This window comes from Alteromonas sp. P256 (assembly GCF_036864455.1).
Classification (GTDB): Bacteria; Pseudomonadota; Gammaproteobacteria; order Enterobacterales; family Alteromonadaceae; genus Alteromonas.
Genome location: NZ_JAZETM010000005.1, coordinates 115343 through 173013, shown reverse-complemented (window position 1 = coordinate 173013; position 57671 = coordinate 115343). Strand labels below are relative to the sequence as shown.

45 protein-coding genes (1 of these 45 cut by a window edge) are annotated in these 57671 nt (G+C 45.8%); 19 read left to right on the top strand and 26 right to left on the bottom strand.

Translation table 11 applies throughout. The annotated features are described in order from the left end of the window. From V7R39_RS09950 to gmk, 11 genes are all read right to left on the bottom strand, one after another. Positions 1-1453: the 5' portion of an ABC transporter permease gene (locus tag V7R39_RS09950; RefSeq protein WP_334030435.1), read on the bottom strand. It extends 68 nt beyond the left edge of the window; 1453 of the gene's 1521 nt are visible here — the first part of the coding sequence; the start codon lies at positions 1451-1453; its stop codon lies beyond the left edge, outside the window. Then, positions 1450-2484 carry an extracellular solute-binding protein gene (locus tag V7R39_RS09945; protein WP_334030433.1) on the bottom strand — a complete coding sequence of 345 codons (1035 nt, stop codon included), beginning with the start codon at positions 2482-2484 and terminating at the stop codon, positions 1450-1452. The genes V7R39_RS09950 and V7R39_RS09945 overlap by 4 nt, the downstream gene beginning before the upstream one ends. Positions 2485-2493: 9 nt before the next feature. After that, complete coding sequence (locus V7R39_RS09940) at positions 2494-3303, bottom strand: hypothetical protein (RefSeq protein ID WP_334030431.1); 810 nt, start codon at positions 3301-3303, stop codon at positions 2494-2496. 265 nt (positions 3304-3568) lie between these two features. Beyond that, positions 3569-4042, bottom strand: a complete 474-nt coding sequence (locus tag V7R39_RS09935; protein WP_334030430.1) for a peroxiredoxin — start codon at positions 4040-4042, stop codon at positions 3569-3571. Between the two features lie 9 nt (positions 4043-4051). After that, positions 4052-4888: a class I SAM-dependent methyltransferase gene (locus V7R39_RS09930; protein WP_334030429.1), complete on the bottom strand. Its 837-nt coding sequence runs from the start codon at positions 4886-4888 to the stop codon at positions 4052-4054. Beyond that, positions 4881-6953 carry an ATP-dependent DNA helicase RecG gene (gene recG, locus V7R39_RS09925; protein WP_334030428.1) on the bottom strand — a complete coding sequence of 691 codons (2073 nt, stop codon included), beginning with the start codon at positions 6951-6953 and terminating at the stop codon, positions 4881-4883. The genes V7R39_RS09930 and recG overlap by 8 nt, the downstream gene beginning before the upstream one ends. A gap of 132 nt (positions 6954-7085) precedes the next feature. After that, positions 7086-7793: a tRNA (guanosine(18)-2'-O)-methyltransferase TrmH gene (gene trmH, locus V7R39_RS09920; protein WP_334030427.1), complete on the bottom strand. Its 708-nt coding sequence runs from the start codon at positions 7791-7793 to the stop codon at positions 7086-7088. 3 nt (positions 7794-7796) lie between these two features. Then, entirely contained in the window at positions 7797-8183 is a 387-nt protein-coding gene (locus V7R39_RS09915) for a RidA family protein (protein ID WP_334030426.1), read from the bottom strand. A gap of 24 nt (positions 8184-8207) precedes the next feature. After that, positions 8208-10319, bottom strand: a complete 2112-nt coding sequence (gene spoT, locus V7R39_RS09910) for a bifunctional GTP diphosphokinase/guanosine-3',5'-bis pyrophosphate 3'-pyrophosphohydrolase (RefSeq protein WP_334030425.1) — start codon at positions 10317-10319, stop codon at positions 8208-8210. 166 nt (positions 10320-10485) lie between these two features. Continuing rightward, positions 10486-10758, bottom strand: coding sequence for a DNA-directed RNA polymerase subunit omega (gene rpoZ, locus V7R39_RS09905; protein WP_269518567.1), 273 nt, complete (start codon positions 10756-10758; stop codon positions 10486-10488). A 143-nt stretch (positions 10759-10901) separates the two neighbouring features. Next, positions 10902-11543: a guanylate kinase gene (gene gmk / locus V7R39_RS09900; protein ID WP_334030422.1), complete on the bottom strand. Its 642-nt coding sequence runs from the start codon at positions 11541-11543 to the stop codon at positions 10902-10904. Between the two features lie 156 nt (positions 11544-11699). Here gmk and V7R39_RS09895 point away from each other — a divergent pair, with 156 nt between their 5' ends. Further along, positions 11700-12371, top strand: coding sequence for an alpha/beta hydrolase (locus V7R39_RS09895; protein WP_334030606.1), 672 nt, complete (start codon positions 11700-11702; stop codon positions 12369-12371). A gap of 24 nt (positions 12372-12395) precedes the next feature. On the opposite strand, the gene V7R39_RS09890 is transcribed toward V7R39_RS09895, so the two are convergent. Continuing rightward, positions 12396-13454, bottom strand: coding sequence for a GGDEF domain-containing protein (locus tag V7R39_RS09890; protein WP_334030421.1), 1059 nt, complete (start codon positions 13452-13454; stop codon positions 12396-12398). Between the two features lie 269 nt (positions 13455-13723). Between V7R39_RS09890 and hemC the strand changes: the two genes are divergently transcribed. The 6 genes from hemC (at position 13724) to V7R39_RS09860 (ending at position 20574) form a co-directional block, all read left to right on the top strand. Next, positions 13724-14662 carry a hydroxymethylbilane synthase gene (gene hemC, locus V7R39_RS09885; protein ID WP_334030419.1) on the top strand — a complete coding sequence of 313 codons (939 nt, stop codon included), beginning with the start codon at positions 13724-13726 and terminating at the stop codon, positions 14660-14662. Positions 14663-14672: 10 nt separating this feature from the next. Next, on the top strand, positions 14673-15434 hold the full coding sequence (locus tag V7R39_RS09880; protein ID WP_334030417.1) for a uroporphyrinogen-III synthase: 762 nt from the start codon (positions 14673-14675) through the stop codon (positions 15432-15434). Next, positions 15435-16619: a uroporphyrinogen-III C-methyltransferase gene (locus tag V7R39_RS09875; protein ID WP_334030415.1), complete on the top strand. Its 1185-nt coding sequence runs from the start codon at positions 15435-15437 to the stop codon at positions 16617-16619. After that, complete coding sequence (locus V7R39_RS09870) at positions 16616-17785, top strand: heme biosynthesis HemY N-terminal domain-containing protein (RefSeq protein WP_334030414.1); 1170 nt, start codon at positions 16616-16618, stop codon at positions 17783-17785. The genes V7R39_RS09875 and V7R39_RS09870 overlap by 4 nt, the downstream gene beginning before the upstream one ends. A gap of 244 nt (positions 17786-18029) precedes the next feature. Continuing rightward, complete coding sequence (locus V7R39_RS09865) at positions 18030-19004, top strand: choice-of-anchor A family protein (RefSeq protein ID WP_334030412.1); 975 nt, start codon at positions 18030-18032, stop codon at positions 19002-19004. 343 nt (positions 19005-19347) lie between these two features. Then, complete coding sequence (locus tag V7R39_RS09860) at positions 19348-20574, top strand: threonine/serine ThrE exporter family protein (protein ID WP_334030411.1); 1227 nt, start codon at positions 19348-19350, stop codon at positions 20572-20574. A gap of 60 nt (positions 20575-20634) precedes the next feature. On the opposite strand, the gene V7R39_RS09855 is transcribed toward V7R39_RS09860, so the two are convergent. The 4 genes from V7R39_RS09855 to V7R39_RS09840 form a co-directional block, all read right to left on the bottom strand. Beyond that, positions 20635-21768, bottom strand: coding sequence for a YcjF family protein (locus tag V7R39_RS09855; protein WP_334030410.1), 1134 nt, complete (start codon positions 21766-21768; stop codon positions 20635-20637). After that, positions 21768-23156, bottom strand: coding sequence for a YcjX family protein (locus V7R39_RS09850; protein ID WP_334030409.1), 1389 nt, complete (start codon positions 23154-23156; stop codon positions 21768-21770). The genes V7R39_RS09855 and V7R39_RS09850 overlap by 1 nt, the downstream gene beginning before the upstream one ends. A 268-nt stretch (positions 23157-23424) precedes the next feature. Further along, the gene (locus tag V7R39_RS09845; protein ID WP_334030407.1) at positions 23425-24186 is read right to left on the bottom strand and encodes an MBL fold metallo-hydrolase; all 762 of its coding nucleotides are present in this window, start codon (positions 24184-24186) and stop codon (positions 23425-23427) included. Between the two features lie 40 nt (positions 24187-24226). After that, a complete protein-coding gene (locus V7R39_RS09840; protein WP_334030605.1) occupies positions 24227-25150 on the bottom strand; it encodes a LysR family transcriptional regulator in 924 nt (307 codons plus the stop codon). A 297-nt stretch (positions 25151-25447) separates the two neighbouring features. Here V7R39_RS09840 and V7R39_RS09835 point away from each other — a divergent pair, with 297 nt between their 5' ends. Beyond that, on the top strand, positions 25448-26668 hold the full coding sequence (locus tag V7R39_RS09835) for an acyl-CoA dehydrogenase family protein (RefSeq protein ID WP_334030406.1): 1221 nt from the start codon (positions 25448-25450) through the stop codon (positions 26666-26668). A 187-nt stretch (positions 26669-26855) separates the two neighbouring features. Here the strand turns inward: V7R39_RS09835 and V7R39_RS09830 are convergent, their stop codons facing one another. Beyond that, the gene (locus tag V7R39_RS09830) at positions 26856-29582 is read right to left on the bottom strand and encodes a TonB-dependent receptor plug domain-containing protein (protein WP_334030404.1); all 2727 of its coding nucleotides are present in this window, start codon (positions 29580-29582) and stop codon (positions 26856-26858) included. A 516-nt stretch (positions 29583-30098) separates the two neighbouring features. On the opposite strand from V7R39_RS09830, the gene V7R39_RS09825 reads away from it, so the two are divergent. From V7R39_RS09825 to V7R39_RS09810, 4 genes are all read left to right on the top strand, one after another. Further along, positions 30099-30671 carry an outer membrane beta-barrel protein gene (locus tag V7R39_RS09825; protein ID WP_334030402.1) on the top strand — a complete coding sequence of 191 codons (573 nt, stop codon included), beginning with the start codon at positions 30099-30101 and terminating at the stop codon, positions 30669-30671. A 231-nt stretch (positions 30672-30902) separates the two neighbouring features. Continuing rightward, positions 30903-34574: an ExeM/NucH family extracellular endonuclease gene (locus V7R39_RS09820; protein ID WP_334030401.1), complete on the top strand. Its 3672-nt coding sequence runs from the start codon at positions 30903-30905 to the stop codon at positions 34572-34574. A 32-nt stretch (positions 34575-34606) separates the two neighbouring features. Further along, positions 34607-35170 carry a PEP-CTERM sorting domain-containing protein gene (locus V7R39_RS09815; RefSeq protein ID WP_334030399.1) on the top strand — a complete coding sequence of 188 codons (564 nt, stop codon included), beginning with the start codon at positions 34607-34609 and terminating at the stop codon, positions 35168-35170. Positions 35171-35447: 277 nt separating this feature from the next. After that, a complete protein-coding gene (locus V7R39_RS09810; protein ID WP_334030397.1) occupies positions 35448-36662 on the top strand; it encodes an alanine racemase in 1215 nt (404 codons plus the stop codon). Positions 36663-36674: 12 nt separating this feature from the next. On the opposite strand, the gene V7R39_RS09805 is transcribed toward V7R39_RS09810, so the two are convergent. From V7R39_RS09805 to V7R39_RS09790, 4 genes are all read right to left on the bottom strand, one after another. Further along, positions 36675-38048, bottom strand: coding sequence for an alpha/beta hydrolase family protein (locus tag V7R39_RS09805; protein ID WP_334030395.1), 1374 nt, complete (start codon positions 38046-38048; stop codon positions 36675-36677). A 195-nt stretch (positions 38049-38243) separates the two neighbouring features. After that, the gene (locus tag V7R39_RS09800; protein WP_334030393.1) at positions 38244-40625 is read right to left on the bottom strand and encodes a TonB-dependent receptor; all 2382 of its coding nucleotides are present in this window, start codon (positions 40623-40625) and stop codon (positions 38244-38246) included. A gap of 307 nt (positions 40626-40932) precedes the next feature. Next, positions 40933-42657: a solute:sodium symporter family transporter gene (locus tag V7R39_RS09795; protein ID WP_334030391.1), complete on the bottom strand. Its 1725-nt coding sequence runs from the start codon at positions 42655-42657 to the stop codon at positions 40933-40935. Between the two features lie 17 nt (positions 42658-42674). After that, positions 42675-44759: a glycoside hydrolase family 31 protein gene (locus V7R39_RS09790; RefSeq protein WP_334030390.1), complete on the bottom strand. Its 2085-nt coding sequence runs from the start codon at positions 44757-44759 to the stop codon at positions 42675-42677. Positions 44760-44999: 240 nt separating this feature from the next. Between V7R39_RS09790 and V7R39_RS09785 the strand changes: the two genes are divergently transcribed. From V7R39_RS09785 to V7R39_RS09760, 6 genes are all read left to right on the top strand, one after another. Next, positions 45000-45749 carry a GntR family transcriptional regulator gene (locus tag V7R39_RS09785; protein WP_334030389.1) on the top strand — a complete coding sequence of 250 codons (750 nt, stop codon included), beginning with the start codon at positions 45000-45002 and terminating at the stop codon, positions 45747-45749. A gap of 275 nt (positions 45750-46024) precedes the next feature. Next, on the top strand, positions 46025-46978 hold the full coding sequence (locus V7R39_RS09780) for an aldo/keto reductase (protein WP_334030388.1): 954 nt from the start codon (positions 46025-46027) through the stop codon (positions 46976-46978). Between the two features lie 10 nt (positions 46979-46988). Next, positions 46989-47996: a TauD/TfdA family dioxygenase gene (locus V7R39_RS09775; protein ID WP_334030386.1), complete on the top strand. Its 1008-nt coding sequence runs from the start codon at positions 46989-46991 to the stop codon at positions 47994-47996. 5 nt (positions 47997-48001) lie between these two features. Continuing rightward, positions 48002-49006, top strand: a complete 1005-nt coding sequence (locus V7R39_RS09770; protein ID WP_334030385.1) for a YeiH family protein — start codon at positions 48002-48004, stop codon at positions 49004-49006. A 75-nt stretch (positions 49007-49081) separates the two neighbouring features. Then, complete coding sequence (locus tag V7R39_RS09765; RefSeq protein ID WP_334030383.1) at positions 49082-50383, top strand: sulfite oxidase; 1302 nt, start codon at positions 49082-49084, stop codon at positions 50381-50383. A 50-nt stretch (positions 50384-50433) separates the two neighbouring features. Next, positions 50434-50796: a hypothetical protein gene (locus V7R39_RS09760; RefSeq protein ID WP_334030382.1), complete on the top strand. Its 363-nt coding sequence runs from the start codon at positions 50434-50436 to the stop codon at positions 50794-50796. A 24-nt stretch (positions 50797-50820) separates the two neighbouring features. On the opposite strand, the gene V7R39_RS09755 is transcribed toward V7R39_RS09760, so the two are convergent. Together V7R39_RS09755 and V7R39_RS09750 are read right to left on the bottom strand one after the other, a co-directional pair. Continuing rightward, complete coding sequence (locus V7R39_RS09755) at positions 50821-51492, bottom strand: response regulator transcription factor (protein ID WP_334030381.1); 672 nt, start codon at positions 51490-51492, stop codon at positions 50821-50823. Positions 51493-51515: 23 nt separating this feature from the next. Next, a complete protein-coding gene (locus V7R39_RS09750) occupies positions 51516-52667 on the bottom strand; it encodes a sensor histidine kinase (protein ID WP_334030380.1) in 1152 nt (383 codons plus the stop codon). A 278-nt stretch (positions 52668-52945) separates the two neighbouring features. Here V7R39_RS09750 and V7R39_RS09745 point away from each other — a divergent pair, with 278 nt between their 5' ends. Further along, positions 52946-53689 carry a hypothetical protein gene (locus V7R39_RS09745; RefSeq protein WP_334030378.1) on the top strand — a complete coding sequence of 248 codons (744 nt, stop codon included), beginning with the start codon at positions 52946-52948 and terminating at the stop codon, positions 53687-53689. Between the two features lie 268 nt (positions 53690-53957). Here V7R39_RS09745 and V7R39_RS09740 read toward each other — a convergent pair whose 3' ends face one another. The 3 genes from V7R39_RS09740 to V7R39_RS09730 form a co-directional block, all read right to left on the bottom strand. Then, a complete protein-coding gene (locus V7R39_RS09740) occupies positions 53958-54290 on the bottom strand; it encodes a helix-turn-helix transcriptional regulator (protein WP_334030376.1) in 333 nt (110 codons plus the stop codon). 98 nt (positions 54291-54388) lie between these two features. Beyond that, on the bottom strand, positions 54389-55504 hold the full coding sequence (locus V7R39_RS09735) for a PepSY-associated TM helix domain-containing protein (protein WP_334030375.1): 1116 nt from the start codon (positions 55502-55504) through the stop codon (positions 54389-54391). 61 nt (positions 55505-55565) lie between these two features. Beyond that, positions 55566-57650: a TonB-dependent siderophore receptor gene (locus tag V7R39_RS09730; RefSeq protein WP_334030604.1), complete on the bottom strand. Its 2085-nt coding sequence runs from the start codon at positions 57648-57650 to the stop codon at positions 55566-55568. Positions 57651-57671: the final 21 nt, after the last annotated feature.

Here is a 57671-nt window from a genome sequence, read left to right as displayed (position 1 = left end):
CAACGCCTGATAATAAAACTAGCAGCAAGCCCGGCACAGCGGCGCGACCAAAATAGCCTGCTTCGTAAACGCGCCACATGTAAGTAGCTAGTGTTTCAAACCCCGTTGGACCAAGCATAAGGGTAGCCGGGAGTTCTCGCATCGCTTCTAGAAAGACTAATGCGGCACCGGCAATCATACCACGAAGGGTTAGCGGTAGCGTAATTCGTGTAAAGGCTTCTCTGGGGCTTGCGCCAAGTACTCTTGCCGCTTTCACTAAACCTGAATCGATATTTTCAGCGGTGGCTCTTACACTGCCTACTGCCAGTGGCAGAAAGCGCAGCACGTAAGCCATGACTAATAGCCCTAGGGTTTGATATAGCGCAGGAAGCTGCAGGCCAACATAAACCAGTGCAGTACCCATAACGATGCCAGGCACACCAAAGCCAAAGTAGGTAATGCGCTCCATCAAACGGCCTGCTTTCCCTGCAATAGCAGCATGGGCGACAGGAATAGCCAATAGCACCGCCACAAGAGCCGCAAGGAAAGAAGCGTGGGCAGAGTTCCATGCGTAGCTAAGTTCGAAGCCACCGGTTCCCTCACGCACCAGCCAAAGAGTAAATATAGCGAGAGGTAAAACAATGGCCATAAACACAATAGGCATGGCAGACAGCAGCATCAAATTACATTTCCAACGGGCTGGGAAAAGTGACAGGTGTCGACCAGGACGCTCTGTTGCGCCACTTACGCGGCTCTCAATAAATAGGATAAGCCCCACAATTACCATAAGCTGCAAGCTCAACATGGCAGCTTGGCTTAAACCAAACGCATTGTACTCAACGAAAATAACGCGGGTAAAAGTATCGAGGCCCATAATCGCTGGGGTTCCAAAATCGGAAAGCGCGTAAAGCGCGGCAAGCAATGCCCCCGCAGCAATGCTGTTTGCTACTCGAGGCAACACTACACGCCAAATGCTTGCACCTAATGAAAGCCCTAGTGTTCTAGCCGCATTCACTAAACTGGCGTCTAAACTGAGTAAGCTAGAGCGCGTGGTCATCATAACAAACGGGTAGGTATACAGGCTCATGACAAGTGCCGAGCCCCACAATCCACTGATAGGTGGCGTGGTGATACCCATCACGTTTTCAATTTCGCCACCGCGACCAAACGAGAAATACATGGCAAACGCGCCAATATAGCTTGGTAACGCAAGTGGAGCGGCTAATACAATTAGCCAGAATCGTTTGAACGGCAACTGCACGTAGGCGGTAAACATTGCCAGCGGCACACCAATAATCACTGCGCCAATAATGGTTAGCACCATTAATGCAACCGTGTTGCCTAGTACTCGTAAATTATGGGTATCGAATAATTGCGCACTGTCTTGAGCTAGAGAAAACAAAACGCCGACGGGCAATAAAGCCATCAGCGCAATGAGTAGTGCCAGTGGATACGACTTTGGCCAATTTGTCACAGTACGCCAACATCCCTCATCATATTTAGGGTTGGGCGCAAGTCTGCAAGTTTGCGAAGATCGAGTTCAGGGGGAGACAGCGAGGTCAAACTCGCCAACCCTTCTGGTGCAGCCACATTTTGCACCAGTGGAATTTCATACGCTTCTCGCGCAAGGTAGCTTTGCACTTCATGGGTCAGTAAATAACGAATGAAGTTAACCGGCAAATCGCCATCGCTTAAGGCTACAATACCCGATGCGTTTACCAAACAGCCCGCATCATTGTTAGTGTAGGCTAACGCCACATTGGCGTCAGGCTTGCCCGATTTTAAACGTAAGGTGTAATAATGATTGGCAAAGCCGATATCCACTTCACCACGCTCTACGCCCATGACTACACCAAGCTCACCAGCATATTTCTTAGCATTGCGGTTAATGCCTTTTAACCACATGCGAGTGGCTTTTTCACCTTCTAGCACTCGCATTGCCGTAACGAACGACTGAAATGAAGAGTACGCAGGCGCCCAGCCAATTTTTAAATCGCTGTCGGCTAATGCCATTACGCTATCAGGAATTTGTTCGGGATTAACGCGCTCGGTGTTGTACGGTAGCGTACGTACTCTGCCCGTTACCGGAGACCAGCTAGGATATTGAAAACCGCGCTTTAACTGATTGGTAATGCTTGCAGGAAGGGGCTTTGCTGCGCCCGAGTCGGTGACCATACCAATCGAGCCTGTATCTACGGCCCAGAATAAGTCAGCGCGCTTTACGCCTGCTTTGGTCTCAGCAACAATAGTGTTCGCCAACGCGGCAGAGCCACCGCGGCGAATTTTAAGGTTTAACTTAGGATTGCGCTTTTTAATCGCATCGAGAACATTCTCGTAAAGCCCGCCTTCTCCACGCCCTAAATACAGCGTAATATCGCCCTCTAACTTGGGTAGCGATTCTACAGAAACGCTACCGGCTACAGATGCAGCTTGGGCTAAACTGAAAGGTACACTGCCCAATACACCTGCGGCAGCTAAACCTTGTAAGAATGTTCTTCGTTGCATCTAGGTTCCTTAAAATACGTCTTTACGGCCTTTCTCTGCTTCTACAAGCAGTACACGCGCTTTATCTAGTTTGCTTTGCATGGTTTCTACCACGCTACGCACACCGTCTACGCCTTTATCTTGAGAGATAGCTTGCGGCAATGTAACGTTAAAATCTCTTTCCAACGACTCAACTAATGCAGCGTCTTTTGCAATTAGGTCCCCTTCTACCCCTTCAAAGCGCTGAAGGTAAGTATCGTGAACTAATGTGGTCGCCACTTCGTTAAGCTGCTCTGCATACTTGGCGACAACGCGATCTAGTCGAGTTTTAATATCGTCGATAACAGCTGGACCGTTGGTAGGTTCAACTTCAGTGGTTTGCACTTCACCAACCAGTCCGCGCTTTTGATATTGTGACGCAAGTTTAACTGCGCCCAGCGCTTGCCACAAGGCGTGGTTCAATTTCTCTTGCTCGTGACGCACTACATCAATAGGCTTGCCTTCATCAATGGCCACTTTTACGCCGTAAATACCCTGCCAAATTGAGGCATAAATAGGTACATACTGAGTTTCAATTGCCGAGTGAAAATCGACTTCTTCCCAATATTCCATTAGGGCGTCTGTTTTAAGGCTTTTATCTTTGTTGGCATAGGCATCTACCACACCGCCAAACTTGCTTTCCAACCACTCTACTTCTTCAGTGTATTCACCAATATGAGCGTGCAAATTATTGACGTGGTCGCCTATAGCTCCATTCGCCATTGCGTTTGTTGTCACCATAGATAGTGAAATCATTGATACAGCCAAAAGAGCACTCATTTTTTTCAATGTTGTTGTCATACTTGTTCCTAAAACATTGTTCTGTAACGTTGGAATCTGCGCAAATGATACTTATTATCATTAACTAAGTAAAGGCAACTCACCTCGGCTACCGGTAGTATACCTTTGCCTAGGATATTGATTTTCAATAGGGTCAACCTACAGCGCGCTGGTATATTAATAAAAATGAGTCTCAGATACATTAACTATTCCTTACAAATACGCTAGCAAACAAAAAACCCGCTAATTAGCGGGTTTTTCCATGGATAAGTAATGTCTGCAGTGATTATAAGCTATTTAACATCGACTCTGCGTCACTTACTTCAAAGCGGCCTGGATCTTCAACGTTAAGTTGTTTCACTTCGCCGTCTTCTACAAGCATCGAGTAGCGCAATGAACGCATACCACCAAAGTTGCTTGTATTCATATCCAAGCCTACTTGGCTAGTGAAAAAAGCATTTCCGTCGGCCAGCATAATAATATTTTCTGCATTGTTTGCTTTACCCCACGCATCCATAACGAAAGCGTCGTTAACCGAAAGACAAATAATACTGTCTACGCCTTTCGCTTTTATTTTATCAGCTAACGCTACATAGCCAGGCAAGTGAGACTGTGAACAGGTGGGAGTGAATGCCCCCGGTACCGCAAACATTACCACGCGTTTATTAGTAAAAAGTTCATTAGTACCAGGATTAGTAATTTCACCGTCCACTAAAAGACTAAAATCTACCTCTGGTAAAGTGCCACCAACTCGTAACATGCTGCTCTCCTAATTATTTTGACACAAATACACATCAAATCTGTGTTTCTTACTTTCAATAGCCATTGATGGTTTTTCACCTGCTAATACATCTGCACTGTTTGGACGTTTAACCACCACGCGGTGTGTAGCAAGCTTAAGGGCCGGCGGTAATAACGCATCTGCATCTGGATCGTGACCAAGCAATTGTTGAAACAACCGCATTTCTTTTTTCACCAAGGCTGATTTCTTTTTATGTGGGAACATTGGGTCTAAGTAAATAGCATTCACACTCTCACCCTTAAAGTATTGCATCACCTCTGCACTATTTCCATGTTGAAGTGTAATTCTCTCAGCAAGTTCTGGAAAATGCATCGCTAGTCGTCGAATACCGTCTTCTAATAACGCGGCAACGATGGGCGAACGCTCTATCATGGTAACCTTGCACCCCACACTTGCCATAACAAAGGCGTCGCGGCCAAGCCCAGGTGTGGCATCTACAACATGCCAGCTGTCATTCCCTTTTAAGCCAATGGCTTTCACTATGGGCTCTTTCCTTCCGCCTCCATGCTGCTTGCGATACATGCTGGCAGGAGAGGCAAAATCGACGTCTACTGGCAGTACCTTTTTCTCACTGGCATCAGCTAATCCCAGTACATTGTCTTTTATCTGTAAGTATAGTCCGTCGTTGGGCTTGTTTTCTGCTATACATGTCGCCTCAGCCCACTTTACGGCCACGTCGTTAAGCAGCAGTCTGTCAGCTTCATACAAGTTGCTGCTTTTTTCAGTAGCAACAATTATGGACATTGGTGAAGAAAAAGTTGGGAGCAAGATGTCTGGCGCGGTGCTCTTTGTACTATCAGGCATTGCCATACTGCTCCTTATGACCAATCCAGCGATTAATAATGGCTTGCGCATGGGAGGGATATTTGTCCCACATGGTATAAGCAATCTCTTGTACTTTAGGGATGAGCGCTGCATCGCGCACTAAATCGGCTATTTTAAGCTCTGCCATGCCAGTTTGCCGCGTGCCCATAAACTCCCCCGGCCCGCGTATTTCTAAGTCTCGCTGAGCGATATAAAAACCATCGCTACTTTCTCTTAATACACCTAGTCGCTGAGTGGCGGTTTTAGATAGCGGGCTTTGATACATAAGCACACACTGGCTTTCCACTGCGCCACGCCCTACTCGACCGCGCAGCTGATGCAGCTGTGCTAAACCAAGGCGTTCAGGATTTTCGATAATCATTATGCTGGCGTTGGGTACGTCTACGCCCACTTCAATAACCGTGGTGGCAACCAGCAAATCAAGCTTCCCTTCTTTGAAATCGGCCATGACTTGGGCCTTTTCAGCAGACTTTAAACGCCCATGCACTAAACCAACCTGTAAATCTGGCAGTGCAGTACGCAGGGTAATAGCAGCCTCCTCGGCGGCTTGGCATTCTAATACTTCAGATTCATCTATTAGCGTGCACACCCAATATGCTTGCCTGCCGTTGTCTTTACATGCCTGACGCACCCGCTCTATAACATCCGCGCGACGGGTATCGGGCAATACCACCGTCGTAACCGGGGTTCGCCCCGGCGGTAGCTCATCAATAATTGACGTGTCTAAGTCGGCGTAGGCCGTCATGGCAAGGGTACGAGGAATGGGCGTTGCCGTCATAATAAGCTGATGGGGGAAGCGCCCTTGCTGCTCACCCTTGTCTCTGAGTGCAAGTCGTTGATGTACGCCAAATCGATGCTGCTCATCAACAATAACTAATGCCAGCTGCTGGTAATTTACGCTTTCCTGAAAAACAGCATGGGTACCCACCAGCATTTGCACATCGCCGGCTTCAAGCCTTGCCAGCACTTCGCTTCGAGCTTTGCCTTTAAGCTTGCCAGCTAACCAGCCCACTTCAATACCTAATGGCTCTAGCCATCCTCTAAAATTGTTAGCGTGCTGCTCTGCTAATAGCTCGGTGGGCGCCATTAACGCCACTTGATGACCTGCGCCAATTGCTGATAACGCAGCAAGGGCAGCCACTAAGGTTTTACCCGAGCCTACATCGCCCTGCACCAGTCTCATCATGGGTCTGGCGCGCTGCATGTCTTGCTGAATATCTTTCACTACCCGCTGCTGTGCGCCGGTAGGCGAGAATGGCAGCTGTGCCAGCATTTTTTCAATCAGGTTGTCGTCCACTTTTATGGCAATGCCCGGCTGGGCGTCTGACTGTTTACGTACTTTAAGTACGCTTAAATTGTGGGATAATAGCTCTTCAAGAATAAGACGGTATTGAGCAGGGTGAAGCCCCTCTTCTATTTCATGCACATCGGCATCTGGAGGCGGGCGATGCACTGTGTGCAGGGCTTCATTAAGGGAAACTTGATTATCGTAGATACCCTCTGGCAATAAATCGGTTAAAGCGCCTTTATCTAAAAGCGCTAATGCCTGCTCGGTTAAGTTGCGAAGGGTAAGCTGTTTAATGCCCTCTGTCGTTGGATAAACAGGGGTTAACGACTCTTCAATTGGCGGCGCGTCTTCATCTACCACTTTAAATTCGGGATGCATCATTTCGATGCCCCATTTGCCCGTGCGAATTTCGCCAAAACAACGAACTACATTGCCAGGGGTCATCATTGTTCGCTGCACTGCACCAAAGTGAAAAAAGCGCAGCGTTATTGTGCCCGTGCCGTCACTAATTTTGACGACCAGCATTCGCTTTTTGCCGTACTGAATATCGGCATTCATCACTTCGCCCTGCACGCTTACATGGGTGAAAGGACGGCATTCAGCAACACTGTAAACGCGAGTTCTGTCTTCGTAGCGAAGGGGGAGATGAAATAGAATATCTTGCAACGTAAACAAGCCGATTTTGTTGAGCTTTTCTGCCACCTTTGCGCCTACCCCTTTAAGGGCAGTGATAGATGTGGTGGCGAGTGCTTGCATGCAGCCTAATCCTCAATTCAAACGGTTGATTGTGATACTAAAACGATAAATGAAGTGTAAAGGATTGTTGCGGGGTTGGCGAGTACGCTTTAGGCCAGTTTTTATTGACTGGCCTTAGGCTTACACCACTTGCTAGTTGGCTTCTAGTGCTTCAGCCTCAGCTTTGGTTATTTGCATTTCACGCCACCAACTTTCATCGGCAATCACTTCACCCATGTTATTGATTGCGGGATAAGGAAGACCTTTTCGCATGCATAACTTAAACAAACGCGGATAACCATTTTGAAATGCCAATGCTTGGCACTCTTCCTCTGGTAATTGCTGGGTGTTGTACATACCGGCAATAGTGCGCTGGCGCTGGGCTTCATAAAGCACAAGCGCTGCCGCTACAGACACGTTTAACGACTGCACCATGCCCATCATGGGAATAACAATATCCTGATCGGCAAGGCCAATAGCTTCGTCAGTTGCACCGTACTTTTCCTGACCAAACAAAATGGCGGTGGGTTTAGTGTAATCCACATCGCGAAAATCGATAGCCGAGTCAGACAGGTGAGTAACCAGCACCTGCATGTTCTGGGCTTTTAATGTGTCCATGGCACTACCAATAGTGTCATGATTGGTTTGACGCACCCAATCTTGACTGCCCATAGCCGTACCGCCACGAAATTGGTATTTCTTTTCCCACACCGTGTGCACACGATGAATGCCAACGGCATCGCACGTGCGCACGACAGCTGACACGTTATGTGGTTTATGCACATTTTCTAAGCAAACCGTAAGGTCGGTTTGCCTTTTATCCAGCACAGATCGTATGCGCTGATAACGCTCTGGCGACATGGCTTACTCCGGTAACTCCATAACACCGTCTATCTCTATTTGAGCACCTTTAGGTAGTGCAGACACTTGCACCGCTGCGCGAGCTGGGTAAGGTTGGTTGAAATAACGGCTCATTATTTCGTTGACTAACGCGAAGTGACCTAAATCGATAAGAAAGATATTCACCTTTACTAAATCGTTAGTGGTGCCGCCGGCTGCTTCACACACTGCCTTTAGGTTCTCAAATACCTGAACAGCTTGTGCTTCAAAATCTTCAGACACCATTTCCATTGTTTCTGGTACAAGTGGAATTTGACCTGAAACATATACCGTAGTGCCGGCTTTAGCTGCCTGGCTGTATGTACCAATAGCAGCAGGTGCCTTATCGGTCTGAATAATAGACTTAGACATAAATATTCCTAAATTTTGATAAAATTAGTGTCGAGATTGACTGTGACGAGACACTCTTTGAACCTCTGGCATGGTGCGTATTTTCTTCATTACGCGGGCCAGGTGCACGCGGTTGTGCGTGGTTAGCTCTAGGTCAATAAAGTAGATGTTACTCTCTTTCTCTTCGGTTTGCAGACCAATAATATTGGACTCACACCCAGATATAGTGTTTGTTAACGTTGCAAGCGTACCTTGATGGTTAATCAGCTCAATGCGAAGTGACGCTTTAAACTCACCCTGAGGCTCATCGTCCCACTGCATAGGCAACACGCGCTGAGGCTCTTCTTTGCTTAGCTTGCGAATGTTATTACAGCCTGTTTGGTGTATGGTCATGCCTCGGCCAGGGCTTAGCACAGCAACAATTTCATCATCGGGTATGGGGTGACAGCAGCGAGAATAATTCACTAACAAGCCTTCTGTACCGCGAATAGCAACGTTGCCTTTCTTATTGGATAAATCGGTTGTGCTCTCACCCAATAAGCGTCGAGCCACAATAGCACTTAGCTCGTTGCCAAGGCCAATATCTACTAACAGCGCATCGAAGTCACAATGCTTCGTTTCAGCCACCACTCGGTCGATGTCTGCATGGGGTATTTCATCTAATTTCACGCTGCCAAGCGCGTGCCTTAGCAGCCGGTTACCCATATTCACAGCTTCCTGAGAATGCTGCTTGCGCAGATACTGGCGAATACGAGTGCGCGCTCTGGCGCTTACTACAAAGTTCAACCAGTTGGCATTAGGCTTGGCCCGTGGCGAGGTAATAATTTCTACCGTTTGACCGTTTTCTAGTGGCTTACTTAAGCTGAAATTTCGGCGCTCTACACGCACGCCAACACAAGTATTTCCTATATCGGAGTGTACTGCATAGGCAAAATCCACAGCAGTAGCTCCCATAGGAAGCTCAATAATGCGGCCATCAGGCGTGAACACGTAAATCTCATCCGGGAATAAATCGGTTTTTACCGATTCAATAAATTCAAATGACGAACTTGCTGATTGCTGAAGCTCCAACAGGCTTTGTGCCCATTTACGGGCACGCATTTGCGCTGTAGTGCCACTATCACCAGGCTCTTTGTACAGCCAATGCGCCGCAACGCCTTTGTCTGCCATTTGGTCCATTTCGTGGGTTCGAATTTGAACCTCCACTGGAATACCATGAGGGCCAATAAGCGAGGTATGAAGCGACTGATAACCATTGGTACGCGGAATGGCAATGTAGTCTTTAAAACGGTTTTCGATGGGCTTATACAAGCCGTGCATAGCGCCAAACGCACGATAGCAGTCGTCTACAGATCCCACCACAATACGAAATGCATACACGTCCATGACTTCGCCGAACATTAGCTCTTTGTTTTTCATCTTGCGATAAATAGAGTAAAGATGCTTTTCACGGCCTAACACATTAGATTCAATTTCATAGGCATCTAAACGAAGGCTCAGCTCTTCGCGAATATTCTCGATAATTTCTTTTCGATTGCCTCTAGCCTGGCGTACCGCCGATTTGAGCGCGCGATGACGCATGGGGTACATGGCTTGGAACCCTAAGTCTTCAAGCTCATTTTTAATATCGTGAATACCTAAGCGATGAGCAATAGGCGAATAGATCTCAAGGGTTTCCAGCGCTATGCGGCGGCGCTTGTCTGGTCGCAAAGACCCCAGCGTTCGCATGTTGTGAGTTCGATCGGCAAGCTTAATAAGAATAACCCTGATGTCTTGCACCATGGCCATCATCATTTTACGAAAGTTTTCTGCCTGCGCTTCTTGTTTGCTGCTAAATGCAATTTTATCTAGTTTACTTACACCTTCTACCAGTTCGGCTACCGTATCGCCAAACGCTTTAGCAAGGTCGTCCTGACTATAATGGGTATCTTCAATAACATCGTGTAGTAAGGCAGCCATGAGGGTTTCATGGTCCAGATGCATATCGGCAAGTATGCTGGCTACTGCAACAGGGTGTGTGATGTACGGGTCGCCACTAGAACGCATTTGACCATCATGGGCCTCTTGCGCCAACACGAAAGCATCTTGAACCAGCTGCACTAAATCAGCGGGCAAATACTTAACAACTTTCTGCTTTAAACCTTCAAACAAATACACAGCGTAAAACGGCCCCCAATTTCAGTACTTCCTTAAGAATACGTTTATTTTCGCATTAATCCAATACGCTGAAACCAAAGCGCCAGTGCTTTTTTCAAAGCACTGGCGCAAAATGGCTTGTATCCGCCCTAAAATGGGCTAATTACAATGTCTAACTGAGCAATTTTTACTGTTCAGATAAGATATTCGCAACAGAAGAAAACTCTACGTTATCTTCACGCTCTTGTGTTTGAAGAGCATCTTGTTCAAGGGTGGCAGCTGTAACCAAACCTTGTTCGATTTCACGCAAAGCCGTTACAGTTGGCTTGTCGTTTTGAACGTCAACCATAGGATCTCTCCCGCCAGTGGCAATTTGACGTGCACGACGTGCAGCAACTAGCACTAGGTCAAAGCGGTTACCAATTTTATCTACGGCATCTTCTACAGTTACGCGAGCCATCTATTTCTCCGAAAATCAGGTTGAGCGAGGAATACAAAAAACAGCCACGCAGTATACACGTATACCATTTGCGATCCTAGCACTTTGTTGAAATATAACACAGTTGGGCAGCGCCGATCCTGAAGGTTTTTAAGGCGGCGCGCCTATGCGCTGCCTAACAGCGAGTCGAACAGCGGCTGATGACGAATTTGCTGTTTAGCAGAACGCAAACGTTGGGCTATCACAATCGCTTCTAGCTCGTTTAATGCCGTAGCAAAGTCATCGTTGATAATAATGTGACCAAACTCATTAAAATGAGACATTTCATCCACTGCCTTTGCCATGCGGCTCGCGATAACTTCGTCGCTATCTTGGCCGCGTTGATTCAAGCGTTGCTCTAAAACATCCAGCGATGGCGGTAAAATAAAAATACCGCAGGTATCTGGCATTAACTTGGTGACTTGTCGCGCACCTTGCCAATCGATATCTAAAAATACATCTATTCCACGATACAGCGTTTGCTCAATGGTCACTCGCGACGTACCGTAATAATTACCAAATACTTCCGCATACTCAAAAAATACGCCCTGCTCGATGAGTGCTTCAAATTGCTCGCGAGTCACAAAATGATAGTGCACGCCATCCACTTCGCCGGGTCGAGGCTGTCGCGTTGTGTGCGATACCGATACCTGCATGGGGGTGTTAACATTACCCTCATACTTTTCCATTAATGCTTTGATAAGACTAGATTTTCCAGCACCAGATGGCGCTGCAAGAATGAACAAATTACCGAGTAGTGAGGCCATGAAATAATAAAGTTTTGTTAAAGTATGGTGATTTTAGATGTCAATGATAGCATATTGGACGTTTATGCCGTAACTATCACGTTAGTCGCAGGCGCTAAAAAGCAAAACAACCCGGCGATGAAGGTTGTAAATTATAACTCATTAGGAATAGAAACAATGACTCAGCCCCTTTTACCCTGTGTAGAAAACACACCCGCCTCAACACCTGACGCCTGCGTTATTTGGTTACATGGACTTGGCGACTCAGGGCATGGTTTCTCGCCAATCGTGCCAGAGCTCAAGCTTCCTGGCTCCATGGCAGTAAAGTTTCTTTTTCCTCACGCTCCAGAGCGCCCCGTTACTATAAACGGCGGTATGAGAATGCGCGCTTGGTACGACATAAAATCCCTCGATTTTGAAAGTCGCGCCGACCTAGATGGCGTTGAAGAATCGGCAGCTCAGGTAGAACAGCTGATCAATGCGCAAATAGACAGTGGAATTCCTGCTAACCGTATTGTGCTTGCAGGCTTTTCTCAAGGTGGCGTCATCGCTTTGCATTTGGCACCACGGTTTAATGCTAAGCTAGCAGGTGTGTTGGCGTTATCAACTTATATGTGCGAGCCCTCTTTGCTGGCAAATCAGGCAAATGACATTAATAAAGAAACACCGATAATGATGGCTCACGGAGAGCAAGATGAGGTAGTGCCGGTGTTTATGGGTAACGCCGCGTTTAAAACCATGACAGAAAATGGTTTTAACGCCACGTGGCAAACTTACACCATGCAGCACAACGTATGCATGCAGGAGTTAAACGACATAAGCGCATGGCTGCAATCGGTGCTTTCTTAACATTGCTCTGTATTGTCTTTAGCCTCAAACAACCTTATTTCTGCCACTGTTTTTAGCTTGATACAAGTTGTCATCGGCCTGCTTTAGTGTCGCGTTGATGTTGCCATCGGTTAACGCAGTTGCTACGCCAAAACTTGCCGTTATCTTGTGATGAATATCACCTTTATCAAAAGGATTGGCGTTCACTTTAGCGCGAATAATCTCGGCCAATTTTAATGCCTGAGTCAGCGTCGCTTTCGGAAATATCACCAAAAACTCTTCGCCGCCAGTACGCGCTACAATATCCGTTGTGCGTACTGCGCTTTTCATTATTTCGGTAAAATGTATAAGTACTTCATCGCCCACATCATGTCCGTAAGAATCGTTAATCACTTTGAAGTGGTCTATATCAACGACAACCGTGCTGAGTGGAAAATAGCTGGCGGGATCCTTCGACACTTTTTCAAAATATACCGCTTCTAAAAATCGTCGGTTTGGCAATTTAGTAAGGGGGTCGGTATTGGCCTGACGCATGCGCTCTAGGTTTTCTTCTAGCATTTCTTTTCTGCTCTGATGCCAAAAGTTTTCTGCAATAAAAGCAACGCAAATAAAACAGCCCATAGAGATAAGAAAACGGGACACGTCTTCTTCAGCGTACTGCGCGTAAATAAGATGCTGATTGAATAGCATAACAACAGCCAACACCATGGTGGCTGCTACATAAAGTAGCGCTGGCCTAAAGCTCACTACAATAATCTGAATAAAGATAAGTGGGTATAAAAAATACAGGCCGGTATTGTTGTACCCACCCGTATAAATAAGTGCATTACAAGTAAACAGAACAATAAGACCCGCTACATAATAAGAAACGTCTGAGTGGGGAAAAATATGCGAGGCTATTACGTTTAGGTAAATAACCGTGGCTGACACTGCCAGCGCGGTAACTAAAAATGGGTTATCACCACCTACATTTATTCCTGCCATAATGGCCATGATGGTGCCGCCTACATAGGAAATAAAATACAACGTTAAGCGTCGACGCCTTGCTTCAGCTTCGCCCTTGTGTGCGCCTTTTAATAGGTTGCGTAGAAATGAATGTTCCATATACCTAGCTCTTACTCATTAAACGTAATGGTGGCACTTCAGACGGTGCCTCTTTAAAATTTTTATACGCTGGACTCAATGTATTTGTTCCATATAAACCAGAGGAAAACCACGTGAATTCAACACATTTTCGTCTGATATGCGTATAATATAGCGTACGTTTTCCTGAATATAATTCTAAATGTCAGGTATCGCATCCAAATTTGAGCAGCATTATAGCCTAGTGTTAGCATCGACATCATTTTAACTATTTATAGCGTGGAATTATCATGAGTCACCAAGGTACGTCTCGCACCATTCGAATTGCAACCAGAAAAAGTGCACTAGCGCTATGGCAAGCTGAGTATGTAAAAGCAGAGTTATTAAAGCACTATCCATCGCTAACCGTAGAGTTGGTGCCGATGAGTACGCAGGGCGACAAGATTTTAGATACTCCCCTTGCCAAAATTGGCGGTAAAGGCCTTTTCATTAAAGAGCTTGAAATTGCCATGCTTGAAGGCCGAGCCGACATTGCTGTGCACTCAATGAAAGATGTACCGGTGGCGTTCCCTGAGGAGTTTGGGTTACACGCCATTTGCGAACGTGAAAATCCGTTTGATGCTTTTGTGTCTAATCACTATGACAGCGTAGATGCCTTACCAAATGGTGCCGTAGTTGGAACCAGCAGCCTGCGCCGCCAGTGCCAAATTCGCAAACACCGCCCCGACCTCATTATTAAAGACTTGCGCGGTAACGTTAATACCCGATTAGCCAAACTTGATGCCGGCGACTACGACGCTATCATTTTAGCGTCGGCAGGCCTTATTCGATTGGAAATGCAAGACCGCATTAAAATGGCATTACCTGCTGAAGTGTCTTTGCCAGCAGTAGGCCAAGGCGCTGTAGGCATTGAATGTCGCAACGACGATGCCCAGCTTATTGAGTTATTGAGCGCGTTAAACCATGACGAAACCCATGTGCGAGTAACTGCAGAGCGCGCAATGAACGAGCGTTTAGAAGGCGGCTGTCAGGTGCCTATTGGTAGTTTTGCTACCCTCGACGGTAAAACACTGACGCTAACCGGAATGGTTGGAAAACCCGATGGCACAACATTACTGTTTGCCTCGGCTACCGCGTCTGCAGAAAAAGCAAAAGACATCGGTGTAGAAGTTGCCGATGCGCTTCTAGAGCAAGGCGCTGGCGAAATTTTAAAAGCCCTTTACGAGTAAGTAACCCCAAGTGCTGCTTTTTACCCGCCCTCTGCCAAAACTTGCCTCTAGCGCAAAAGCGTTTGATGCTGCCGGTCTTGATGCAGTAGGCGCGGCCACCTGTGACATTGTTTACGTGAAATCCGAACGCAATGCCATTAGCACATTTATAGCAGAAACGAGGGTAGATGTGATCATTGTCACCAGTGTTTACGCTGTTGATGCGGCCGAAGATGCGGTGCAGTCACTGATTGAAAAAGCTTTGCCTAACAGCAGCTTACCGTTAATTATTGCCGTTGGTGATGCCACTGCTAAAAAACTTCATCACGCCCTTTGTGCTATACCACAGCAAATATCACCGCTCGTTATACTGACTCCTGAGACTCATACATCAGAGGGTATATTGGCTATGCCTCTACTCAATGAGGCAAAGGGCAAACAAGTGATTATTATAAAGGGAGAAGGCGGTAGACAGGCCATAGCTGACGGACTGACTGCAAAAGGAGCCTCGTGTCAGAGCTTCTGCGTATACCGAACCGAGCAACTTGCAGACCCAATTTACACAAAGTGCTGGAAAGTTGAAGATGTTCGCGGCATCATCGCTACAAGCGAAGCTATGGCAATGCAACTTATACACAGCCAAGGGCATGCAATTTTATCTCTGCCCTGGCTTACCGTTAGCGAACGCATAGCCGTATCGCTGAGAAAATGTGGAGTGACAGAGGTGTTTGTATGCCACCGTGCCACTGACCAGGCATTAATTGCTTGGGTAAAGGACAACTGGGAGTATTGAATGGCCGATAATAAAGATAATGGCGTGCAAGATAGCAAAGAGACTGATGACGCAGTGATTGGTGTCGATGTAAAACGCAATGCAGAAAATTCAACAACTTCTGCCAAGCCAGGCGCCAACAAAAAAGCAAAAAAGAAATCATCTGGAAATGGCCTGCTGTGGTTTGTCGTTTTTATTCTCTTCTTATTAGTAATAGGCCTCGCCGGCGCTGGCTACTGGTATTACACGCAGCAGCAATCAAGCAGCAGTTCTATGACAAGTGCACAGCAGCAAACTACGGCAAAGATTAATGCTTTAGCTTCTGCAAGAGACGACGTAAACAACACGCTTAGCCGAATTGCTCGTGATAACGACGCTTTAAAAGACACCATTAGCGACCTTCAAAAGCAAAACGAAACTCTGTCTCTACAAGCAGAATCTACCCTTGAGCAACTGAATCAAATGGAAGGGCGTCGCCCAGCAGACTGGCTTATTGCCGAAGCTGACTATTTAGTGCGTATGGCTGGACGAAAGCTGTGGCTAGAAAACGACGTTCGCACAGCTATCTTATTGTTAGTAAACGCCGACAAACGCTTAAAATCGTTAGCCGATCCGTCAGTATTGCCCGTACGCGCCGCACTAGCACAAGATATTCAAACCCTTCAGCAGCTAAACCCTGTGTCGCAAAGTTCGGTAGCCCTAGCGCTAACTGGTATGGTCGCGCAAATTGATAAACTGCCCTTAGACACTTTTGAAAAGCCTGAAGATAAGGACGCTGCAGATAATGCCCTTTCTGAGTCTACCGACGACTGGAAAGACAACTTAGCAAAAGTATGGCACTCATTAGTTGATGACTTCTTAACGGTAAAATCTATTGAAGGTCCTATTGAGCCGGTATTGTCGCTAGAAGCACAGTTCCTCATTAAAGAGCAGCTGCGACTGCAGCTTATGCACGCACAATCTGGTGCATTAACTGCCGACGCCGGTCTTTATAAACAGTCTCTGCAATATGCACAAACCTTGCTTATTGAAAAGTTTGATACTGAGAAAAGCCAGGTGAGTGGATTTGTTAACGCTTTACAAAACTTGCTAGAAACGGATGTGGCGCGCCCTATTCCTAGTGAGCTTGTATCGCAAAAGCCGCTAGAGCAACTTCTAGACCGCCGTGTTAAACAGGTCTTTGGTCAAGGAGCAAGCGCACTATGAAATGGTTAGCTATTGCCCTTGCGGTATTAGCCGCATTCGTTGTCGCGCTTATTGTTGGGCCTATGATTTTAGGCGACAAAGGTTACGTATTAATATCGCTAGGTGAGACCGCGGTAGAAATGACGGTGATCAGCTTTTGCATTCTGGTAATAGGCGCCGTAATCGCATGGTACGTGCTGTCTCGATTAACACTTTGGGCGCTAAGTTTAATTACTGGCTCTCATCGCTGGTTTGGCACCTTAGGCGAACGCAAGCGCAAGCGCGCCTTTTATGATGGCTTACACGCCTTGGCCGCAGGCGATATTGAATTGGCTCAAAAATCGTTAGGCAAAACCACTAACGGCGATTTTGAAGGGGTAAATTATCTTGCCTCTGCGCAAATTGCGTTTACAAGTGGCGAGCTAAACAAAGCCCGTTACTTTTTAGAGCAAGCAAGTGATTACGCCAATGCAAAAGTAGCCGCTACGGTTATGCAAGCTCGCATTGATATCAATGAAGGTAAACATACCGAAGCATTAGAAAAGCTAAATGCGTTAGATGAGAAAGACCAAGAGAATAAGCAGGTTATTCGCCTTAAAGCACAAATACTAGCGAAACTGGGTAAGTGGCAAGAGCTGCAGAACAAACTATCAGGATGGCGAAAGGCCCTGGCGAAAGAAGACTACAAAGCTTGGTCGCAGCGCATTGCCAAAGGTAAGTTTGCTGAAATTGCCAGCAAGCAGGGCGCCGTTGAGCTGAAGAGTTACTGGGAAAACTTACCCCGTAAAATGCGAAACGACGATATTTATCAGGCAGCGTATATTCAGCAACTGCTCGACCAAGGCATGCATTCTGATGCGCAAGCCCTTTTGGTAGAATGGCAGAAACGCGGCCCAAACAGCAGCCTATTCCCTCTGTTTACTCAGCTTAACATTCCCGATTCGTCGCCGTCTCTACGCCTACTAGAGAGCTGGATTAAAAAAGATGACAAGAACATCGAGCTATATTCTACCTTAGGACAAGTTGCCTTTAATTCTGGCGACGATGTATTGGCAGAAAAAGCGTTATTAAAAGCCACCAAAATGGCATCGCGCAAAGAAGATCTATTGCTACTGTCAGCGATTAGCGAACGCAAGCACGATACTGCAACAGCACTTCAACTCTATAAAGAAAGCCAACAGTTGTAAGGCAAATCGCTAGCATAAACCTTATTGATTATCTGCCTATTACAACAACCTATTTTTATCCGCTTGGCAAAAAATAGGTTGTTGTAAAAATATCACGTTACAACTGGTACGACCTGTACAACCTCCAAGAAATTGTGTATTATTCGTTCTATACACTCATGACAGCGCTGTCATAAATAATTATGACAGGGAATGGCGCTAGCATCGTTAGTAATTTTTATCATCTATTGAACTAGGAAACACTATGCGACTGATTATTAGTATTTTGTTATTCAGCCTGCTAGGTACTTCAATTGCGCGAGCCACGCCAATTAGCATGGGGTTGGGTGATGCATCCAAATATAACTTAATTACAAGGGGTGACGCGTTACTTATCGACGCTGATTCACAAGGTACTATTGCGATAGGTGGCAATGCTACTATTAACAAGTATGACGTGGGTGCATACACCAGTGGCAACACAGTATTACAAGTGAATGGCAATTTAAATGTCTCTGGCGATGCGAATATCAAAGGTGATGCAATTGTAAAGGGCCAATACAATAACGTATATGAAAGTCAAGGGTACGAGCCGATTATACATGGGGGAAATTTATCCGACACGGGCGGCATCGATATAAAGGCAACGTTTGATAAGTTAGCGCAGTTTTCTACCGCTCTCGCCGATTTAACTACAAATACGACAAGTCGCATCAGTTACACAGAGCTTTTTTTGACACCGCAACGTGATGAGGCCTATTTAAACAATTTATTTGTCGCTGATATTCACGTTGATGACCTTAACGCACTCGCCAGCATAAATGGAAAATCGTTTACTAATAACGATTATGTGGTGTTTAACGTTGCTAGCAATAAGAACGTAGAACTAGACACGTTTGACGTGATGTCTGGACTACCAAATAAACAAAACTTACTGTTTAACTTCATTGACGCTGAATCGATATCCTTTGACAGCGGGAACATACATGGCAGTATTTTGGCGCCCAATGCTGACTTTGTTTTCGACAAGGGTCTTATTACCGGCGGCGTGTATGTCAACAGTTTTACATCAAATACTGGAGCGCAGCTTAACTTTGAGGGTGGTTTTTTGGGAGAAATTCCAAACCCATCATTAGTGACTACGGTGAGCGAACCTTCTGGTGTTTTCATTCTTTTTATAGGGGCGCTTGCCCTTATGGTAAGCCGCAAAAAAGCGCTAACAAACGCAATTGCTGCCTAAGCTATTCAACCTTTTTAGCTTGGTAGCCACGTAAAAGTGACTTATCTGCTCATTGTTTTTAGTTATGAGTGTTAAGGTAATTTGGGCCTGAAATTAAGTAACTTAGGCTCGAATTTAAGTGACAGTGTTTAGGCCATTTTTTCGGCCTAAACGCCTTTCTCTTATGCATTAGATTTTCTATTTAAAAATAGAAAAAAATTATTTTGATTTAACCCAAAAGCCCCCGTACAATCCGCGCAAAAATTAGCCAAGACAACCACGCATTTCAGAACTGTTTTTGGCCTCACTGCTTTACGCCTATTAATCAATGTTTATAAATGACGTGCATTGTTAAGGAACGCTGTTGGACACAATTGAATTTATTCAAATTCGAAAGTTTATTGTTAAGCTTGGCAAAATGCTGCATAAGTACGGTACGCCTGCATTCCGACTAGAGGCCTACTTAACTGAAATTGCCACGTATCTTGGTGTCCACGCCTCATTCATTTCTACGCCTACGTCGTTAACCATTGTTATTTGGAGCGATCGCCACGAAGACGAATATAACCACTCAGCCCGCCTAATGCCTGGTGAGTTAGACATGAATGCACTCTCGCTAACCGATGAGCTAGCCAGCTCATTGTTAAACGGTGAGCTTTCGTTAAGCGAAGCCAATACTCGCCTTGATGAAATAGACGCAATGGGTAGCCTATACGGCAAACTTCCAACCGGTATTGCTTATGGCATGGCCACCGGCGCATTTGCTATGCTGATGGGAGCCAGCTGGTCTGAAATTGGATGGTCTAGCGCTCTTGGCTTGCTTGCCTTTGTATGGACGCTTTGGGCGACCCGCTCTAAACGCGTTAACTTAATGCTAGAGCCAATGACCGCGTTTATCGCAGGCCTATTAACTTGTGCCATTGGCAGCTATGTAGACCCTGGTATTAACATTCCCCTCGTTGTGCTGTCATCGGTAATTGTTTTTGTTCCTGGTCTTGCCCTAACTATGGGGTTAGCGGAATTGTCTTCGAGGAATATGGTGTCGGGAACAGCGCGTACCATGGATGCCATTATGCAGTTATTTAAACTGTATTTTGGGGCATTTCTTGGCGTTACTGCAGGCTTTAATTTGTTTGGCGAAAACATCTATACTCCGGCGCAGTCGCTACCTTACTGGGCAACCTGGCTATCGGTATTATTGCTGTGCATTGCCCTAGTGGCCATTTTTAGAACCCGAGTAAAGCACATACCATGGGCATTGGCTGCAGCGTTTATTGCCTACAGTGCTACAGCGTGGAGCGCCGATTACATGAGCCCCGGCTTAGGCGCATTCGTAGGCGCGTTTGCATTAGGCATATTTGCCAACGGGTTTACCCGTATTGCTAACCAGCCGGCGACCATTGTGGCTATGCACGGATTAATAGTATTGGTACCAGGCTCAAAAACCTACATTGGGCTGAACTCGTTTATGACAGGAAAAGACTTTGTGCAGGCTGATCATTTAGGCCAAGAAGTGTTTCTCATTTTCATGTCCTTAGTGGCAGGACTCATATTTGCCAACGTCGTTATGCCCACGAAAAAGGCGCTGTAACAGCGCCTTTATCATCATATTGAGACTCGACTAACATCTTTTTAAAGCCTATTTGAAACCTTATTTAAGCAACGCGATAAGCGCTCTGCCAAGTCTTGCATTTAGCGCACCTGCGGCAATGGCTTCGGCGGAATTTTCCATAAATTTAGCCGATAGGCTGCCACCAATTTGATTGGCGACTTCGTCGGTGGCTAAATCAAAGATGCCCTGCGCGGCAATGTTTTGCGCCAGCACTTTTAATAACTTCCAGTTCCCTGCTGTACTTGGCCGCAAGCCGTATACCCGGGCCATACGACGTATTGTGCGAAAGCTTATCCAGATAACCGCAAAGGTTTGAATAAGGTTGTTTGGGCTAATAAACGCTAAGCTACCGGCCGTTACCGACTCTTTGTTAAGCACCTTATGGGCTTTCGCTTGCACGGGGGTTAATACCGTATCTTCATAAAGCCCAAGCAGCTCGCTTGCCGTCATATCGCTTTGCACTGTTTGCTTGTAGCGCGCAAAACAGTGAGCCGCATAAGAGCCTTTTGTAAAACGCTGTCCATGGGCGGTAAGTACGCGATTAACGTCGTTAATACTGATATCACTTTGTTTTGCTGCATCCCTTTTTTCTTGCAGCAATGTACGAATAGCAGCAGCGTCGTTCATTGCCGTATTAACCTGCTTATAGCCTCGCCATTCACGAAAACTTAAATAACTAAATGTGCTAACAAAACCTGCGAGCAGTGCGCCTAATACGCCTGTGCCAATGGGGTGCTCGCTCACATTGGCCACTAAGGTGGTGTAAGCATCAAACGTAAAAAAACCTAAAACCGACAGCACACCAAATATCAGGGTTGCACTGCCTAACGACACCCCTTCCTTTTCTACCTCTAAGGTCCAGCTATCGTTTTCTACTTGCGCAGGCAGCTTTGTTTCTGGGGGCTCTATATCAAGGGTTTGCGTCGTCACTTTTGAACGATAAGGCGCTTTGTATTCGGCTTTATTTTCAGAGCTGCGGTCAGCTGCTTGACCAGCTTTAGTATTGCCCCAAGCGTCGCTATTATCGTTATTTTTGCCGTTGTGTTCATCAAACCCAGTCTCTGCTGCCCTATTTGTTTCGGGCTTATTTTTTAAGTGCGCAGGGCCTTTAGAAGGTGCATCATCATCGAAGTCATCACTGGTATAAAACGGGCCTTCATTACGCTCTTTCATTATTGCTCTCCTTTACCCAGTAAAAATTGTAGAAGCCTGTCTAGCCCTTTGCCGGCTAATATTCTGGCCTTAAAGTCTGCGGGCACCTTCGCATTAGGCACGGGGAAATGTGCTCCCTCTTCCATTTCTTTTAACGCACTAGGCACAGGTTCAAACGTAGATTCAACGTAAGCACCATCGCTATTTCTATAACGAATTGCCTGCGGCGTGCTGCCTTTGTCTGTTACCTCTATAGCCGACACTAAAAAATGCTCAAACTCAATGGGCTTGTCGGTAAAGCGAGCTCTTGCACCTTCGGTAACCTGAGCCAGTAAACTCAGTAAATTCTCGCGCTGACTAACAGGAATTAAATCGGCTTTTGTTGCCACAAACGCCACTTTTCCTATCTGCTCTTTTTTCAGCACGTTGCGCGAAAACCAGCTACTTTGCCCATACACAAAGGTGTCAGCCAAATGACTGAGGGTTTCTTTTAGCTGATATAAATGCTGACGACTGTGATTAAGCCCTTCAAACAAATCGACCAAGATAATTTGCTTGTCTGTCTCTTTAAAAATTGACTGCTTCAATGGGGCTAACCATTTGTCTTGAAACGCACCAAAGTGCTGTTCAAACGCGTTGTACCACGGATGAGATACGTCGCTGGTAATGCTTGAGGGCAATGGCGTAAAGCCAAAGCTTTGCCAATCAAAATCGCTGGAATCTAGTAAAAAACTGCCAGGCTGCAGCAAGGATATTCCTTGGCGCTTGGCTTCAATTAAATACTGCCTGTATGCATGCACAAGGTGTTGAATGCGCTCTGGCGTTGGAGGCTGCTCAAAGTCAAAGCTGTTAACGACTTGCTTCCATTCGTGCGCAAAGTGCTGTTGCGGCCCACCGCTTAGCTGCGCCCATGCAGAGTCTGACCACTGTGCATAGGTTTTACTTAGCATGGGAATGTCGGTTATCCATTCGCCGGGATAGTCAATAAATTCAAACACAATGTCGGTATGGGGAAGCACGTGGCGCTTAATCGACGCGGTTTGCTTTAACCTAACAATAAGCTTAAAACCGAACGCTTCTTCTGTCGCCGCTGGCCACTGGCCTTGCTCTAAAGCGGCTAAGTTTTCTGCTTGGGGAAAAGACTTATAGCCCTCTATTGGCTCAATTCGAATATCAAGCACTTGAGATGGCGGTAAATAACGCAACAGCGGTAAGCAGGCATAACCTTCCTCACTTCTACTTTTCAGCATAGTTACAAGGCTAGTAAACAGCATAGACTTTCCGCTGCGACTAAGCCCAGTAATAGTGAATCGATGTGTTTCTTTACTAAAAACATCCGCTAACGTGTTGCTTGTCAGCGACGCTGCTGCCATTGTTTTATCAAACAATGCGGCAATATTTTTTTGCATAGTAGAGGTTATGTCCCGTTTTGTGCGGCTATTAATATCGCTATAAAATGGCTAGTAAACCGCTGCGCACTGTTATTCACAGCGCTTTTAAAGCAGCGTGGCGCGCAAGCAGAAGTCTGCATTGTGTAACGCGCACCGTAAACTATCGGTAGTACGTTCTATTAATAGTGGTTCTTTCGTTGTTAAAAGCAAGGGCGGTGCCACATATTAGCGCTGTGCAATATGTAACATTCCATTGCTGTTCGACGTTATAGAGCGGTATTAAAATCTAATGATCTTTGGTGAAACCAAATAGCTTTTTCTTGATGCGGTTTTTACTTGAGTGCCAGTGGTTCTTTGGCTTTATAGGGGCATTATCGATGACATGCTCAAAGTCTATATCACCTTTAGCCGTAGGCGGCACATGGGCACAGAAGAAGGTGTCTATGGATGATTGAGCCAAGGTTTTTAAACTTTCTCTGTACTGATTAGGATGACAAAGAGGGTATGGTGGAACCAGCTTTCCTTTTACCTTTACCAGCACATCGGCAATATAGGCTTGCTTGCTAGGCACGTGCATGACTGAAAGGTCGTGATCGGTATGCCCTGGCGTGTAAAGCACTTGCCAATTGGCAAAAATAGGCAGCGTTTGTTTATCTTTTAAAAGTATATCGGGGGCAAGAATCGGGTTATACCAAATAGACTCTTTCGCTTTGCCTATTCTATCTGCCACCCACCAAGTGAGTAATAAATCGATAATATGCGCAGTGCGCCCCCCAAGCCCTTTATACCAAGCTGCGGCTTTAGGATGAGATGCCACCTGCGCGCCCGTTCTTTCGCGCAAGCGCATTGCGCCGCCGGCATGATCGGGGTGCATATGAGTAACGACTATCAGCTTTAAATCGCTTAATGGCCGACCTAACGTACTGGTAATATACAAGCACACTTTGTCTACATCCGCGCGGCTGCAGCCATCTAATAACAGCAGCCCCTCGCTATCTTCGGCAAGATAAATATGTTGTATATAACCTGGCAACGTATGAATTTTCATAGCACAACCTAAATAAGCACGTTTCGCATGCTAACAAAAATTATCTGGTAAGACCAGATTCGGCGAACAACTGTAGCATCAACTCTTTTAACCACATAAGGCCCGGCTCACTCTCGTGCTGGCTGTGCCAATATAAATGAGTTTCTAGGGCAGGTAATCCAAAAGGTAGCGGCGCAGAAATAAGTTTGTCGTCTGATATTGCCACTGCCACAGAGCCCGGCAGCGTAAGTATGGCGTTAGTACACGCTACCACGTCGGCAGCAGCACGGTAATTTTGGCAGCGCCACAGCGAGGGCCTATTTACTCCAAGCTGCTGTAACGCAATTTCTTCTACCGAGGCCCCTTTCGAGCGATTAGACACAGTAATATGCCTAGCCTCAAGGTAGTGTTTCTTGTCCAGTTGATTAATCAGCGGATTGTTGCGGTTTATCAATACACGATAGTTATCTCGGCGCAGCATGCTATGAGATATGGGCTTTGGCACAGCACGGCCAATATCAATGGCTAAATGTAAACTGCGATTGCTTAAATCAGCTTCCATAGTATCGCGCTGTAGGCGTGTACTTACTATTTCTATGTTTGGCGCTGCTCGCTCAAGCTGGCTAAGCAAAGTGGGCAACACACCTAACTCTAGAGACTCTTGCATAGCAATAACAAAACGCTGATGACTTACCGCAGGGTCGAAATGATTAAACTGCTCTAGCGCACTGCGTATTTGGGTGAGGGCATGCAATATATCGGGGGCAAGTCGCTCGCAGGCGGCCGTAGGTATCATGTGCTGCTTTTCCCTTACAAACAGTGGGTCTCCTAGCAACTCCCTAAACCTGCGCATGGCGTGACTGACAGCAGAAGGCGTAATATGCAGAGTTTCAGCAACACGAGACATATTACGCTGCTGCCACAGGGCTTCGAACACTTTCAATAAATTTAAATCGAGTTTTTCAAACTGCCTAGTATCAATCATTTTATGCATACGCTTCTTGTTAATGCTTTTTTTACACCCTCTGATGAGCTGTAAACGACCACACCAATAATGTGTCTTAGTAAACCATACTATGAACACTGTGAACACTATTCACATGTTATTGGTATTATATTTCATTTCATTCAAAGCCTTTCTTCTACTAAGCTAGCGTTATCAATAATCAACCGTAGTGGTTAATTACACCGGAGTTTGAATACGTTGAGCCGCACAGTTTGGTTTTTAGCAGCACCACAGCGGTAATATTGCAATGTTATATTTAGTTTAATAAGGGTATCCATGGACTTTTCACATAACGACAAAACCAACGCTTTGCTTGAAAAGCTCGATGCGTTTATTGCCGAGCATATCGAGCCTATCGAAAATGAGGTGTACAACTTTCACCACAAAGAAAATAATCACAGTGATTGGAAAAGCTGGAAGCTGCACCCTAAAACCGAAGAGCTCAAAAAGAAGGCTCGAGAAGCTGGGCTAGCCAACCTCTTTTTGCCTGATGACAAATTAGGGAAAGGGTTAACCACGCTTGAATATGCTCCAATGGCAGAGCGCATGGGTAAGTTTTTATTCGCGCCAGAAATTTTTAACTGTAATGCCCCCGATACGGGAAATATGGAAGTGCTTTACCATTTTGGTAATGACGAGCAAAAAGCCCAGTGGTTAACGCCGCTACTTGCAGGTGAAATACGCTCTGTGTTTGGCATGACCGAACCAGATGTGGCCTCTTCTGATGCAACCAATATGGCCGCCACCATTATTGAAGATGGCGATGACGTAGTTATTAATGGCAAGAAATGGTGGTCTACAGGGCTTGGTCATCCTAATGCAGCCTTTACTATATTCATGGGCTTATCGAACCCTGACAATGACAAACACAGCCGTCATAGCATGGTGATATTACCTATAGATACCAAAGGAATTACGATTAAACGCATGCTAGATGCCTATGGTGATTTTGATGCGCCTTATGGTCATGGCGAAATGCACTTTGATAACGTACGCGTAAGCAAAGCCAACGTGATCACCGGGCTAGGTAAAGGGTTTGCCATAGCACAGGGACGTTTAGGTCCAGGCCGAATTCACCACTGCATGCGCGCCATTGGTATGGCAGAAAAGTCCCTTGAACTTGCCCTTAAACGAGGCCACGAGCGTGTTGCATTTGGTAAGCCTATTATTAAGTTAGGGGGTAACTTAGAGCGAATTGCCGATGCGCGAATGGCAATTGAGCAAGCCCGCTTACTTACACTGCATGCTGCATGGAAAATTGATAATTTAGGCGTTAAGCACGCCATGACTGAAATTTCAGCCATAAAAGTAGTTGTGCCAAACATGCTTCAAGACGTGGTAGATATGGCACTGCAGTTACACGGTGGTGCAGGTATGTGTAGCGACTTCCCGCTAGCGCGTTTTGCCGCTGGAGCTCGTGCACTGCGTTTAGCTGACGGACCAGATGAAGTGCATAAAGGCATGGTGTCTCGATTAGAGCTTAAGAAATATCAGTAAGTGATTAAGCGCGTGCTGAACTGATTTGTATTGTTCTAATTCATATTGATTCAGGGCACACGCTCTAGTACCCCATAAATAAAAAATGCCGCTCTCAGGTGCCTCAATATGAGAACACAAGAAAGCGGCATTGTTGTATGTGGCTGCTAGCAGCCACATTTTGAGTACTGATATTTAAAGCAAGCGCTTAATACGTATAACGTGCCTGAACGTAATACATACCACCGTTAAAACCAAATGGGCTTGCTTCAGGGTACAGCTGACCTAAGCTTCCTGCGCTAGGGTTTTCATCCGGATAGGTATCAAACAAGTTGCTCGCTCCCACCACTAAATCAAGATATTCGTTGTAGGTGTAAACCACTTCAACGTCTATCAGGACTTCTGCGCTGATATCATTTACGCCATTTCCAGTGTCGTCCCAACCACCGAAATAATTAGCTCTCAATAAAGTTCTAAAATCACCTTGAGTGTGTGTCCACGATACATTACCACGCAAATTTGGCAGTAAATCCTCTATCGCAGCAACACGATTTTCGCCAATGGGATTAAGCGTTCCTACATCGTCCACTTCGGTTTCGTTGTAGTTAGCGGCTAACGTTAACCGTGAACTGCCGCCCCAAACATCAAAGCTGTAGTTACCCACCACGTCGATACCACGAGTTGTTGTGTCAAAACTATTTGAGAAGAACCTAAACTGAGACAGATCGTCTAAGCCAATGAAGTTTTGACGGTCGATAACGCCCGATGCATCTAGTTCGGTCAACGCTTCTGATACCGTCGCAAAATCGGCACCGCCGCCAGCGAAGTTAAGTGCATCTAAGAAGTCTACGTTAGCACCAAGTGCTACGCGATCTTCAAGTTCGATATGATAAAAATCAACCGTTAAGCTAACGTCTGCTATATCCGCAGAAAAACCTACAGAGAAGTTTCTTGCCTGCTCTGGTCCTAAAGCTGGACGACCGTTACCTTGACTTTCAATAAAGTCTGCAGCTAACTGACCCGCTGCCGATGATAAAGGCAGTGTACCTTGGTCGATAAGCACGCCATTCACGTTCTGTGTAGTCACATTGGTTATATTCGCCTGGCCCGCTGTTGGTGCGTGAAAGCCTGTTGAATAGGCACTTCGAATGCGAAAATCATCAGTTACATGGAAAATACCGGCCAGTTTAAAGTCGGTAGTATCACCAAATTCGCTAAAGTCCTCACGACGCACTGCCGCCTGTAATGTTAGTGATTCAGTCACGTCAGCTTCTAAGTCTACATAAAACGCTGTACTGTCTTGTGAAGCGCTTGTGTTACTTGGGAAACCACCAAAGCCGTTTGAGCTTGACGAGAAACCTTGGCTTGATAATGGACCTAATGCGAATGAAGCTGGGTCGCCGGCGAACAAATCGAACTCTTCCTCACGGTATTCAGCACCAAACGCCACGTTTAAATCTGACTCAAAACCAACGTCGATACCATACACAAAGTTAAGGTTAAACAAGGTTTCTGTCTGTTCTTGACCACCCGGATTGAAATCACGCGGCGTATCAGGGCCTAGTGATGCATTAATTGTGTTATTAATGAAGAAGTCAGTTCTGTTGGAACCGCGCTGTGCGCTAACGTCGTAATAAAGACCCGTACCCACTTCTAAGTCGCCACGTAAACCAACCGTGAACGCCATATCTTCGTTTTCGCCGCCAAATCGCGGAACAAAGCCCAGCGGAATTGTTTCGATAAACGAGAAGCAATTGTCATCGGCTTGTACTTGCTGAAGGAACGTTGGGTCTGGAAAAACGTTACCGTTTCCGCCAATTGGGATACCTGCAATACAACTTCCGCCTACCCCTACTCCGTCTAAATCGCCAACAAGCACTGAATGTACACCGTTAGGGTCTTCCATACCTGTGAGTGGGTCAACCAATGGGCCGGCATAAACACCACCACGCTGGCTGCCTTCAGTTACTGGGTTACGATAAAAGAAACCACCAGCAACATTACGCTGCCCGTAATTACCAAAAAGGTAAAGCTCTGCCGCATCACTAAACTCATACTCAGAATTAATGAACACTTTAACGTCATCTTCTACATCTGGCTGCCCCCAGTACTGAGGAACCTCATTGGTATAGGTATTAATTGTGGAAAAGTCTGACTGCGATAAATACCCCGCATCAACCATACCCGCAACGTCGTCACGCACTACAGAGCGAATGGTGCCTTCTACATCGCGAATTTCAGCCGTAACATTAACAAAACCACTAGTGCCCAGTGAAAAACCCGCATTTGCCGCTATGGTGTAGGTATCGCCGTCGCCTTCATAGGTAGAGCCATAATTAGCCCGCAGCTCGAAGCCCTCGTCGTTATCACGCAATAGGAAGTTAAGCACGCCGGCAATGGCATCAGAACCATACTGAGAGGATGCACCGTCGCGCAGCACTTCAACCTGCTTTAACGCAAGTGACGGTATAGCTGAAATATCGACACCTTGTGCCCCATCAGAAATACCACCACCTAAAAAAGAGATAATTGAACCACGGTGTCTGCGCTTGCCGTTAACTAAAACCAAAACATTATCTGGCGATAAGCCTCGCATGTTGGCAGGGCGTACTATTGTGGCTGCATCACTAATAGGCTGAGTGTTTACATCGAATGACGGTACATTTGTGCGAAGCATGTCTTGTACGTCGGTTGATGAATTTTGACGGAATTCTTCTCCGCTAATTACATCAACAGGCACCGGAGAATCTGCCGCAGAACGGTTAGTCATGCGCGTACCGGTAACAATAATATTCTCAAAACTTTCTGCTTCTTCTTCCGCTTCCTGTGCTAATGCAGGAGCAGAAAGTGCGGCAAAAAATGGTATAGACCCAGCTAGCAGCGCTGAAGTTATACGATTAAGTTTACGACCTTTTGTGAAGTTACTTTGGTTCACTGTGTGTCTCCTTCAAGACGAGTTGTTTGTATAGATATTATTTTTATTATGTTTTGTGATATTCAAAATTATGCGGTGAGGTAAAATATCACCCTGTGCATTTTTGATGCTACAATAATGCGCCTTATTAGTACAAGTATTTCGTTATTTCGATCTTTAAGCACTATCCATCATCATTAACCCTCCATTCAATTACTACCTTAGGATAATAATTTCTCACCAGATGATAACAAAAAGACAACACGCTGATTAAATAATGAGCTACTCTTTTACACTTAGTTAACATGAAAAACGATTAAGTATTTTCGTTATTAGTAGAAAAAGTAGTTCGTTTAACGTGGTAGATAGGGTTTGCTTCTTAGCGAAAAAAATGTGTCAGAAATTACATCTCGTAACATATAAGCGTATGAAAAAAGTAGATTAATTCCTTATAAAGCGTATATTTCGACGCTGCCTGGTCCTGAACTCGAATTCGGGGTTCCCAACCACAGGCACTCAACATTAAGGAATGATTAAATGAAAAAACTAATTCTTGCTGCCGCACTTAGTGCAGTATCTGCAGCCTCTTTCGCAGCTGCTCCTGCTTGGGATTTTGTCCAAGCCAGCTATGTAATGACCGATTTTGATGATGCTGATTTAAACTATGAGCCTGATGGCTTTGCCATTTCAGCATCAAAACTAGTGACAGACGACGTGTTTGTTACCGGTAGCTATTCAATGCAAAATGACGATATCTTTAGCACTGAAATAGATTTCGATAGATTGTCACTCGGTTTAGGCTATCGCTATGCCCTATCAAACAAAACAGATCTTTACGGTATTGTTAGCTATGAAGATGTTGAAATATCAGGAAGTGGTGAGTCTGAAAGCGAAGACGGATTCGGCTTAACAGCCGGTGCTCGTTCTATGGTAATGGACAACATAGAACTTCGCGGTGCTGTGAAATATATTGATACTGACAGTGGCAGTGACACATCGCTTCTTATTGGTGGCGACTACTTTTTCTCTCCAGCCTTCGCTGTAGGCGTTAGCTATGAAACTTCAGACGACCTCAGCACGTTTGGATTGAATGCGCGTTATAACTTTTAATGTGATGTAGCGCCTATATGGCGTAAATTTTTACATTACTATAGTTGTTGGCGCTAACGATAAAGCCGGGTAGGTAAATTCCATACCCGGCTTTTTTATTTCATTTTTTTGCTTACTTGCTTTTAGAAAAAGCTGTCATCAGTCTGTCACAGAAGTAGTTAAACATAATGCGACAAAATCTTGACACCATAAGAACCAAAAAACTGGCGCATCAATGTCTGGGGAGACAAAATGAAAGCAATGATAGCAGCAGCTATGTCTGTTGCATTAGCATCAGCAGCACAAGCTACAACTGTGTTTATAAATGAAATTCACTATGATAACACTGGTGGTGATACAGGCGAGTTTGTTGAAATCGCAGCACCTGCCGGAACTGACCTTACCGGTTGGTCTATCGTTTTTTATAACGGAAGTAATGGCACAACTTACGGCACGCAAGCACTGTCTGGAGCGATAGGCGATCAAGCTGCTGGCTATGGTTTTGCTACAGTCAATCGTTCTGGTATTCAAAATGGCTCACCCGATGGGCTGGCACTGGTTGATGCGACAGGTAACGTGGTTCAATTTTTAAGTTATGAGGGCCAGTTAACAGCGACCAACGGTATAGCCAGCGGCCTCACCAGCATGGATATTGGTGTTTCAGAGCCTGGCTCGACCGCTATTGGTGATTCATTACAGCTTTCTGGATCCGGAACAGCGTATGCCGACTTTGTTTGGCAGGCACCAGCAACTGCGACGCCTGGCGCTGCCAATAATAATCAAGCCTTCGGTGGCGTGGTTGTAGACAATGCTCCAACCGTTGTATCGACTGACCCTGCCGATGGCGACGCTAACGTGGCGATTGACGCTTCAATCTCTATTCGCTTCAGTGAAGACGTTGCGATAAGCGCTATCAATGCCATTGAATGTACTAGTGAAGTAGCTATTCAAGGCACGCTATCGGGTGAGGGGGCTACTTATACGGTTGATCCTGATACTGACTTTACATCAGCCGATGAGTGCTCATTCACAATAAGCGCCGAAGATGTAACTGACTTAGACGGCGAGCCAGATACAATGGCCGAAGACGTAACCATTGCGTTTAGTGTCGTGGACGAATCAGCAACCGCCTCTTTGTTGGTAAATGAAATACACGCCGACCCTGCATCTGGTGATGCAGGCGATGCAAATGGTGACGGAACACGAAATTCCTCAGGCGATGAATTTGTAGAGATTGTTAATAACGGTGAACAAGCCTTTGACCTAACTGGATGGGAGCTGAGCGACGGTGTACAAGTTCGTCATGTTTTCCCAAGCGGTTCAACTGTTGAAGCGGGCTGTGCAGTGGTTGTATTTGGTGATACTGCATCTACCGATGGTTTCGGTGGAGCGCTTGTTCAGGCGGCATCAACCGGTGCAGTTGGCCTGAATAACGGCGGCGACACGATTACACTCACTAACGGTGCAATCATCATTGAGCAGACTTATGGCTCTGCTGGCGGTGACAATCAGTCACTCACACGTGACCCAGACATTACTGGCGAAGTCTTCGTTAAGCATAGCGTTGCGACTGGTTCTGAAGGCGCGCTTTATTCGCCGGGTACGCAAGTTAACGGAAATAATTTTGCAGGGTGTACTGTGCCAGATGTAGCACCAACGGTTGTTGATGTTACGCCAGCTGATCAAGCGACGTTAATCAGTGTTGATACGGCAGTAATTGTTACGTTCAGCGAAGATGTTAGTCTTGGTGATTTACCATCACTTAATTGTTCGGTTTCAGGTGAGGTATCACTTGGCAGTCAGCTTAACGGTGCCGTGCTTACGCTGACGCCAGAAGCACAACTTGCAGATGGTGAAACGTGTAACTTGCTGGTATCGGCTGATCAAGTCAGCGACGTTGATGGACAAGCCGATGCATTAGCGGCTGATTTTGTTAGCTCTTTCACTACAGCAGAAGCATTATCTTGTGATTCGAACAGCACCTTCACCCCAATCGCCACTATTCAGGGTAGCGGTAGCGAAAGCCCTATATCAGGACAGGATGTTTTGGTTAAAGCAGTGGTAACCTCTGTTTTACCTGAGCTGAATGGTTTTGTTGTGCAACAGCTAGCAGCAGACGAAGACGGTAACCCTGAAACATCAGAAGGGATATATGTTCAAAATACTAACTTCGCAGTACCAAGCGTCGGTGAATTAGTACTGGTAAATGGTAGTGTATCGGAGAGATTTGGTCGTACTCAGTTAAGCTTACTTGCTGAAACTACGTCTTGCGAGGAAGAAGTAGCTGCAATAACACCTACCTCGTTAAGCTTGCCGGTGGAATCTTTAACAGAGCTTGAATCACTGGAAGGAATGCTAGTTAACTTTTCTGCGCCGCTAACGGTAAGTGATAACTTTGGTTTAGGTCGCTTTGGTCGAGTGACATTGTCAAACGGTCGTATTTTCAACCCGAACAATATCTTTGAGCCTGGTACAGCTGAAAATCTTGAACTGGCTGAGCAGAACCAATTGAATCGCATCATTCTTGATGATGGTAGCGATAATCAAAACCCTGCTGTTGTGCCATTCCCTACTGGTAACTTGTCAGCCTCAAACACCTTACGTTTAGGCGATACGGTATCATCACTAACGGGTGTGCTTGATTTTACACGTGGTGAATACATGATTTATGCGACGGCTGAGCCAACGTTCGTTGCTTCAAACCCTCGCACCGAAGCACCTGATTTAGCGCCTGGAAACCTTTCAGTAGCCAGTCTGAATGTTCTGAACTTCTTCAACAACATCGACAGTGGCCCAGATATTTGTGGTCCAGAAGGAAACGATGATTGTCGTGGAGCAGACGATAACGGCACAGATAGCGCTGGAAGAACAGAGTTTGAACGCCAGACTCTCAAAACTGTTGCCGCCATTGCGTCAATGAACGCCGATATCGTGGGCTTAATGGAAATTGAAAACAACGGCTTTGGTGAAGGTAGTGCAATTGCTGAGCTTGTCGATGCGGTAAATGCAGAATTAGGTGAAGACGCCTATGCAATTGTTGACCCTGGCACAACGGTCGGTACTGATGCGATTACCGTCGCGCTTATTTATAAGCCTGATGTCGTTTCATTGAGCGGCGCGTTACGTATTCTTGATAGCAGTAACTCGATCAGCGATGAAGATGGTCCTTTATTTAACGACCGTCGCAATCGTCCGTCGCTCATTCAAAAATTCGCATTAAACGCAAACGGCGAAGAAGTGGTGGTAAGTGTTAATCACCTTAAGTCTAAAGGTTCAAGCTGTGGTGCGGGTGACGACGATAATGAAACTGGTCAGGGAAGCTGCAATTTAACTCGTACGCGTGCTGCTCAAGCGTTAACAGCGTTTATTGCAAATGAGTTTGTTGATACACCGGCTTTGATTATTGGCGATTTAAATGCGTATGCGAAAGAAGATCCTATCCGTGCAATTTTAGCCGAAGGGTACACCGATTTAGCAAATGAATTTGGCGGCGCGAGTGCATACTCCTACACCTTTGGCGGCGAGCTGGGGTACTTGGACCATGCGCTTGCCAATGACATTCTAATTGATAGCGTTGTAGACACTACCGAATGGCACATTAACGCTGATGAGCCTATTGTATTGGATTACAACCTTAACTTTAAATCAGCCTCGCAGATTGATAGCTGGTATGCACCTGATGCATATCGCATGTCAGACCATGACCCCGTTATCGTGTCACTGAAGCTTGAAGCTCAAGCGTTACGTGGAGACTGGGATAAAGACGGTGATGTTGATATTAACGATGTGCGTGGCTTTATGATGGCTATTCGCACACGTCAGTCGATTAGCGACGATTTTGACCTCAATAAAGACGGTAAATTCAATATTATCGATGTTCAAACAATGATGACCTTATGCTCGCGCACCCGTTGCGCGGCATAAGGGCAAAAACTTAAAAGCAGTAGGAAGATAACATGAAAAAGATTTTAGCTAGCTTATTTTTATTCGTGACAATGCAGGCCAATGCATCGTTAATTTCATTATCTGTAAGCGACAACGATATTGATGTTGGCGAAACCGTTACTGTCTCGGTCATTGCTGATATGACCGAAGCATTTACTGGTTTTCAGCTTCAACTTGAATTTGACAAAACGATATTTGGTTTCGTTGATGGAACGTTTAGCAGCGACTTAACAGCATGGTCTGATTTAGCCTTTTTATCTGGTGATGAAAGCTATGGTTTTAGCATTGACTTTGCCAACTTTTCTGAAGTTTCGGCAGGCGAATACACCGTATTAGAAATTGAATTACTTGGACGTAAGAATGCCATAGGTTCAACTATCGGTTTTGGTACTGTCGCTGCATCTTTTCTTGACTTCTTTACGTCTGATGTCAGAGAAGTCAACATTGCTACTGACGCTGGCACTGTTCCGGCATTAGTGAATGTTAATAATGCGGTTGACGTTCCTGCGCCAGCATCATTAGGTTTAATGGCAATGGCTATCGCCGGACTAGTAAGCGTGCGCCGTAAAGCCTAAGCCAAACCGTTTCAAGACAAATCCACAAAAGCCGCGGTTTGAGTCATTCATGCTGCGGCTTTTTTTTGTTCAGTTTACAAGCCACTTGCCAGTATCACATCATCGAACTTTCTCGATTAAATTTTTGAACATTGTAAATCTTATCAGTAATCACGCCTTTAATGAGGTGACAATCAAATATAGAGTAATGCATATATTAATGTTTCGAGTTATTGGTTGAAAATAATTGCTTGCTTCGGTAAATACACTCGAAACCTGAGTGCTAGTGCATTACTGTATGCAGTATCTAAATTATTGTGTGGCGCTTATGCATTTTACTCCAACCAACATTGAAGATTTACCCACTCCCTGCTGCTTGATAGACAAAGCCAAAATGCAGCGCAACATTGCTCGGTTGTCTTCGCATATTGGTAATTTGCAATGCACGCTTAGACCCCACGTTAAAACCCATAAGTCGATTGAAGTAACCCAGGCCATAATTGATGCTGGCAACGTTAAGGGCATTACGGTTTCAACGCTAAAAGAAGCCGACTATTTCTTTAAACACGGCATGGACGATATTTTATATGCGGTGGGCATTACACCAAACAAAATAGCCCACGTAGCACAGCTTATTGAGCAAGGTTGTGACCTAACGGTTGTCATTGATAATGAGGATATGTTGTCACTTATCTTTGAGAAAATGGCACAGCACAACTGCGTATTTAAAGTCATTATTGAGCTAGATACCGATGGGCATCGCTCTGGCGTAAACCCTCACTCTGACGCACTTCTCTCTATTGCCAAACATATTAGCAATAGTACTCATGCAAAGTTTGAAGGGGTGATGACCCATGCTGGCGAGTCTTACACCTGCTTTACTGAAAAAGCAAAGCAAGCCATGGCGGCACAAGAGCGCGACCTGACTCTACATGCTGTTAAACGTTTGTTTGAAGAGGGAATACATTGTAATACGGTGTCTATTGGCTCTACCCCTACCGCATTTGCCGTTGACCAACTCGACGGCATCACCGAAGTGCGCGCCGGCGTGTACGTATTTTTCGACCTGGTTATGGCAGGATTAGGCGTATGCGACGTAGACGATATTGCTATGTCGGTACTGGGCACGGTGATAGGTCATCAGAAAGACAAAGGCTGGATAATAACCGATGCAGGCTGGATGGCCATGTCAAGAGACCGCGGCACCGCCGATCACGTTCAAGATTATGGCTATGGGCTAGTTGCCCCTTCAAGTAGCCAAAATACGCGTTATATCATGAGCGACGCGAATCAAGAGCATGGCATTATTACTGCAGCTTCAAACGCAAGCCAAGAAAGCCAGTCAGAGCCCCAATCAAAAAGCACTGACAGTATTTTCACTCATTTCCCGCCAGCCAAAGCCGTAGAAATTCTTCCAAATCATGCATGCGCAACTGCGGCGCAATACAACCATTATTACGTAGTAGAAAATGGCGTTGCCGTAGACAAATGGCATTCAGTTACGGGCTGGTGAGTGTACATACAGTTAGTCTTGCGGCTTTAACCATTCAAATTTCAAACCTTTAGCCGTTCGATTTTTAAAACCAGTCCAGTGTGTATGTTCTGGCTTTTCCTCACCGCTTTGATCTTTGGCCCATTTGCCCTCATTCGAAGACGGCACCAGGTCTAAGTAATCTTGCATTTCAGCATTCTTTTTTAGGTACTTGCCTAACCAAGCCGTTATGAAGTGCTGCGCAATATTGTTCATTCTGGCGCTTTCCCACACCGAGTCGGTATAGTGCACACTCACGTTAATTCCGAGCTCTTCGTTGTAGTAAAAGCTTTCTTCAGGCGCGGGCATTGGCGCACCCGCACTATGATTAGCATTTTCATAGGTAAGTAAGGCTCGCTCGGTATTCTTCGCATTTTGCCAAAGCGCTCTTACACCATTTTCGTATCCAGACACATCGTCAACAGACCCTGCAACAAACAGCATGGGTACGTTTATATCGGCTAAACCTTGCTCATCCCAAACGTTATAATTCATTCCCCAAGGGGCAAACGCGATAACGGTTTTAATTCTTGAATCGGGCCGCTTGGCTTGAGAATTTGAAGCCTGTTGATACATGCTTAACAAACCCGAAGGCACCATATTGTTAGATTCTGCTGCTTGCTTGGTCATTCCTGCGCCACTCATAATTACTGCGCCGTAACCACCCATCGAATATCCGATAATGGCCGTGTTTTGCGTATCAACGATGTTATGCAAGAAAGAGTCTGAGGTTTCGCTGAGCCTTTCAATTTCATCGAGCACAAAACCTTGGTCGAGTGGACGATTAACGAGCGTCGATTTGAAAGCATTTAACGTGCGATAAGTAGAGTCGGTATGGTCGATTGAGGCAACCACGTAGCCTTTTGATGCCAAGTTCTCACCCAAATGAGACATTAAATAGCGGTTTCCAGGATAACCATGGGAGATAATAACAAAGGGATAGGCTTGGTCGCTTTGCGCAGGACTCGCGTCGCGCATGGCTTTGCCATGAAGACTAATTTTGGTTTTACCGTCGCGTAAATAAGTAGTTTGCACCCTACTGCCAGTTGCATCTTCAGCCGCTGGATACCAAAGCTCTACCGTAAGCGGCCTGTCGTATTTTGGAAGTGTGGGCGCATCGGAGCCACTAGAGTTAACACCCGATGAATCAAGCTGGGCTGTATCAATATTTACAACATCAATCTGATTAGGGTTAGTAAGTTCGAGTGTGCGCACGCCCACATTATATTGACCATATTTTGCTAATTCGGGCGCATCGGGTCGTTGAGTATCAATTCTATTTTCGCCGTTGGCACTTGTGGTTAATCCCAACAACACAAACAGGGAAGTCATTACTGTGGCAAAGCTAGATGGGTACAAGTTTTTCATTATATGACCTTTGCTATAAAGCATGAGTGTGGAATAGGTTGTCTTCAATAGGCTATTTGTTACAGGCGAACTGTCGTATTGCATGCCTAATTGATTACGCGTACTAGATAATACGTGAAAAGTAATACACTTAAGCTACAAACAAAAAAGCCAGCGGCAATTACATCACCGCTGGCTTATGCTTTTTTGCTAATCTTAGTATCTTAGGCGAGCTTGAATACCAAAGTATCTGTCTGCATCGCGAGGAATTTGATATCGGAAGTTGTCACCGCTGTAGGTAGTAACAAAACTTTCGTCGGTCAGGTTTTTACCAATTAACGATATACGAACGTCATCATCGTTAAACGAGAACGCTAGGCTTGCGTTAACAATGCCATAATCAGGCAATAAGGCTTCAGGGTTTGTCTCTGCTGTTGTACCTGGGCCACCTGCGAATATTTCGTCGGTGTAAACGTAAGAGCCGTTTAAGTAAACGTTCATATTGTCAAGTTCCCAAACGTATTCACCGCTTAGAGAGTATTTCAAATCTGGTGAGAATGGTAAGTCGGCACCCGATCTGCCGTCGCAGGAGTCTAAGCCTACTGGACATCTAAACTCATCAACAGTCGCATCAACGGTAGCCATTCCGCCGAATAAGCTAAATTGGTCGCTGACTTGCCAAATGAAGTCAACTTCTGCACCTTCGGTAATAATAGACCCGGCGTTAGTTAAACGAGTAATGAAAACACCGTCTAACAATTCTGGGTTATTAGCTTGGAAACCGTCAATTTCTGTGCGGAACACTGCCGCATTAAATACGAAGTCGCGGCTGGCGTATTTATATCCTAGCTCGTAAGCGTCAGAGGTTTCTGGGCCAATGGGAAGCGTATCGTTTGGCGCCATATTGTAAAACACGTTAAACGCTGGGCCTTTATAACCTTGCGAGAAGGTAAAATAAGCCATACTGTTGTCGTTAATGTCGTACTGCACGCCTAGCTTACCCGACAAATCAGTTTCGTCTGTCTCTCCGTCAAAGTCTGTATCAAAGCCACGAACACCTACACCCGTTCTTGCATACTCATCGTTACTGCGACGGTTGTGAGAAAAGCTCACTTCATCTTTTGTATAACGTAAACCAAAGAGTAAGCGTAAGTCGTCATTAAAATGATATTTACCATCTGCAAATACGGCGTAGTTTAGAAACTCAGTTTCCATAAAGGCAGTTGCGCTAACAATATCGTTTGATAAACAGCTTAGCGACTCGTCTTCAATAAACTGGTTAACTTGTTCTTCGCTTGGGTTCTCTACACCTAATGTGCCGCTAAGATAAGCGCTAATTGCCGCAGGGAATTGTCCGTTATTGTTTTGACAGCTCGCTTCGCGGGTAAAGCTACGGTTAGACTTTTGCTGCCACCAGAACACACCGCCTTGATATTCAAGTGCATTGCCTAAGGGTGAAGCAATACGAAATTCTTGCGATACTTGGTTCCAGTCTTGAGGACCGATGTCGTGTAGCTGAAACGGCACGCCAAATACAGGCAACGGTGCGTCTCCGGCAGTAGAGGTGAAGTCGCCTTCACGGAATTCCGTGTTCGACCAATCGCGATACGCTGTAATAGAGGTAAACTGGTGGTCGCCAATCATAGTGTCGAACTGCATCGAGAACGCAGTATGTTCATCGATGGTTCGCGTTTCAAAATCGTGGTCAACCTGACGCTGGTTTAAATCCAGATCGCCTATACCAGTGCTATCAGGCGATGCTTCTGACTGGTGTCGGCCACTTGGTGTTAGCTCTAAATCTGCGCAGCAATCATCGTTTGACTTCATGTTTTCAAATATGAAAAGCATTTCAGTATCGTCAGAAATGCGATAGTCGAGCATTGCTCTAACGCCTTCTCTGTCATAGCCGTTAACCATTTCGTTATTGAAAACGTTTTCAATATAACCGTCGAAACCTGATTTCATTACCGTAATGCTGCCGCTAGCGTCTTCGTTTAAGGCGCCGTGCATACTGCCTCTTAGCCGATATTCATTACCTTGAAACAACGTGGCTTCTAGCATTCCACCAAACTCATCCTGCGGACGCTTAGTGGTAATATTTACGACACCGGCCGATGCGTTTTTACCAAACAAGGTACCTTGTGGACCGCGTAGAACCTCAATTCTTTGTAGATCGTACAGGTCCATAAATGCTTGACCAGAACGCCCAAGAACAACACCATCTACAACGGTAGATACGCTTGGCTCAGCCGCAATACTAAAGGAGATAGTACCTACACCACGTACCGTAATTGCCGAGTTTCGGGTTGTGTTACCTTTTCGAAAGCTTACAGAAGGCACCAACGCTTGAAGGCCTTCAATGTTGTTAGCGAAGGCTGCGTTAATTTGATCTTCACGCAATACAGACACTGCAACAGGAATATCACTGATACTCTCCACACGCTTTTGCGACGTTACTACAATTTTCTCGAGTGATCGTTCATCAATAGGCTCTTCGGCCTGTTGATTTTCTTGCGCATAGCCATGTGCACTAACGAGTAATCCAGATGTCATGGCGAGCGTTACCGCCCGACTAACAATAGACCTTCTTGTATTCATGTTGTTCTCCAAGGGACTGTTCTCAAGCCTTTTTCGCAATCAATAATCAAGCTTGTGTAGGCATATTGATGACGCAAAGCATGTAGGTTTTATTTTTATTAGTGAAACGCACCACAATGTAACTTTTGTTTTCAACACCGTTTTGTATAGAAGATATCTTTTATCTAGTATCTTATATAAGAGTACTTAAGTTAAACAATTGTAAATTCATTTGCAAATAGAATGTTAATGTTTTCACCATGTTTTTTGGTAAATGCGGGGCAGGTAGAAATGAGGGGGTCATCTCTACCTACTCAATAGGCATTGGTTAGGCGTTGGCCGTTAAACGCTTCAGACTTTTTGCGTATCTAACACGCCACCATTTAAGACTTAAGCCAATGGCAATGAAGCAGCTCGCCCACAGGGTTATCAAAAGAGGTATAAATGATTGACTCAACCCTCCCACAAAACCGATGGGTGAGAACATGAGGTAAAGCGTTGCAATAAGGCTAATAAGAATGATGGCGCTTGGAATAGCATAGCGCCAAGGCGTCATATTCACTTCTGCCTTCAACGTAAATTGCCATGGTGTGGCCATAGGATACAGACGCCCAATAACCAACATAATGGCAAGTTCTATGACGAACAAAATGCCGTAAATATGAATGAAGTTGATGTCCACTTCCCACACAAACTTCAACAGTCCGTACGCAATAACGTGGAAAATTATGGCCACTTTGGCAGCTAGTGCCGGCACGCGTTTGGTGAATAAACCTACCAGCACAATGGTAATAACCGGAATGTTATAGAAGCCCGTAAATATACGAATGATCTGCCACAAACCATCAGGCGCAAACATGAGCAGCGGTGCGGTAATGAAAGACAGAACCGCAATAACCAAGCTGGTTATCTTTGCTACCCGTATAATTTTTTCATCGCTGACGTTGCCCTTTTTGAAGGGCTTATACACATCGAGACAGAACAAAGTAGCCGCACTGTTTAACAGCGAATTGAATGAGCTGAAAACAGCACCTAATAATACTGCTAAGAAAAAGCCAGACAGATATTGGGGTAATACGTTTTTCACCAAGTGCGGATACGCTAAGTCAATAGTTTGCAAACTTTCATCTTGATACAGATGGTAAGCAATAACGCCAGGCAGCATCATCATAAATGGCACCAGCACTTTGAAGAATCCTGAAAAGAGCACGCCTTTTTGCCCTTCCACCAGATTTTTCGCGCCAAGGGTGCGCTGAATAACGTATTGATTCGTTCCCCAATAAAAGAGGTTGGCCAAAATCATGCCGGTAAAAATAGTGCCGAACGGAACCGGATCGTCGGGCCCGCCTATTGCATTGAGCTTTTCAGTTTCTGTTGTGGCAATGGTGGTTAAACCCTGGCTGAAACTGCCGTCCCCCAATGCTACAAGACCAAGTATTGGCACTAACAAACCCACAATTAACAGGCCAATGCCGTTGATAGTATCTGACACGGCTACTGCTTTTAAGCCACCAAAAATGGCATACAAAGCCCCCACTGTGCCCACGACCACAATGGTTAATACTAGGCTTGCCTCATAATTTAGGTTTAATAAGCCAGGTACATCAAAAAGTCGAAGCACGGCAATGGAGCCCGAGTACAGTACAGAAGGTATGGTAACGAGGGAGTAGCCCACCATAAACAGCACAACGGTCATGCGGCGCACGCTGTCGTCAAATCGGTCTCGAAGAAATTCAGGTAAGGTAGAAAAAGCGCCGGCCAAATAACGTGGCAGAAACACAAGCGCCATAATAATGGTAGAGATACCCGCGGTAACTTCCCACGCCATGGCACTTAAGTTATACCCAAAGGCAGAGCCATTAAGCCCTATCAACTGCTCGGCGGAAAGGTTAGTTAGGATCATGGAACCGGCAATAAAGGTACCAGTAAGCCCACGCCCGGCAAGGAAGTACCCGTCTTGCGTATTCACCTCACCTTTCGTCTTCATGTAAGAAATGACGGCAACTAAAATCATAAATGCCGTGCATGACAACAGCGTAAGGGTGATGTCCATGTACTACTCCTTCCTCGCTATTGCGCCGGCCATAGGGTGATGTTCGACATGTCCATATCGGTGTGCTGAACGTCTGGTCCAAACTCAATTTGACTGCCCTTTTTCATAAAAACAGCCATATCATTAAGGGACAGCGTTTCTTCTTTATAGCTATTACCGTTAATAACTTCAGCGTTAACAGTCTCATCGCTACCCAAGCGCACCCATTCGCCCTTAGGCAGGTAGTATTTTATTTTTCCACCCGGCACCACACATGGCACAACGAGTAGGTCGTCACCACACATAAACTGCTGCTCGAAGCCGTGAGAAAGGGGTTCATCAGGAAACGCCAGTACCATTGCGCGTTGAACGGGCAAGGCGGTTTTCGAGGCCTGCTGCGCCGCTTTTTCTAAATAAGGAATGAGTCTGTATCTCAATCTAAGTGCTTCAAACACCGCGCTCGACGCGGCTTCACCGTAAGACCAAGGTTCGCGAGGCCCTATACCGTGAAGACGCATGTGAGCACTAAATACCGATGCTTGAGTCCAGCGAACGTAAAGCTCGGCATCGCGGGTATCTTTATAAAAACCGCCAATATCAGTGGCAAAGAACGGCCCGCCCGATAACCCCCACGACAGACTACCGCGAATGCTTGCTGCAAGCCCTTGCCAATCGGCTTGCGGATCGCCGCCCCATTGTGAAGGATAACGCTGACTGCCAGTCCAGGCAGAACGGCTGAATAAAAACGGCCCTGTTTTACAGTACTTTTCAGCGGCCTCGTAAACGCAGCGGTTATACAGCATGCTATACACATTGTGCAGACGATTGCCCGAATCGCCGCTGTACGAAAGCATATTGTCGTCTTCTAGCTGCTCACCAAAATCGGCTTTTATCATATCTATGCCTGAATCGAAGAGAGGCTTGTGCGACTCTTTCCAAAACTCGTAGGCTTCAGGGTGGGTAAAATCGAGAATACCGGAATCCGGCAGTGGCGTAAGTACTTCACCAAATGGGCTTAAATCCCACTCGTAGCGATAGGCCTCGCCCGTGCGCTTGTCTTTTATAAGCCAGCCTTTATCAGCGGCCTTTTTAAACAACGGGTTCTTCACAGAAATCATGGGGTATTCCCACACACAAATTTTAAACCCTAGAGCCTTTAACTCATCTATTATGGGTTGCGGATCGGCATAGCGAGATGGGTCCCATTCAAAAGCAAAACGGGTATCGGTGTCTTGCCATGCCCTACCATCAAGAGTAATGACGTCGCACGGCATTTCTTTTTCTCGCACTTCTTTTGCTACCGCTAAAAGCTCTTCCGCGTCTTTGTAGTACGCCTTTGAAAGAATGACGCCCAAGCTCCACGTTGGCGGCGTTGGCGCAAAACCTGTTAGCTGGCTATAGGTGTTAATGCTTTTTGCTGGTGTGTCTTCGTGATATAGAAATACATCAAGTAGAGCGTCTTCAACTAAGCACACATAAGCACGTTGAGACCATAGCGCGTAACCCACGCCGTGGGTTACCGGTGAAGGTGTATGGACAAATAAGTTCCACCCTTCAGGGCTCCAAGCATAAGGTGTGTTTTTGTAAGACTTCTCTGCGTTAACGCCAAGGGCATCGTGGTTGTATGAGCGAATAAGCTGACCGCGTTTATCTAGCTTTGCCCATTTCTCTCCCAAGCCATAAACAGCTTCGTCATACGCAAGCTCTAAACTGATTAACCAACCTGCATCGGTTTTAGCAAAAGGAGGAAGGCGATGCTGGCGAACAAAGTGGCCGTCGGTGGCGCTTTGCTGTACCAGCTTGTCGTTTTTAAACAGCTTAAAATGAAGCGGCGACATAAATAGCTCTAGGCGATAGCTTCCACCTTTAAGCGTAAATTGGTCATTGTCACCAGATAACGTGAGCGACTCTTTTTCTGGCGTACTTGTGAGCATTCCGTATGCAGCCTGGCTATCATCGGCGCTTTGAATCCGAAGCCCGAAATTGCTTATCGATAACCTAAGCTCACCACACTGAGTAGGTACAATAAGAATATCGTTATTCTCTAGGTAAGGTGTTTGGGTAATATCTGCCGGTTCTATTTGGTTCCAATCTGGCTCACTAACACTAAAGGCCTTACTCATTTGCTCATCGCTCTGAATGTCTTATATAAGACACAAGTTAATGAAATGTAACCACGGTGTCAATCAGCAATTAAAACTTTACCAGCAAATGCAGCTATTAAAAACAACGGTGAGTAAAGAAAGGATGCCGCTGCTAGTGACCATACCAACTTTTAATGCAGCTACAAAATTAGTAAAAAGTACGCTATACATCTTGTGTATGATATAACGAAAGAAAAACAATCTTTAGGTTTTGGTTTTATGTCTTCATCTCAATTTGACCATAAGCTCGGCGGGCCGAGTCTCGCCTTTCAGCCTCTATACCAACAGGTTGGCGAATACATTAAGCAGCTCATTGTTGAACGCAGATGGCAGCCAGGGGAAATGCTTCCCAGCGAGTTTAAACTGGCAGACGAATTTAACGTTAGCCAAGGTACCGTGCGCAAAGCACTAACTTTGCTAACCGACACCAAAATTGTCACTCGCCGACAAGGCGTTGGCACCTTTGTGTCAGAACACACTGCGCAAGACGCCTTGTTTCGTTTCTTTCCTCTTCAAGCCGATGGCAAGGGTGCAGACCTTCCTAAAGCGGAATTACTCAGCAAAGAGCGTGTTGCGCCATCTACCGTAGTGCAAAAAGCCCTGTCACTTTCAGCGAAAGACAAGGTCATTAAACTTGTACGCAGGCGAATTCTGGACAATGAATTTTGCATGCTAGAAACCGTTTATCTTCCGGCCAAGCTGTTTACCGGTATTAATACCCGTGAAGATATTCCTCATACGCTTTATCACTTCTATCAAACCGACTATAACCAAACCGTGTTTAAAACCCGAGACAGCATTAAAGCGATTTTGGCATCTGAAAGCGATGCAGACGCATTACATATAGAAAAGGGCACGCCTCTTTTACTCGTTACTCGCGTTACCGAGTCGATAGATGGAAAACTTATTGAGTACCGCGAAAGTAAATGCCGCACCGATCACTACCACTATCAGGTAGAGTTAGATTAGTACAATCAGCTCTGCCTTTTTGCGTTAAGTATCTGCTTCATTTACTCTTTCCCCCCTTTCCCTGCTTAAGTATATCTGCCCAACACATACTATTTCTTTTCCCTGAACACTTTTTTACACACTTTCGAGTTAAGCACACCACCCGCTAACCATTAACTTTGTTAACAGATTGTTGACTTAGCTCAGTCTGTGTAATAACTTATGTCTTATACAAGACTAATGTATTATTAAAATACACTTAGCTAAAATATGTGAAATATAAGGTGAATAATGTAATGGACAAAATACCAGAGGTAGGATTTGGCTTTTGGAAAGTAGACAAAGCCATTTGTGCAGATACAACTTATGAAGCAATTAAAGCAGGATATCGCCATTTAGATTGCGCTACCGATTACGGTAACGAAAAAGAAGTGGGTGAGGGAATTGCTCGCGCCATTGCTGAAGGTATTTGTTCGCGAGAAGAGTTGTGGATAACCTCTAAGCTATGGAATACGTTCCACGCGCCAGAACATGTTGAACTAGCGCTTAACAAAACATTAAGCGACTTAAAGCTAGATTATCTCGACCTGTACCTCATTCACTTTCCTATAGCACAAAAGTTTGTGCCCATTGAAACTCGCTATCCGCCAGAGTGGTTCTACGATCCAGAAGCCGCAGAGCCGACAATGGAGCTAGCGCCAGTACCACTTTACAAAACATGGGAAGCCATGGAGAAGCTTGTTGATGGCGGTTCAGTAAAACAAATTGGTGTGTGTAACTACAACAGCGGTCTTATTAACGACTTAATGAGCTACGCTCGCATCAAGCCTTCCATGCTTCAAATAGAGTCTCACCCTTACCTGACTCAAGAGCGACTAATACGGCTGGCCAAAAATTACGGCCTAGCGGTAACGGCATTTTCGCCTCTAGGAGCGCTGTCTTATTTAGAGCTAGAAATGGCTGACAAAACCGAGTCTGTTTTAGAGCAAAGCGTCGTGAAAGCAGCAGCAGAAGCGCACGGCAAAACACCTGCTCAAATCGTTTTACGATGGGGCATTCAGCGCGGTAACGCCATCATACCTAAAACCTCAAAAGTTGAGCGTATGAAAGAGAATATTGCGTTGTTCGACTTCAGCCTAAGCGATGAAGAAATGCAGGCCATCTCGTCGCTCAATATGAACCGTCGTTTTAACGATCCTGGGCATTTCTGCGAAGCCGCCTTCAATCGTTTCCACCCTATTTACGACTAGGAGCTTATTAATGAAAAACGTCAATGAAACCTCGGATGTTGCGTATGCCAATGTGGCTACCCAGCACAATTATAATAATGACGTATTTCCGTCTATTGTGGTAAATAACGCACAGTGTGAAACCGTGGCCGACACTGTTGCCTTTGTTAAAGCAAACCAGGCGGAATTAGAGGCTAAGTTAGCCAGCTCAGGTGCCCTATTGTTTCGTGGGTTCCCACTCGATAGTGCAGAAGTATTTGACGTTTTTTCAGCCGGCTTTGGTTATCCAAACTTCACCTATCAAGAGTCACTGTCTAATGCGGTAAGAATAAACTTTACAGAGCGCGTGTTTACAGCCAACGAAGCCCCGAAAGACGTAGAAATATTCTTACATCATGAAATGGCGCAAACGCCCATCTCTCCCAGTAAGGTATTTTTCTTTTGTCAGTCGGCCGCTGATGAAGGCGGCGCTACGCCCTTATGTCGCTCAGACAAATTGTTTGAAGCACTGAAAGCGGAAGTCCCACAGTTAGCCGATGACTTTAAACAGAAAGGTTTAAAGTACACTACCACCATGCCCGCCGCAGACGATGCAAACTCAGGCCAAGGTAGAAGTTGGAAAAGCACATTAAGCGTTGAAACGGTTGAAGAGGCCGAAGCTAAATTGAGCGAACTGGGATACAGCTGGGAATGGATGGCAGACGGCAGTTTAAAAGCCGTTACCCCCGTACTGCCAGCAGTAGTGGAAATGGCTGATGGCTCTGAAGTGTTTTACAACCAGCTTATTGCAGCTTACATGGGCTGGAAAGGTGTAAGAGAAAACCCCTCATCGGCCATTACATTTGGTGACGGCAGCCATATTCCCAAAGAAGGTTTAGAACGGGCCTCTGAACTCGCTGAAGACTTTACCTTCGACCTTGAATGGCAAGATGGCGATGTCGCAGTTGTTGATAATTATCGCACTATGCACGGACGCCGCCCTTATTCTGGAGATAGAAAACGGGTTGTGTTAGTGGCTTTAGTGGCCGCAGACCGGTAATTGCAATGAATGACATAGCAGTAAGGTGTAAGAATATATGGCCAGGACTGGGCATTGCTGTTATCACCGGAATGGCTGCGCTTTTTCTTAGCGAGCACTACAACGCCCCTGCTATGTTATTCGCTTTGTTACTTGGCATGGCGGTGTCGTTTCTTTATCAAAAAGACACGCCCTGTTCATGCGGTATCGATTTTACTGCCAGCACGTTGCTGCGAGCTGGCGTTGTATTACTGGGGCTAAGAGTTGCACTAGGCGATCTTATTGTTCTAGGGTGGCAAACTGCCCTTATGCTGGCAGGTGCTATATTCACCACCATAGTGCTAGGTGTTTTTCTTGCTAAAGCCTTTGGTCTACAAAAACGCTTTGGTGCCCTTACTGGAGGCTCGGTAGCCATTTGCGGCGCTTCTGCCGCTCTTGCTATTTCCACTATTCTGCCGAAAGGCGAAAATCACGAACGAGACACCCTCCTTACCGTAATTGGCGTTACTGCTATGTCTACCATTGCCATGATTGTGTACCCCATTATTGCGGCGCAAATGGGTATGGATGATATAAAAGCAGGCATATTCTTAGGCGGCACCATTCACGATGTAGCACAGGTGGTAGGCGCTGGGTATTCAGTGTCGGAAGAAGCCGGTGATATGGCAACGCTAACAAAACTTGTGCGCGTAGCCATGTTAATGCCCGTAGTGCTTATCATGATGTTGATAATTAAATGCTTTTACACCGCCAAACAAAATATGAAAGAGGGCGACGTACCTAAGGTTCCGTTATTTTTAGTGGGCTTTATTGCCATGATGTTACTCAATAGCTTTGCGAAGTTGCCTGAATATATTGTTGAAACAGGCTCGCAGGTATCGCGGTTTTTCCTTGTGGTGTCTATTACCGCTATTGGCATGAAGTCTAACTTGGGCAAACTTGCCGAAGTGGGTGCCCTTCCCATAATGATGATTTTGACTGAGACCTTATGGATAGCGTTACTCATTTTAGGCTACTTGTATTTGCTATAATTCGTCTGTTTAGATAGGCAGTAGCGCAGCGATACAAACCAAACAAAACGTCTGTAATTTTAAAAGGTAAAAGCAGTGAAAAAACGCGGCCTTCATGAACTTTACGCCAACGATGCTGAAAAAGCAGACCACACCGTATTTGGCAGAATCAGTAACCCAATGAGCCGTCGAGGCTTTTTATCTGGATTAAAAACGCTGTCGGTACTGCTGGGCGCCGAAGTGGTTTACGGACAGTTCATGCCACCAGGGCTTATTCCTGCTGCCTTTGCACAATCGGACACGCCTTTTGAAATAGCAGGTAAAGATGGGCTAGTGGTATTAAACGACCGCCCCGTTAATGCAGAAACACCCGCACACCTGCTTGATGACAAGGTTACACCAGCCAATCGCCTTTTTGTGCGCAATAACGGTATTGTGCCAAGCGCCCCTAATCCAGATACATGGACACTCACCATAGAGGGTGAATCTGCTAAGCAGTCTATAACATTCACCCTCAACGAGCTAAAACAACGCTTTAAACATTATACCTACCAACTAACGTTAGAATGCGGCGGTAACGGCAGGGCTGAGTTTTCTCCGGCGGCCACAGGCAACCAGTGGACCACCGGCGCAGTAGGCTGCCCTAAATGGACCGGCGTTCGGCTAAAAGACGTATTACAGGCCGTGGGCGTGAACGATGACGCTGTGTATATTGGTTACTATGGCAACGATCAGCATTTAAGCAGAACGCCGGGTAAAGCCGCTATCTCGCGAGGCGTGCCTATTAATAAGGCCATGGAAGATGAGTCGCTTATTGCATGGGAAATGAATGGCGACCCCTTACCCATCATGAATGGCTTTCCATTACGATTAGTGTTTGGAGGCTGGCCTGCTTCAACATCGGGCAAATGGCTAAGCAAAATTGTTATTCGAAACCAGGTACACGATGGCGCAAAAATGCTGGGTAAAGCCTACCGAGTTCCTTGCGAGCCTGTGGCACCAGGCACAACCGTGCCCGATGATGAAATGTGTATTATTGAGGCCATGCCGATAAAATCGCTTATCACCTATCCTCAATCTGGTGTACAGCATAAGCTCTCAAAAGCGTTAGCGGTGAGGGGGCATGCATGGTGCGGCTCAACTAGCGTAAAAGACATGTTCACCTCTATCGACTTTGGCCAAACTTGGCAAAAAGCCGAGCTATCTCGCCCCGCAAACCGACATGCGTGGCAACACTTCTCTACCCGTATTTCGTTCCCTCAAACAGGGTACTACGAAATATGGGCAAAAGCGGTGGATGAAACAGGTAAAGCCCAGCCCATGGTGCTGCCTGGCTGGAACCCGAAGGGTTATTTAAACAATGCGTGTCATCGCGTTGCAGTAAAAGTGGTAGCGTAAAATATGAAAGATAAACAGATCACGCCGCTGCCAATAACAGGATTTCTACTATGTCTTTAGCGTTACGCACAATCTGTATTGCGCTTTGCTTAACTGGGTTTAGCGCTATGTTTGCGAGCAGTTCAGAAGCAGCGGAACCGGCAGTAGACTCGCAATCAGGATTAGTAATAGCTGAGGGCTCGAACCTGGTTTTAGCCCACTGTAGCGCGTGCCATTCAACTTCGCTTATTACGCAAAACGCCATGAGTAAAAAACGTTGGTTAGAAACTATCAGGTGGATGCAAGACACGCAAAAATTGTGGCCGTTAGCTGACGCCGAGCCGGTTATTTTAGATTATTTGGCGAAGTGGTATGGGCCAAAAGAATCGGCAAGACGACCACCGCTTGCCCCGCATCTTATGCCAAAACGATAACTGTAGCTGCCTTTAAAACAGGTACTAGCTAATTACCCCAAGTTCTACCGCCCGAAGCACGGCACGAGTGCGATCGCGCGCGCCCAGCTTAGCCAAAATAGTCGACACTTGGTTTTTTACTGTGCCTTCAGATTTATAAAGCGCACCGGCAATTTCTCGGTTACTGCAGCCAGAAGCCATTAAACGCAAAATTTCTTTCTCTTTACTCGATAGCGGTTCTACCTGTTCAGGCTCTTCCGTTACAGTATTTAGCCCTTGTAAGCTATTTATTAGCGTAGTGGTAATGGCAGGCTGAATAAGTGATTCACCAGCATTAACGGCCTCTATGCCTTCTACTAGAGTTTCTAGCGACACGTCTTTTAACAAATACCCTTTTGCGCCAGCGCGTAACGCGCCCATCAGGTTTTCATGATCGTCAAAGGTAGTCAGCATAATAGTTGGAATAGACGCATTGGCCTTGTTAAGGGCTTCGAGCAGCTCAATACCTGTCATGCGTGGCATGCGAATATCTAACAGCATAACATCAGCGCGGCCGGGGTTATTTTGTAGCCAATTCATAGCCTCTACCCCATCGTTGGCTTGACCTACCACGTCTACTTTGTCAGATAAACTTAGCAAACTACACAGCCCTTGGCGCAACAGCTGCTGATCGTCTACTACTAATACGCTTATCATTGCGCCTCCGGCACTACTCATAATTTCGCCTCCGGCACTACTAGTCATTTCGCCTCCGGCAGTATTAGCGAGGTATGAAAACCTCCACCGCTGTTGATAAACGTTGCACTGCCATTTAGCTCGCTAATGCGTTCTTGAATACCTTTGAGGCCATTTCCCTGAATAACATTATTGGTATTAGAGCTAGCGCTGCCGCCATTGTCTTTTATGTCTATGTGCAATTGGTTAGCGTTGCTGTAAATGCTGATCACAAGTTCATCGGCCCTGCTATGGCGCATAGTGTTAGTGAGACTTTCTTGAATACAGCGCAGTAAATTAGTTGCCTGAAGCAGGGTTAAATTGCTGATGTCAGCTTGGCAATCAACTTTTACCCGAATCTTATTTTTTAAAGGCGCGGTAAGCGCATTAAGCGCCTGCAGTAAATCTAGCTGATTAAATTCACGCATGTCTGATACCGCTTCGCGAACGTCTGCAAGCAGCAGCCGCGCAATGCCTAAACACTGGTCTATAGCGGGGCGCTGGTCGGGCGACGCTGTGCGTGAGGCCACCTGCAAATGCAGCGACAGCCCCGTTAAATGATGCCCCACCAAGTCATGAATGTCGCGAGCAATGCGGGTGCGTTCATCCTTGCGGCTAGCTTGCTGCATCAAATCTTGCAACGCCCGTAGTTCTCTATTTGCCTCTTCCGCTCGCTCGGTTTGTCGTTCTGCGTTTTTACGGCTTTCCATCATTACTAAGGCAAACAAGTTGAATGTCCAAAATAGCAGCGCATTAACCCACAAACCGCTACTCGACTGCCAAACCCAACTAAACAATAGCCATGGTAAAGCTGACCAAATTGGCGACAGCAAAAGTGCCCGTTTAAACGGCATAAAATAAGGTAATAGCGCAGACCAAATCACCAATAAAATAGCGTTGAATGTCATTGGGCTTAAGGAAAATAGTACCAGCACAAGCCCATATTCAATGCCTACCAAAACAGTGCGAAGCCGATTGTGCTCGCCAAGTGGTCCGTTTTGGCTGATCAATAAAAAGCCAAACGTGAAAAGGACAAAGCACAACATAATCGCAACGATATTTATTGTGCTGATCGTTTCGGAACCAATAAGTAACCAAGCATTAGTTGCAGCAACAACCAAGATAGTTATGAGCGCCCCACTTTGTTCGGGGGCAATACGTAATTGAGATAGTTTCATAAGGCTCAGTATTGGTTAATTGCACGGGTTTTGGAATAGGCCAAAAGTCATTTTTCACATCGTGACTTTCGCCACTGATGCGCTCGTTTCCTTCTAGATACACTTCTCAATACACCGTCTTCGCTTATTGAGACAGTCACTTTTAAACGAGCGCTTATTAGGACAGTCACTTATTGAGACAGTCACTTATAAGCGGCGAATTTTACTAGTACTAGGGCGTTATCAAGACAGGCACTTATACAGGCTGTGATTTTTACCAGAACAATTGGAGATTTTAGATGAGCTATTCATACCAAGCTATTTTATATAGCCACATACTAGCCGGCGCTATTGCTCTGGTGCTTTTTTGGGTACCAGTTACCACTCGTAAAGGCGCGCTTAACCACAAAAAATTTGGCGCCCACTATCGCCACGCTATGCTGTGGACTATTGGTAGTGGCGCAGTGCTAGCTGGCGTGTGGCTATTTGCACCCGTTGCAGTTAACCCTAACTTGGCAAACAACCCTGCTGCTGCGGCAAACTTACAGCGCTTCGCCATATTTTTACTGCATTTGGCGGTACAAATGTATGCATCGGTCATGATGGGGCAATGGGCGCTACACGCCAAGCAAAGCAGCCTGTCGCTTCGCCGTGTTAGTCGTACTGCGCCAGCTGTACTTTTAACTGCAACTAGCCTGTTTATTGGGGTAATTGGCATAATGCACCAGCATATTCTCATGCTCATTTTCGCCCCACTTGGGCTCTCTATTAGTATTGGGCAACTGCGCTTTATTTTTTCCAAGCAAGTAGCGCCCAAAGCTTGGTTGGTAGAGCATCTTGGCGGCTATATCGGCTCTGGCATCGCCGCTTACACTGCATTTGCAGCATTTGGTGGGCGTACCTTATTTAGCGATATTGGCGCATGGCAGTATGCGTTCTGGGTTTTGCCAGGGTTAATAGGCGGCATAGCGATAAGCCGCCTGTCACGGCAGTACAGAACAAGCACTGCAAAGGATTCGAAGCAAACTCAAGCGAAAATATAAGACAAGGTATTTTATGCAAGAAGATGGTGGTATTTAGTAGCGTGGGGAAACGTAAAGCAGCCGCTAAAAACCATATATGAAGCGATAAAAATCGTGAGTTTGATTGGTACAATTTATACTTTTAGTAATTTTTACCGTTCTTTTGTGGCTGTATTTACCACTGCATTAGGCAGGTGCCTACTCAGCGAGTCGATGTACTCAAGTAAATTTAAAATCAATCATCAGGTAACAGCGAATCATTGAAATAATATTTGAGTGACGGATGTCTTTACACTAAATCGTCAATATCAACATTCAAAGCAGACGCTAAGGCCTTCCACGTATCAATAGAGCCTTTCTGTTTACCTTTTTCAAGCTCTGCAATGGTTGCTTGAGTTAGCCCAACTTTCTGCGCAACTTGCACTTGAGTAAAACCTCTAAATTCGCGATATACCCGTAAAGGGCTTTCGCCTTCGATCAAGCGCTCAACTAGCTCGACAGGAAAATTTTCTTCATTAGCTGACTTGGCCTCGTCATATGCAAGAACATCAAGTATATCTTCAAAGTCACTGGGCGATATCGCAATTCTGCCGTCGCTTAATTTTTCATACTCTATCTTCATAGTAAAAATATAGTTTTAAACTGTATTGTTGGCAATTATTACTTGTTTTACATGGTATATTTTTACAGCGCAGCCATCGACAACACTATTATGAGTCTTTATAAGGCTGTAGCTTTCTCATTACCTTCTACACCCCTGCGCCGCGGCTTTTTAGGCGACTTTCTAAACAGGTAAAAATACAGTCCTGTCAGCGCAAGCAACACGGGGCTTAAACCCAGCACACACCACAGTATTTTACTGGGTAAGCCTGCAAAATAACCAAAGTGCAGTTTTCTAAACATATCAACAAACACCGCCCAGCCCGACTCCTCTCTTACATCAAACGTAGCTAATACTTCGCCAGAGTCGCGGCTATAGGTAACCACCGAGGAATATTCGCTTGAAAGATATGGCTTGTTAGGTACGTCGCCGAACACATTAATGTGCGCTTCAGGTTCAAAAGGAAAGGTAAGATAAGTTGGTCGGTGGCCTTCAATGGCCTTAGACGACCCATAAACCAGCTGCTGAAAATCGAGATTTGGGCTGTAAATGGCCTCGGTAACATAGGCGTGTTCGTCGCCGTGTTCTAAGGTTTCGTGTATCACTTCAGAGGCATTCCAATAGCCCCCGGTAAACGCCAAAATAAGCAGCACCGGTGAAGATAGTATGCCTATTAGCTTATGCACATCGCTAAAAAAGATGCGCCTAGCCGCCTGCACGCGCAGGGTGAATAGCTTAGTCCAAAACTTGCGATGCAATATTATACCTGTGATGCCAAGCACTAACAGCATAAGAGAAAACACAAACCCGAAGGATGTGCCTATCACGCCCATCAAAAAGGTGTAATGTAGCGACAGTAACCAGTCGGTAATATCATGAGTGACAGTCACAGGGGTAGATAACAGCGTGCCCGAATACTGGTCGACATACAGCTTGTACCATTCGCCCTCAGACTTACTGATGAGGTACGCCGCATCGCTGCGCTGCTTGTTATCAAATAGCTCCCAGCTTCCCAATACATAATCGGGATGGGTGGCTTCTACTTTACTAATTAACTGATTTAAGTTTTCACGAGGCTGGCCTTCTGCTGCCTGCACACTCATGTGCGAGGGCATTAACCACGTATCAATTTCAGGCTTAAATACCAGTATACTGCCGGTAATCGAAATAACAAAAAGCGGCACCATTGCAATGAGTGCCGTTATGGAATGCCACTTAAACAGAGTTTTACGCATGTCTACCTTCCATTTTTAGCCCGTGCACCTCAGTTGAAGCGCACGGTAAACCGTTATGCCGTTATAGCGACCAGGTTGCGCTTAACATATAACTTGCTGGCGCACCGTAAAAACCCTGTGCCCAGTACAAGCTGTTGATGTATTTTTCATCTGCTACGTTGTTGGCGTTTAGGGCAACAGAAAAGTTGTCTGAAACACGATATCTGGCCATCAAATCGATAATGGCATAGGCGTCTTGGCGCGTAACAATGGTGTCGCCTGCGTTTGCGAATCCTTCACCCACAACACCCTGCACACGTGAGGTGTCGTCTTGCCAACGTGCATTTACACCCACAGACAGTTTATCGAAACTTGCAGGCGTATAGGTTGCAGCAAACTTAAGCAATCGCTCTGGCGTGTAGTCGGCCACCAGCTCATTGCCATCAATGGTGAAATCGGTATAACCAATGCTGGTTTGAAGGCCTGGTAATAGCTCGCCGGCCACTTCAAATTCATAACCGCTAGACTCTATACCTGTAGCGCCAATAAAACGCTGTTCGCCTGGCGGTAAATCGGCTGTCGCTGGGTCGGGTATGGCCAAATTTTCTTGCACAATGTCGAAGTAAGCCACTGTAGCAATTAGGCGGTCTTCAAAAAACTCGCTTTTAAAGCCCACTTCTTTACTCTCTCCCACAATGGGCGCTAGGGTGTTGTTATTAATGTCTAGCTCGGTTTGAGACAAGAACGTTTCTGTGTAGCTGGCATAAGCAGAAATGGAATCGTTAAGCGCATATACTACGCCAACATAAGGGATAAATTCGCTGTCTTCAGCGTCTTGCGCTACATCGTACGACATGCCGCTGGTATCCCATCTGTTCTGGCGGCCGCCCGCGGTAACGTGCAAGTCATCCGTTAAGCTAAAGCGCGTAGTGAAATACACTGCCGACTGCTCGGTATCAACATCGGCGCCCGTTAGCCCATCTACCAGGGTAGGAATGGGTGCATTGCCATCCCAGGTTTCAAGCGGCGGCATTGCAGGAAAGCCATTGCCCGTTGTGAAATCGTATAACGACACATCTTCAAACGTCATAGAGGCATGGTTTACTCCTACTACAAACTCATGCGAGCGCCCGAAAAGATTGAAATCACCGGTAAGGTATACGTCAATTAAATCGGTTTCTTCATCGTGATCATATTCGCTGGCATAACCGGTTAGGCCAAGGCCCGTCTCGCGATTTGGCGTGCCAAACACATAAAATAGCTCTGAGTCTTCATCGGTTACTTTTCGGGAGTAAGTAGCACGCATATACCAGTTGTTGGCAAACACGTGATCTAGCTCTAGTAAGGTGTTGTGTTTTTCAACATCCCAATACGCCCAATCGGCTGAGGTGTTGGTAGATACATCAAAGTTAGTGGCTGTGCCGTCGGAATAAAACAGCGGGTTAGCGCCCCAGTTATTACCGTCGGCATTGTTGGTGTGATACGAATGGCTTACCGAGAACGTGGTGCTATCTGAAATATTGTACTCTGCGAACAAGTATGCCACTTGGCGCTCTTGCTCGTAACGGTCGAGATAAGACTCTTGCGACTGAGACACCGCCACGCCGCGAATACCAAAATCTTCATTTACGCGATACGTGCCGTCTACTTCAATACGGCGATTGTCCCAGCTGCCAATTAAGCCTTGTACAGTTAGGCCATTTTGCATACCTGGGCGCTTACGAATAAAGTTAACCGTAGCCGACGGGTTGCCCACGCCGGTCATTAACCCGTTTGCCCCGCGAATAATTTCAATGCGATCGTAAATAGCAGAGTCTTCATCGCCGTGGTTATTGCCTCGAATAAGCGGCAGGCCAATGCCATCAATTTGGAAGTTGTTGATGTCGAAACCACGTGCACTGTAATAGGTACGGCTGGTCTCTACTCGTTGCACGTTAACACCGGTGGCGGTATCGAGCACATCGTTAATGCCATTTAGCTGATAATCGTCGAACTGTGCACTGGTAATAACCGACACCGACTGAGGAATGTCTTTAATGGGCAAGTTAATACGCGACGCACCACTGGCTTTGTGCGCGCCGTACCCTTCAATGTAGGAGCCTCTTACCTCAATGTTTTCTATTTCAGAGCTGTCGATATCAGAGCCATTCATTTCAGTGCCGTTCATTTCAGAGCCGCTCACTTCAGA

Coding starts and splice junctions, on each gene's coding strand:
- V7R39_RS09945 (WP_334030433.1), bottom strand. CDS start 2,484: ATGCAACGAAGAACATTCTTACAAGGTTTAGCTGCCGCAGGTGTATTG.
- V7R39_RS09940 (WP_334030431.1), bottom strand. CDS start 3,303: ATGACAACAACATTGAAAAAAATGAGTGCTCTTTTGGCTGTATCAATG.
- V7R39_RS09935 (WP_334030430.1), bottom strand. CDS start 4,042: ATGTTACGAGTTGGTGGCACTTTACCAGAGGTAGATTTTAGTCTTTTA.
- V7R39_RS09930 (WP_334030429.1), bottom strand. CDS start 4,888: ATGCCTGATAGTACAAAGAGCACCGCGCCAGACATCTTGCTCCCAACT.
- recG (WP_334030428.1), bottom strand. CDS start 6,953: ATGCAAGCACTCGCCACCACATCTATCACTGCCCTTAAAGGGGTAGGC.
- trmH (WP_334030427.1), bottom strand. CDS start 7,793: ATGTCGCCAGAGCGTTATCAGCGCATACGATCTGTGCTGGATAAAAGG.
- V7R39_RS09915 (WP_334030426.1), bottom strand. CDS start 8,183: ATGTCTAAGTCTATTATTCAGACCGATAAGGCACCTGCTGCTATTGGT.
- rpoZ (WP_269518567.1), bottom strand. CDS start 10,758: ATGGCTCGCGTAACTGTAGAAGATGCCGTAGATAAAATTGGTAACCGC.
- gmk (WP_334030422.1), bottom strand. CDS start 11,543: ATGGCCTCACTACTCGGTAATTTGTTCATTCTTGCAGCGCCATCTGGT.
- V7R39_RS09895 (WP_334030606.1), top strand. CDS start 11,700: ATGACTCAGCCCCTTTTACCCTGTGTAGAAAACACACCCGCCTCAACA.
- V7R39_RS09890 (WP_334030421.1), bottom strand. CDS start 13,454: ATGGAACATTCATTTCTACGCAACCTATTAAAAGGCGCACACAAGGGC.
- hemC (WP_334030419.1), top strand. CDS start 13,724: ATGAGTCACCAAGGTACGTCTCGCACCATTCGAATTGCAACCAGAAAA.
- V7R39_RS09875 (WP_334030415.1), top strand. CDS start 15,435: ATGGCCGATAATAAAGATAATGGCGTGCAAGATAGCAAAGAGACTGAT.
- V7R39_RS09870 (WP_334030414.1), top strand. CDS start 16,616: ATGAAATGGTTAGCTATTGCCCTTGCGGTATTAGCCGCATTCGTTGTC.
- V7R39_RS09865 (WP_334030412.1), top strand. CDS start 18,030: ATGCGACTGATTATTAGTATTTTGTTATTCAGCCTGCTAGGTACTTCA.
- V7R39_RS09855 (WP_334030410.1), bottom strand. CDS start 21,768: ATGAAAGAGCGTAATGAAGGCCCGTTTTATACCAGTGATGACTTCGAT.
- V7R39_RS09850 (WP_334030409.1), bottom strand. CDS start 23,156: ATGCAAAAAAATATTGCCGCATTGTTTGATAAAACAATGGCAGCAGCG.
- V7R39_RS09845 (WP_334030407.1), bottom strand. CDS start 24,186: ATGAAAATTCATACGTTGCCAGGTTATATACAACATATTTATCTTGCC.
- V7R39_RS09840 (WP_334030605.1), bottom strand. CDS start 25,150: ATGATTGATACTAGGCAGTTTGAAAAACTCGATTTAAATTTATTGAAA.
- V7R39_RS09835 (WP_334030406.1), top strand. CDS start 25,448: ATGGACTTTTCACATAACGACAAAACCAACGCTTTGCTTGAAAAGCTC.
- V7R39_RS09825 (WP_334030402.1), top strand. CDS start 30,099: ATGAAAAAACTAATTCTTGCTGCCGCACTTAGTGCAGTATCTGCAGCC.
- V7R39_RS09820 (WP_334030401.1), top strand. CDS start 30,903: ATGAAAGCAATGATAGCAGCAGCTATGTCTGTTGCATTAGCATCAGCA.
- V7R39_RS09815 (WP_334030399.1), top strand. CDS start 34,607: ATGAAAAAGATTTTAGCTAGCTTATTTTTATTCGTGACAATGCAGGCC.
- V7R39_RS09810 (WP_334030397.1), top strand. CDS start 35,448: ATGCAGTATCTAAATTATTGTGTGGCGCTTATGCATTTTACTCCAACC.
- V7R39_RS09805 (WP_334030395.1), bottom strand. CDS start 38,048: ATGAAAAACTTGTACCCATCTAGCTTTGCCACAGTAATGACTTCCCTG.
- V7R39_RS09800 (WP_334030393.1), bottom strand. CDS start 40,625: ATGAATACAAGAAGGTCTATTGTTAGTCGGGCGGTAACGCTCGCCATG.
- V7R39_RS09795 (WP_334030391.1), bottom strand. CDS start 42,657: ATGGACATCACCCTTACGCTGTTGTCATGCACGGCATTTATGATTTTA.
- V7R39_RS09790 (WP_334030390.1), bottom strand. CDS start 44,759: ATGAGTAAGGCCTTTAGTGTTAGTGAGCCAGATTGGAACCAAATAGAA.
- V7R39_RS09785 (WP_334030389.1), top strand. CDS start 45,000: ATGTCTTCATCTCAATTTGACCATAAGCTCGGCGGGCCGAGTCTCGCC.
- V7R39_RS09780 (WP_334030388.1), top strand. CDS start 46,025: ATGGACAAAATACCAGAGGTAGGATTTGGCTTTTGGAAAGTAGACAAA.
- V7R39_RS09775 (WP_334030386.1), top strand. CDS start 46,989: ATGAAAAACGTCAATGAAACCTCGGATGTTGCGTATGCCAATGTGGCT.
- V7R39_RS09770 (WP_334030385.1), top strand. CDS start 48,002: ATGAATGACATAGCAGTAAGGTGTAAGAATATATGGCCAGGACTGGGC.
- V7R39_RS09760 (WP_334030382.1), top strand. CDS start 50,434: ATGTCTTTAGCGTTACGCACAATCTGTATTGCGCTTTGCTTAACTGGG.
- V7R39_RS09755 (WP_334030381.1), bottom strand. CDS start 51,492: ATGAGTAGTGCCGGAGGCGCAATGATAAGCGTATTAGTAGTAGACGAT.
- V7R39_RS09750 (WP_334030380.1), bottom strand. CDS start 52,667: ATGAAACTATCTCAATTACGTATTGCCCCCGAACAAAGTGGGGCGCTC.
- V7R39_RS09745 (WP_334030378.1), top strand. CDS start 52,946: ATGAGCTATTCATACCAAGCTATTTTATATAGCCACATACTAGCCGGC.
- V7R39_RS09740 (WP_334030376.1), bottom strand. CDS start 54,290: ATGAAGATAGAGTATGAAAAATTAAGCGACGGCAGAATTGCGATATCG.
- V7R39_RS09735 (WP_334030375.1), bottom strand. CDS start 55,504: ATGCGTAAAACTCTGTTTAAGTGGCATTCCATAACGGCACTCATTGCA.
- V7R39_RS09730 (WP_334030604.1), bottom strand. CDS start 57,650: ATGAACGGCACTGAAATGAATGGCTCTGATATCGACAGCTCTGAAATA.